Source organism: Pseudomonas sp. URMO17WK12:I7, from assembly GCF_003269045.1.
GTDB classification, from domain to species: domain Bacteria; phylum Pseudomonadota; class Gammaproteobacteria; order Pseudomonadales; family Pseudomonadaceae; genus Aquipseudomonas; species Aquipseudomonas putida_J.
This window is the reverse complement of record NZ_QLTL01000010.1, coordinates 69,315-116,310: the sequence shown is the minus strand read 5'-3', so window position 1 is coordinate 116,310 and position 46,996 is coordinate 69,315. Positions and strand designations below refer to the sequence as shown.

The window sequence follows — 46,996 nt, the reverse complement described above, 5'->3', positions numbered from 1 at the left end:
TAGTGCTTGAAGCCTGCGCAGTACCGCTCCCACAAGATCTCTTTAGTGCTTGAAGCCTGCGCAGTACCGCTCCCACAAGGTCTCTTTAGTGCTTGAAGCCTGCACAGTACCTGTGGGAGCGGGTTTACCCGCGAAGAAACCAACACCGATTCAGAACTGCGAACCCACCACTTCCTGCGCCACGCCCAGGAATGCTGCCGGCAAGCGGGCCTGGCGCCGCTCCTTCAGGCAATACAGATACTCATGCATCACCGGCGCATTCTCCAACGCCAGCACCCGCAGCTCCGGATTGTGCGGCACCTCGTGGCGGGCAATCACGCTGATGCCGATATTTCGCAGCACCGCCTCGCGGATCGACTCACGGCTGCCGATCTCCAGCAACGCCCCCGCCTTGACCCCGGCATCCAGCATCATCTGCTCGGTCAACATGCGCGTGGTCGAGCCCTTCTCGCGCATCAGCAGGCAATGCCCTGCCACCACTTCGATAGACACCGCCTGCCGATGCGCCAGCGGATGATTGCGGTGCACCGCCACCACCAGCGGGTCGCTGCCGAGCACCCGGCGCACCAACCGTGCATCCTCCACCAACTGCGACGACGCGGCGATATCCACCCGGTAGTCTTCGAGCATCTCCAGCACCTGCTGGGAGTTGCCGATTTCCACCATCACCTCGACCTGGGGCAGGCGCTCGCGGAAGATCTTCACCAGGTCGAGGATGTAATACGGCGCAGTAGCGGCAATGCGCAAGCTGCCCTGGGCCTGGCCGCAGTTACGCAACTCGAACTCGATGTCAGCCTCCTGCTGCAACAGCGCCTTGACCATCGGCAGCAGGCGCACGCCCTCCTCGCTCAGCACCAGGCGCCGGCCACCGCGGTAGAACAGCGCCACGGCATAGTGGCTTTCGAGGTTGCGGATCTGCGTGGTCACCGTGGGCTGGCTGAGCCCGAGCTTCTTCGCCGCCAGGGTGATGCTGCCCAGGCGGGCCACCATGTAGAAGGCTTTGAGCTCGGCACTCAGCATTGCAGGACCTCATTTGCGCAGCAGGCGCAGACCGTTGAACACCACCAGCAGGCTCACGCCCATGTCAGCGAAAACCGCCATCCACAGGGTGGCCATGCCGGCAAAGGTGATTGCCAGGAATATCGCCTTGATACCTAGCGCCAGAACGATGTTCTGCGTCAGGATCGCCGCACTTTGGCGCGACAGCCTGACGAACGCCGGGATCTTGCGCAAGTCATCATCCATCAACGCCACATCGGCGGTCTCGATCGCCGTGTCGGTACCGGCCGCTGCCATGGCGAAGCCGATTTCGGCACGGGCCAGGGCTGGCGCGTCGTTGATGCCATCACCAACCATGCCGACCCGGTGCCCTTCGGCATACAGCTGCTCGATGCTGCGCAGCTTGTCGGCCGGCAGCAGGTTGCCCTCGGCGCGGTCGATGCCCACCTGCGCGGCGATGGCCTGGGCGGTGTGAGGATTGTCGCCGGTCAACATGACGGTCTTGATGCCCAGCGCGTGCAGCTCGGCGATTGCCTGGCGGCTGCTGTCCTTGACCGTGTCGGCCACGGCGAACAGTGCCAACGGCCCGGAACGGTCGAGCAGCAGGACCACGGTCTTGCCCTGGCGCTCCAGTGCATCCAGCTGTGCTTCCAGCTCTGCCGAACACAGGCCCAGCTCCTCGACTAGCCGGTGGTTGCCCAGGTGGTAGGTTTCGCCGTCGATTTCACCACGCACGCCGCGACCTGCAAGGGCCGCGAATTCACTGACCTCGCTCAGCGGCAGGTTCTGCGCCTTGGCAAACTGGGCGATGGCACTCGATACTGGGTGATCTGAACGGTCAGCCAGGCTCGCCGCCAACGCCTGGGCGCGGTCTTCGAACAGGGGGTCGAGCACTTTGGTGTCGGTTTGCACCGGTTTACCGTGGGTGATGGTGCCGGTCTTGTCCAGGGCCAGGACGTCCAGCTTGCGCCCGCCTTCCAGGTATACCCCGCCCTTGATCAGGATGCCCTTGCGTGCCGCAGCCGCCAAACCGCTGACGATGGTCACCGGGGTAGAGATGACCAGCGCACATGGGCAGGCCACCACCAGCAGCACCAGCGCTCGATACACCCAGTCGAACCAGGCCCCGGCCATGAACAACGGCGCAATCACTGCCACCGCCAGGGCCACGGCGAACACCACTGGGGTGTAGATGCGAGAAAACTGGTCGACGAAGCGCTGGGTAGGCGCACGCGCCCCCTGTGCTTCTTCGACGGCCTTGATGATGCGCGCCAGGGTCGACTGCCCGGCGGCCGCCGTTACCCGGTACTCCAAGGCACCGGCCTGGTTGATGGTACCGGCGAACAGCTTGTCCCCCGCTGCCTTTTCCACGGGCAGGCTTTCGCCGGTGATCGGCGCCTGATCGACGCTGGACTGCCCGCTGACCACTTCGCCATCCAGGCCGATGCGTTCACCCGGGCGCACCCGTACCACGGTACCGATAGCCACCGCGCGCACCTCTACCTCACGCCACTGGCCATCGGCCTGCTGCACCGTTGCCATGTCCGGGGCCAGTTGCATCAGCCCGCCAATGGCATTGCGCGCACGGTCCAGCGAGCGCGCCTCGATCAGTTCGGCGACGGTGAACAGCACCATGACCATGGCCGCTTCCGGCCACTGGCCAATCAGCACGGCGCCGGTCACGGCAATGCTCATCAGCGCATTGATGTTGAGGTTGCGGTTCTTCAGGGCGATCCAGCCCTTCTTGTAGGTGCCCAGGCCGCAACCGATGATTGCCACCAGTGCGAGCGCGGCAACCAGCCACTGCGGCGCGAGGTTGGCGAAGTGCACGACTTCGGCGGCGATCGCGGCAATACCCGACAAGGCCAGCGGCAACCAGCGGGTCTTGTGCGGCTGGGCTGCAGTGGCGCTGCCATCGTCCTCGGCGGCCAGCGGTTCGGCCTTCATGCCCAGGCTGTCGATGGCGCGCTCGATTTCACCCGTGTCGCTCAAGGTGTGGCGCACGCCAAGCACGCGGTTGATCAGGTTGAATTCCAGCTGCTCGATGCCCGCCAGCTTGCCCAGCTTGTCCTGGATCAGGGTCTGCTCGGTAGGGCAATCCATGGCGTCGATGCGAAAACGGCTGAGACGGGCGTGGCTGCTGGCTTTCTCGCTCAGTTGCACCAACGCGGGCGCGGCGCTGGAACCACAGCAGCTGTGACCGTGGGCATGGGCTTCATCGCCATGGGCATGGTCGTGTGAATGCTTGTGTTCGTGGCTGACAGGCTGGTTCATGGGGTCATCCTTAAATTGAGCCTGTTGCCAAGTGAACACCCTGTAGCCACTATAGGGTCAAGCCAATTGCTGGAGATTTCGTCATGAAAATCGGAGAACTGGCCAAAGCCACCGATTGCGCCGTGGAAACCATCCGCTATTACGAGCGTGAACAACTGCTGCCGGAGCCTGCGCGCACCGAGGGCAATTACCGGCAATACACCCAGGCCCACGTCGAACGGCTGACCTTCATCCGCAACTGCCGAACGCTGGACATGACCCTGGACGAAATCCGCAGCCTCCTGCGCCTGCGCGACAGCCCCGACGACTCGTGCGGGAGCGTCAATGCGCTGATCGATGAGCATATCGAGCATGTTCAGGCGCGGATCGATGGTTTGGTGGCGTTGCAGGAGCAGCTGGTGGAGCTGCGTCGACGCTGCAATGCGCAGGGGGCGGAGTGCGCGATCTTGCAGCAACTGGAGACGAATGGGGCGGTATCGGTGCCGGATACCGAACATTCGCATGTGGGCCGAAGCCACGGACATTGAGCCAAAAGCTTCGCGGGTAAACCCGCTCCCAACAGGTACTGCACAGGCCTGCCGCTTGTGCGATCCCTGTGGGAGCGGGTTTAGCCGCGAATAGGCCTCTTCAGGCGATAGAGACCTGTCAGACCGCCATCGGCGCCGTCATTGGCGCATGGTGCTCATACCCTTCCAGGCTGAAATCGCTCGGCTCGATCTTTTCCAGCCACTCCGGCTCGTACTTGCCGGTCTTGGCAAACTCAGGCACACGATCACTGATCACCAGCTTCGGCGCTTGCAGTGGCTCGCGCTTGAGCTGCTCGTTGAGCATGTCCAGATGGTTTTCATACACATGGGCATCGCCAATGAAATAGGTGAACCAGCGCGGGGTGTAACCAGTCAGGCGGCCGAACAGCGACAGCAGCGCCGCGCCCTCGGTGAGGTTGAACGGCGTGCCCAGGCCCAGGTCGTTGGAGCGGATGTAGAGGGTCAGGGAAATTTCCTTGGTCTCGACATTCGGGTGGAACTGGTACAGCAGGTGGCACGGCGGCAGGGCCATTTCATCGAGCTGGGCGCAGTTCCAGCCGTGGAACAGGATGCGCCGGCTGCCCGGGTCGTTGGCGATGGTGTCCAGGCACTGGCGCACCTGGTCGATGGCCTTGTACAGGATGACGAACGCTACGCCGTCCTCTTCGTCCTGGGCAATACGGCGGAAGCCCGCCTGCTCGGCCATTTCGATGGCCGCCGGGTTGCTCAGCGGGATGCGCTTGTAACCCGGCCACTGCCGCCATTGCACGCCGTAGATTTCGCCAAGGTCGTCATGGCCCTGACGAAACGGGTTGGCCAGCCACTGGGCGTTCTCGTTGGCGTTCTGGTCCCAGACCTTGCAGCCCAGCTCGCGGAATTCACCGGCGTTCTTCACGCCACGCAGGAAACCGACCATCTCGCCGATCGCCGACTTGAACGCCAACTTGCGCGTGGTGATGGCCGGGAAGCCCTTCTGCAGGTCGAAACGCAGCATGGCGCCCGGCAGGCTGATGGTGCGGATGCCGGTGCGGTTGCTCTGCAGCGTGCCGTTCTCGATGACGTCGCGGACCAGGTCCAGATACTGTTTCATGGCTTACCTGTAACAAAAACGGCAGGGGGATCACCCCTGCCGTGGGAATAATCAGGCGGGTTTCGCCGTGGGTTTGCGATTATAAGCCCACCAGATCAGGCCAAGGCCAGCCAGGATCATCGGCACGCAGAGAATCTGACCCATGGTCAGCCAGCCCCAGGCGATGTAACCGAGCTGCGCATCCGGTACACGGACGAATTCCACGATGAAGCGGAAGATGCCGTAGAACAGCGCAAACATGCCGGAAACCGCCATGGTTGGCCGCGGCTTGCGCGAGAACAGCCAGAGGATGGCGAACAGCGCCACGCCTTCCAAGGCGAACTGGTACAGCTGCGACGGGTGGCGCGGCAGTTGGGCCGGGTCGCTGAACGGCGGGAAGATCATCGCCCACGGCACGTCGGTGGGCTTGCCCCACAGCTCGGCGTTGATGAAGTTGCCGATACGCCCGGCGCCCAGGCCGATCGGCACCAGTGGCGCAACGAAGTCCATCAGTTCGAAGAACGACTTGTTGTTGCGCTTGCCGAACCACAGCGCAGCCAGCATCACACCGATGAAGCCACCGTGGAACGACATGCCGCCCTTCCACACCTCGAAGATCAGGGTCGGGTTGGCCAGGTAGGCGTGCAGGTCGTAGAACAGCACGTAACCCAGGCGCCCACCGACAATCACACCCATCGACAGCCAGAACACCAGGTCGGAGAGTTTCTCGCGGGTCCAGGTTGGGTCGAAGCGGTTGAGCCGGCGCGAGGCCAGCAGCCAGGCGCCGCCGATGCCAACCAGGTACATCAGCCCGTACCAGTGGATTTTCAGTGGCCCGAGGGCTACGGCCACGGGGTCTATCTGCGGGTAAGGCAGCATGGAACTTCCTCTCGATTCAAATCAGAAAGCTGAGGCCGACGCAGAACAGCAAGGCTGCGAACAGGCGTTTCAACAGGCGTGGCGACAGCTTGTGCGCCAGGCGCGCGCCGAAGCGCGCGAAAAACATGCTGGTCACGGCAATGCCGACCAGCGCCGGCAGGTAGACGAAACCCAGGCTGTGAGGCGGCAGGTGTTCCTGGTGCCAGCCCAGCAACATGAAGCTCAGAGCACTGGCCAGGGCAATCGGCAAGCCGCAGGCCGATGAGGTGGCCACTGCCTTTTGCATGGGCAGGCCGCGCCAGGTCAGGAATGGCACGGTCAGCGAACCGCCGCCGATGCCGAAGATTGCCGAAGCCCAGCCGATCACCCCGCCGGCGCCGACCACTACCGGTTTGCCAGGGAGACCATGGCTGGCCTTGGGCTTGAGGTCCAGGGCCATCTGCGCGGCAATGATCAGGGCAAACACGCCGATGATCTTCTGCAAGTGCGGGCCCTGGATCAGTGAAGCAGTCTTGGCGCCGATACCTGCGCCAAGGAGGATACCGAGGGTCATCCAGGCGAATATCGGCCACTGCACCGCGCCCTTGCGATGGTGCTCGAGCACGGCATTGATCGAGGTGAAGACGATGGTCGCCAGTGAGGTACCGACTGCCAGGTGAGTCAGCACGGACGCGTCGAAGCCTTGCAGGGTGAAGCTGAACACCAGCACCGGCACAATGATGATGCCACCGCCCACGCCGAACAGCCCGGCCAGCACACCGGCACAGGCGCCCAACAGCAGATAAAGCACGAATTCCATTCGTCTTCCCCGAGAAAACAATCCGGCATGGTAACGGAAGCCGGGCTCGTGGCTCTAGTGAACTCTCTGACAGGATGGATCGACACCCGTGCAGTGGGTACAGTGGGCAAAAACACAGAGGCCCAATCTATGTGCCTGATCGTATTCGCCTGGCGGCCAGGGCATGCCCTGCCGCTAATCGTCGCGGCCAACCGTGACGAATTCTATGCCCGGCCGACTCAGGCCCTGGGAGCCTGGGAGGATGCGCCCGGGGTGCATGCCGGGCGCGACCTTGAGGCCGGTGGCACCTGGCTGGGCATCGGCCCGCAGGGGCGCTTCGCGGCGCTGACCAACATTCGCGATCCCGGGCAGGTGCTGGGGCCGCGCTCGCGGGGCGAGTTGGTGGCGGCGTATCTGCAGGGTGAACTGGGGGTGGAGGCCTACCTCGATCAGGTAGCCAGCCGCAGCGGGCAGTATTCAGGGTTCAACCTGCTGGTAGGTGATGCCTATCAGTTGGGCTACCTGCATGCCCGGGACGTGGCGCCACGCTTGCTGGAGGCAGGTGTGTACGGGCTTTCCAATGCTGGGCTGGATACGCCGTGGCCGAAGCTGGTGAAAGCACGGACAGGGTTGCAGGGGCTGCTGGACACGGCCGACCCGCAGCGATTACTGGCGTTACTGGCGGATAACGAACCGGCAGCAGACGGTGAGTTACCGGAGACCGGCGTAGGGGTGGCGACCGAGAAGTTGCTGTCGAGCGTATTCATAGCCAGCCAGAACTATGGCACTCGGGCGAGTACCGTGCTGATCGTGGACGATCAGGGCAGAAGGCGGTTGGTTGAGCGCAGTTTCGGGCCCTTTGGTGGGCATCTGGGGGAGGTCGAGGTGTTGGTTTGAGGGCCATGGGCTGCTTCGCAACCCTTTCGCGACACAAGGCCGCTCCTACAGAGATACACGATCCCCTGTAGGAGCGGCCTTGTGTCGCGAAAGGGCCGCAAAGCGGCCCCAAAAACTCAAAGCGTTTTGTTCGCCCCTGGCCCGATCATCCGCGCCAGCCCAAGGTTCTTTAGGGCCAGTTGCAGCGAGCTGTGGATAACCTGCGGGTTGTCATGGCTCAAGGCTTCGACCAGCAACTCCTTGGCCTTGCTCATGTTCACCTGGCGCAGCATCCACTTCACCTTAGGCAAGTTGGTGGCGTTCATCGACAGGCTGTCGAAGCCCATGGCCATCAACAGGATTGCCGCCGCCGGGTCACCGGCCATCTCACCACAGATACTCACTGGCTTGCCTTCGCCATGGGCATCACGCACCACGGTATTGAGCGCCTGCAGCACTGCCGGATGCAGATAATCGTAAAGGTCCGCCACCCGCGGGTTGTTGCGGTCCACCGCCAGCAGATACTGGGTCAGGTCGTTGGAGCCGACCGAGAGGAAGTCCACCTGCCGCGCCAGCTCCTTGGTCTGGTACACCGCCGCAGGGATTTCCACCATCACGCCCACCGGCGGCATCGGCACGTCGGTGCCTTCGTCGCGCACCTCGCCCCAGGCACGGTGGATCAGGTGCAGTGCTTCTTCCAGCTCGTGGATGCCGGAAATCATCGGCAGCAGAATGCGCAGGTTGTTCAGGCCCTCGCTGGCCTTGAGCATCGCACGGGTCTGCACCAGGAAGATCTCCGGGTGGTCGAGGGTGACGCGGATGCCGCGCCAGCCGAGGAACGGGTTTTCTTCCTTGATCGGGAAGTACGACAGCGCCTTGTCACCCCCGATGTCGAGGGTGCGCATGGTCACCGGCAGGGGGTGGAAGGCCGCCAGCTGCTCGCGGTAGATCGCCAGCTGCTCCTTCTCGCTGGGGAAGCGCTGATTGATCATGAACGGCACTTCAGTGCGGTACAGGCCAACCCCTTCGGCGCCGCGCTGCTGGGCACGGGCCACATCGGCGAGCAGGCCGGTGTTGACCCACAGCGGCATGCGGTGGCCGTCGGGGGTGACGCACGGCAGTTCGCGCAGGGCGTCGAGGCCCTGGGCCAGCTGGCGTTCTTCCTCGACCACTTCGCTGTACTGCTTGCGCAGCACGTCACTGGGGTTGGTGAATACCTCGCCCTTGTAGCCGTCGACGATCATCTCGATGCCATCGACCTTGGAATACGGCAGGTCGACCAGGCCCATCACCGTCGGAATGCCCATGGCACGGGCAAGGATGGCAACGTGGGAGTTGCCCGACCCCAGCACCGAGACCAGGCCAACCAGCTTGCCTTCCGGCACTTCACCCAGCATTGCCGGGGTCAGCTCTTCACTGACCAGGATCGTGTTGTCGGCATACACCAGCGACTGCGAGCGGGCTTCCTGCAGGTAGGCCAGCAGGCGCCGGCCAAGGTCCTTCACATCCGAGGCGCGCTCGCGCAGGTAGTCGTCGTCCATCAGCTCGAAGCGGTTGACGTGCTCGCCAACCACCTGGCGCAAGGCGCCCTGGGCCCATTGGCCGGTCTTGATGACTTCGAACACTTCACCGCCGAGGGCGGCATCCTCGAGCATCATCAGGTACACGTCGAACAGCGCGCGCTCTTCCGGGCGAAGCTGGGTCGCCAGCTTGGCCGACAGCTTGCGCATGTCTTCACGCACGCCTTCGAGGGCGTTGTGGAACAGTTTGAGCTCGGCGTCGATGTCATCGACGGTCTTGTCCGGCACCACTTCAAGGTCGGCCGGCGGCAGCATGACCACGGCACGCCCGACAGCGGCGCCCGGCGAGCCCGGCACGCCGACAAAGCGCGCCTCCTGAATGCCTTTGCCCTGGCGGCCCAGGCCGCGGATAGAGCCGGTGGCTTCGGCGTGGGCGATAACGCCGGCAAGCTGGGCGCTCATGGTGACGAGGAAGGCTTCTTCGCCTTCATCGAACTGGCGGCGCTCCTTCTGCTGGATGACCAGCACACCCACCACGCGGCGGTGGTGGATGATCGGCGCACCGAGGAAAGAGGCGAATTTCTCTTCGCCGGTTTCGGCAAAGTAGCGATAACGCGGGTGATCGGCGGCGTTTTCCAGGTTCAGTGGCTCTTCCCGGGTACCGACCAGGCCGACCAGGCCCTCGTTGGGGGCCATGCTGACCTTGCCGATGGAGCGCTTGTTCAGACCCTCGGTGGCCATCAGCACGAAGCGGTTGGTTTCCGGGTCGAGCAGGTACACTGAGCAGACTTGGCTGCCCATGGCCTCCTTGACGCGCAAGACAATGATCCCCAACGCCGTCTTGAGATCTTTGGCGGAGTTCACTTCCTGGACGATCTTGCGCAGCGTATTGAGCATGGCTCGGGGTCGAACTCCGTCGTCAGTCGCGCGTCAGCAGACGCGGTGCAAGCTCTTTCAGGGCGCGGCGGTAAACTTCACGCTTGAATGTCACCACCTGGCCCAGCGGGTACCAATAGCTGACCCAGCGCCAGCCGTCGAATTCCGGCTTGCCAGTCAGGTCCATCCGCACCCGTTGTTCATTGCTCACCAGGCGCAGTAAAAACCACTTTTGCTTCTGGCCGATGCACAGCGGTTGGCTGTGGGTGCGGACCAGCCGCTGGGGTAAACGATAACGCAACCAGCCGCGGGTGCAGGCAAGAATTTCCACATCGTCGCGTTCAAGGCCAACTTCTTCGTTCAGCTCGCGGTACAGGGCATCTTCCGGCGTCTCGTCAGGGTTGATGCCACCCTGCGGGAATTGCCAGGCATCCTGGTTGATCCGTCGAGCCCATAGCACCTGCCCGGCATCATTCGTGAGAATGATCCCAACATTGGGGCGAAAACCATCCGGGTCGATCACGGCAGCAACCTCGCAAACGCATGTCACCGCATTGTTCCACAAAGCTTGCGAGCGCAGCAACGCGCCCGCCACGCTTATGTGCAGTGCGGTGAAAACTCCGTATTCTGCGGGCTACCCGATGGCTGACACGAGTAACCGCGATGCGCCTGGCTTTATTCGACCTGGACAATACCCTCCTCGGTGGCGACAGCGACCACGCCTGGGGTGACTACCTGTGCGAGCGGGGCATTCTCGACCCTATCGCATACAAGGAACGCAACGACGACTTCTACCAGGACTACCTGAACGGCACCCTGGACCTGCAGGCCTACCTGGCCTTTTCCATGGAAATCCTGGCCGCCACCGAACCGGCCCAGCTCGACGAATGGCACCGCGACTTCATGCGCGACTGCATCGAGCCGATCATCCTGCCCAAGGCCCTGGCATTGCTGCAGCAGCACCGCGAGGCCGGCGACCAGTTGGTGATCATCACGGCCACCAACCGCTTCGTCACCGCGCCCATCGCCCGGCGCCTGGGTGTGCGCGTGCTGCTGGCAACCGAATGCGAGACGCACGACGGCCGCTATACCGGGCGTAGTACCGATATAGCGTGTTTCCGTGAAGGCAAGGTGACGCGGCTGGAGCGCTGGATGCTGGAGAACGGGTTCGACCTGGAAGACAGCTATTTCTATAGCGACTCGATGAATGACCTGCCGTTGCTGGAGCGCGTGACGCATGCGGTGGCAGTGGACCCGGACCCGAACTTGCGGGCCGAGGCCGAGAAACGTGGCTGGCCGGTGATTTCTCTTAGGGATTGAGCATTCCTGTTCCGGCCTCTTCGCGGGTAAACCCGCCCCCACAGGAACATCACTGCCCTTCAGAGCACCGCAGTACCTGTGGGAGCGGTTTCACCCGCGAAGAGGCCGGCATTAGCAAAGCAGGGCTGTCAGACTGGCTTGGCACCCATGAGCCCGGCAATGGACAGGAAGCACACCCCGCTGAACACTGCCAGCGCCAAGGTAAACCGCAGCCCCACCACTTCAGCCTTGCGCAGCCGGTTCAGCCGCACCAGCAACCACCAGCCGGCAAACGCACCCAGCGTATAGATGACGCTGGACGCCAGCACCCAGGTCTGCCCCAGCGGCCATCCCACAAGGTGCACCAGCCACCAGCCGGTGAACGGCATGCTCACCAGGCACACCCCCATCACCAGCCAGACGAACACCAACGGCCGACGCAGCAACTTGGCATAGGCCTCGGCATCGCCCTGGCGACGGGCGCGCACGGTCCAGATCGCCAGGCCCAGGGCGCCCAGCAGCAACAGCGCGGTGGCGATGATGTGAAGGGTCTTGAGGGTGGTCAGGTGTTCCATTTCCCAATTGTCCTTGCGCAGGCCATTTTCCGTTAGCCTCTTCGCAGGCAAGCCCGCGAAAAGGCCATCAGCCCTAGCTTAGCCGCTCAACCCAGGAACAGCTTGTACGCGGGGTTATCGGTCTCGTCCCAGTACGGGTAACCGATCTTGGCCAGCGCCGCCGGCACCAGGTGACGCTCGTCCTCCGGCACCTGCAGGCCGGCGACCACGCGCCCGTCAGCCGCGCCGTGGTTGCGGTAGTGAAACATCGAGATGTTCCAGCGCCCGCCCAGCTTGGTGAGAAAGTTGAACAACGCCCCTGGCCGCTCGGGGAACTCGAAGCGCAGCACGATCTCGTCGCTGGCACCTGCCGAGTGGCCACCGACCATGTGGCGGATGTGCAGCTTGGCCAGTTCGTTGTCGGTCAGGTCGGTTACCGGGAAGCCCTGATCGATCAGGTTCTGCACCAGCGCCGCCCGTGGGTCGTTTTCCGGGTGGGTTTGCACGCCGACGAAAATATGCGCCTCGTCGGAGGTGTGCTTGCGGTAGTTGAATTCGGTGATCTGGCGCTTGCCGATGGCCTCGCAAAAGGCCTTGAAGCTGCCCGGGCGCTCGGGGATGGTCACGGCAATGATGGCTTCGCGCTTCTCGCCCAGCTCAGCGCGCTCGGCCACATGGCGCAGTCGGTCGAAGTTGACGTTGGCGCCCGAATCGATGGCGACCAAGGTCTGCCCGGTCACGCCCTTGAGTTCGACATACTTCTTGATGCCTGCAACTCCCAGCGCGCCAGCAGGTTCGGTGATCGAGCGGGTATCGTCGTAGATATCCTTGATTGCCGCACAGATTTCGTCGGTGCTGACAGTCACTACCTCATCCACATGGAGGCGGCAGATGTCGAAGGTGTGCTGGCCGATCTGTGCCACTGCCACACCATCGGCGAACAGCCCGACCTGCGGCAGCACCACGCGCTCGCCAGCCGCCATCGCGGCCTGCAGGCAGTTGGAGTCGTCCGGCTCGACGCCGATCACCTTGATTTCCGGGCGCAGGTATTTCACATAGGCCGCAATACCCGCAATCAGGCCACCGCCGCCCACCGGGACGAATATCGCGTCCAGCTGCCCCGGGTGCTGACGGAGGATTTCCATCGCCACGGTGCCTTGGCCAGCAATGGTGTGCGGGTCGTCATACGGGTGGATGTAGACGAAGCCTTTTTCCTCGACCAGTTTCAGCGAGTAGGCCAGGGCTTCGGGGAACGAGTCGCCATGCAGCACTACCTTGCCGCCGCGCGAACGCACGCCTTCGACCTTGATCTCCGGGGTGGTCTTGGGCATCACGATGGTGGCCTTGATGCCCAGCTCTCGGGCCGCCAGGGCGACGCCCTGGGCGTGGTTGCCGGCCGAGGCGGTGACCACGCCGCGGGCCAGCTCTTCCTGGGTCAGTTGCGCCAGCTTGTTGTACGCCCCACGGATCTTGAACGAGAACACCGGCTGCAGGTCTTCGCGCTTGAGCAGGATCTGGTTGCCCAGGCGCTTGCTCAGCTGCCCGGCGCTGTGCAACGGGGTTTCGACAGCGACGTCGTAGACGCGCGAGGTGAGGATCTTCTTGACGTACTGTTCGAGCATCGGAAAGCATCACTGGCCGCGGGACAAGGGCTGCGAGTCTACCCCAGCGCTACGTCGGGCGACCACAGCAAAGCCGCCCGAGCCGTTATACTAGGCTCCTTTCATTACCGCCCTGCCCCATTCCGGAGCCCGCATGACCCAGGACCAACTCAAACAGGCCGTCGCCCAGGCCGCTGTCGACTTCATTCTGCCCAAGCTGGATGAAAAGAGCGTCGTCGGCGTCGGCACCGGTTCGACAGCCAACTGCTTCATTGACGCCCTGGCCCAGCACAAGACCGCCTTCGATGGCGCGGTCGCCAGCTCCGAGGCTACTGCCCAGCGTCTGAAGGGCCATGGCATCCCGGTCTACGAGCTGAACAGTGTCAGCGAGCTGGAGTTCTACGTCGACGGCGCCGACGAAAGCGACGCGCACCTGAACCTGATCAAAGGTGGTGGCGCGGCCCTGACACGCGAGAAAATCGTCGCGGCCGTGGCCAAGACTTTCATCTGCATCGCCGACGGCAGCAAGCTGGTGCCAGTACTGGGTGCCTTCCCGCTGCCGGTCGAGGTGATTCCGATGGCCCGCAGCCACGTGGCGCGTCAGCTGGTCAAGCTGGGCGGCGACCCGGTGTACCGTGAAGGCGTGGTGACCGACAACGGTAACGTGATCCTCGATGTGCACAACCTGCAGATCACCAACCCAGTGGAGCTGGAAGCACAGATCAACGCCATCGTTGGCGTGGTGACCAACGGCCTGTTCGCCGCACGCCCGGCAGACCTGCTGCTGCTGGGTACCGCTGAGGGCGTCAAGACCCTCAAGGCCGAGTAACAACGGCCGAACCCGCTCCTACAACTTTGCAGGAGCGGGCTTGAACACGTAGAAAAGGTTGGGCTCGCTGACCAGGTACAGTGTCCCCGCCTCGTCCATCGCAATCCCTTCGGCCTGCGGCACTGTCGCCCTCAAGCCCTGAAACCCCTTGTGCAACGACAGGGTGCTCAGTGGCTGCCCCTGCACATCCAGCTCCAGCACCAGCCGCGACTCATCCGAGAGCGCCAGCAGGTGCCCGCTGCGCTCATCGAACTGCAAGCTCGACAGGTCTCGCACGAACAAGCGCGCATCGCGCTTGCGGTCCTGCACCACGTGCACCGCGTAAGGCCGCTCCGGGTTTTGATGCGGAAACCCATGCACTTCATAGATCAACATCGGGTCGCGCTCCTTGGCCACGAACAGTCGCTGGCCCGCCGAGTCGTAGGCCAGGCCCTCAAACCCTTTGTTGCCATTGAGGCCGATGCCAAGGCTCATCTGCTCAGCGTCTGCGGCGTCGAGAAACAGCGTGTCATCGTCCAGGCGCACTCGGATCAGGCGCTGCTGCCGCTCGTCGCTAATCACATAGCTGTTGGGCCCGACATATTCCACGGCCTCCGGGTCGCCGAAGCCGGTCAGTGGCACCCGGCGCAGAATGCGCCCGTCCAGCGAAAGCTCGATCAGTTCCGAGCGGGCATTGGTGACTGTGAACAGGGTTTTGCGGTCGGGGTCGTAGGTCAGTGCCGAAAGGTCGTCGTCCAGCCCTTCAACCGGCAGTGCCTCCACCACTACTTGGTAGCGATCGAGGGCCATGCCTTGCTCAGCCGGCTGCCACCAGGTCTTGAGGTTGAACCAGCCACGCTCGAACAGGCGAAATTCCTGGGCGGCCAGGCCCAGGAGCAGCAGCCCGGCGAGCAGAAGGATCAATAAAAGCTGAAACAAGCGACGCATGACAGGAGACTCGACGTGAGGATGGCGAATCAAACCATGGCCGACTGAAGCAAAGCTTAATGTAGGAAATTTCCAGCACCGCTACTGACTTTTCTTGAAGCGATAGAACAGGTTCGGCTCGCTGACCATGTACAGGTTGCCCTGATCGTCCATGGCCACGCCTTCGGCACGCGGAATGGTGTTTTCCAGGCCGTTGAAACCGCCCAGCAGAGTCATGAAACTGACCTGCTGACCTTGCTCATCCAGTTCCAGAAGCATGTTGGAGTCGGCCGACAACACCAGCAGGTGGCCCGTACGCGGGTCGACACCGAGGGCTGACAGGTTGCGCAGGTCGAGCTCATCGCTGGCCAGCGCCTGCTTTTCACCCTTCAGCGGGCTGCGCCCGTCGCTGCTCAAGGTGTAAAGCTTCGGCGGCCGCTCCTCGCCGATCACCAGACGCTGGCGCATCGGGTCCCAGGCCACGCCTTCGAAGCCCTTGTTGCGCTTCACCGACTCGCCAAGGTCGTGGCTCTGGAAATCGGCGTGGTTCAGCGAGGTGGTTTGTGCGTCCACGTTGACCACGGTCAGGTCATGCAGGCGTTCATCGGTGATCGCCACGTTGCCATCTTCCATCACCGCGACACCTTCCGGGTTGCTCCAGCCTACCAGCGGAATCTTGCGCAGCACGTCGCCGTCGAGGTTGAGCTCGACCAGGAACGGGTTCTTGCCCATCACCGCGAACAGCGTGCGGGTACGCGGGTTGAAGGCGACGTCGGAGGCTTCGTCTTCTTCCATGCCCGGCAACACCTTGGCGTCGATGTCGACCTGATAGTCCGGCAGCCACACGCTTTCGCTGCGCTCGGCGCTGGTTTCAAAGCCTTCCTTGACCCACAGCATGCCGCGGTCATCCCAGTGCATGGCCACAGCCACGCCATAACCGATCACCGCCGCAACGGCCAGGCCGAAGGGCCAGCGCAGGTAGAAGCGGCGCTTGGGGGATGCGGGGGTGCTGGTGGATGCTGGCATGCAAGAGTCCTGGGGAGATGGGCGAAGATCCGCGCATTATCCGGATGGCGTGTGAAAAATCGGTAAATCGCACCAGCGCGGTTGTGTAGGAGCGGCCTTGCGTCGCGAAAGGGCTGCAAAGCAGCCCCAAGGTGTCAGCGTTATAGCCAGTATTGCTGGGGCCGCTTCGCGAGCCTTTCACGACGCAAGGCCGCCCCTACATTGGCCGCGACAGACTTTTTAATCAGAGCACCCGGCTCTCGAAGCGGCAGACGCCCGGCAGTTCCAACACCAGCTCGTCACCGACATTGAACGGCCCGACACCGGCCGGCGTGCCGGTCAGGATCACGTCACCCGCCTGCAACGAGAAATGCGCCGCCATGTACTGGATGATCGGCACGATCGGGTTGAGCATCATCGCGCTGTTGCCATCCTGACGCACTTCACCATTGATGGTCAGGCGCACCGGAATATCGGTCACATCTTCGAAGGACGCTGCGGAAACGAACGGCGGCAGCACGCAAGCGCCGTCAAAGCTCTTGCACAGCTCCCACGGCAGGCCCTTTTCCTTGAGCTTGGCCTGCACATCGCGCAGCGTCAGGTCCAGCGCCGGGGCATAGCCGGAGATGGCGTCCAGCACTTCTTCCTCGGAAGCGCTGGACGACAGCGGCTTGCCCAGCAACACGGCAATTTCGGCCTCGTAGTGTACCGAGCCACGGTCGGTCGGGATCTTGAACCCGCCTTCCAGCGGCACCACGCAACTGCCCGGCTTGATGAACAGCAGCGGCTCGGAAGGAATGGGGTTGTCCAGTTCCTTTGCATGTTCGGCGTAGTTGCGGCCGATGCACACCACCTTGCCCAGCGGGAAATGAATGCGCGTGCCGTCTACGTACTGGTGCTGGTAACTCATGGCCGACTCCTTTGATTACTGCTTTTGTTCAGGAGCGAAGATCTTACCCGGATTCATGATGCCGTTAGGGTCGAAGACCGCCTTTATTGCCTTCATGCAGGCGATTTCTTCCGGTGAGCGACTGTAGCCCAGGTAGTCGCGTTTGGTCATGCCCACGCCGTGCTCGGCCGAGATCGAGCCGTTGTAGCGTTCGACGATCTCGAATACCCACTTGTTGACCTTGGTGCATGAGGCAAAGAAGTCATCCTTGCCCATGTGCTCGGGCTTGAGGATATTCAGGTGCAGGTTGCCGTCGCCGATGTGGCCGTACCAGACCACTTCATAGTCCGGGTAATGCTCGCTGACGATGGCATCGATATCGCGCAAAAACGCCGGCACCTTGGAAACAGTGACGGAAATGTCGTTCTTGTAGGGTGTCCAGTGCGAGATGGTCTCGGACAAGTACTCGCGCAGCTTCCACAGGTTTTTCAGCTGGGTTTCGCTCTGGCTCATCACCCCATCCAGCACCCAGCCCTGCTCGACGCAATGCTCGAAGGTAGCCAGCGCGTCGTTGGCCACATCCTCGGTGCTGGCTTCGAACTCCAGCAAGGCATAGAACGGGCAGTCAGTGGCGAACGGGGCCGGCACATCACCTCGGGCCATGATCTTGGCCAGGCCCTTGTCGGAGAAGAACTCGAAGGCAGTCAGGTCGAGCTTGCCCTGGAAGGCATGCAGTACCGGCATGATCGAGTCGAAATCCGGCGTGCCCAGCACCATGGCCGTGAGGTTGCGCGGGGCGCGGTCCAGGCGCATGGTCGCTTCGACCACGAAGCCCAAGGTGCCTTCGCCACCAATGAACAGCTGCCGCAGGTCGTAGCCGGTGGCGTTCTTCATCAGGCCCTTGTTCAGCTCCAGCAGTTCGCCCTTGCCGGTGACCACTTTCAGGCCGGCCACCCAGTTGCGGGTCATGCCGTATCGGATGACCTTGATACCGCCGGCATTGGTACCGATATTGCCGCCAATCTGGCTGGAGCCGCTGGAGGCGAAGTCCACTGGGTAATAAAGGCCCTGCTCTTCGGCAAAGGCCTGCAACTGACGAGTGATCACGCCCGGCTGGCACACCACAGTGCGGTCGAACGCATTGAAATCAAGAATCTGGTTCATGTTGTCGAAGGCGACGACGACTTCCCCATTGGCCGCCACGGCCCCGGCGGAAAGCCCGGTACGCCCGCCGGACGGCACCAGCGCAACCTGATGCTGGTTGGCCCAGCGGACGATGGCCTGCACCTGCTGAACCGACTTGGGGAACACGATGGCCGTGGGCGCTGGCGGGTAATGCTTGGTCCAGTCCTTGCCGTAGGCTTCCAGGGAAGCGGGGTCGGTCAGGACCTTGCCAGGGTCGACAAGGGTCATCAGTTCATCAATTACAGCGGGGTGGGTCATCGCTGGAACTCTCGACTTATTCATAGTCACCCTGAGCACTCTTCACCTGTCGGGATAAGCTCAGATTGTGTCGCGTATGCTAGCATAGCCCTCCCGCTGTTCATGCTAAGGCTGCCCTCGCGCCTGGCATCAGTCCTCGCCATTTTTTCTCCGGGATACAGGTTTACGCAGATGAGCAAGACTTCTCTCGACAAGAGCAAGATCCGGTTCCTTCTTCTTGAAGGTGTGCACCAGAACGCAGTCGATACCCTCAAGGCTGCCGGCTACACCAACATCGAATACCTCACCGGTTCATTGCCGGATGCCGAGCTGAAGGAAAAGATCGCCGATGCCCACTTCATCGGCATCCGCTCGCGCACCCAACTGACCGAAGAAATCTTCGACTGCGCCAAGAAGCTGGTCGCCGTCGGCTGCTTCTGCATTGGCACCAACCAGGTCGACCTGGCTGCGGCCCGCGAGCGTGGTATCGCCGTCTTCAACGCCCCTTACTCCAACACCCGTTCGGTGGCCGAGTTGGTGCTGGCCGAAGCCATCCTGCTGCTGCGCGGCATCCCTGAGAAGAACGCTTCCTGCCACCGTGGCGGCTGGATCAAGAGCGCGGCCAACTCGTTCGAGATCCGCGGCAAGAAGCTGGGCATCGTCGGCTACGGCTCGATCGGTACCCAACTGTCGGTTCTGGCGGAAAACCTGGGCATGCAGGTGTACTTCTACGACCCGCTGACCAAGCTGCCACTGGGCAACGCCGTGCAGGTCACCAGCCTCACCGAGCTACTGGGCCTGGCCGATATCGTTTCGCTGCACGTGCCTGAGCTGCCGTCCACCCAGTGGATGATCGGCGAGAAGGAAATCCGCGCGATGAAGAAGGGCTCGATCCTGATCAACGCCGCCCGTGGCACCGTGGTCGAGCTGGACCACCTGGCTGCCGCGATCAAGGACAAGCACCTGATCGGCGCCGCCATCGACGTGTTCCCGGTCGAGCCACGCTCCAACGACGAAGAGTTCGAAAGCCCGCTGCGTGGCCTGGACAACGTGATCCTGACCCCGCACATCGGTGGTTCCACTGCAGAAGCCCAGGCCAACATCGGCCTGGAAGTGGCCGAGAAGCTGGTCAAGTACAGCGACAACGGTACTTCCGTTTCGTCGGTCAACTTCCCGGAAGTTGCCCTGCCGGCGCACCCAGGCAAACACCGTCTGCTGCACATCCACGAAAACATCCCAGGCGTGCTCAGCGAGATCAACAAGGTCTTCGCCGAGAACGGCATCAACATCTCCGGTCAGTTCCTGCAGACCAACGAGAAAGTGGGTTACGTGGTAATCGACGTCGACGCCGAATACTCCGACCTGGCGCAAGAAAAGTTGCAACAGGTCAAAGGTACCATCCGTTCGCGCGTCCTGTTCTAAGTTCGCTGACGGCATGAAAAGGGAGGCCCTGGTGGCCTCCCTTTTTTGTCTCTGGCAGCGCTTGCCCGTGAAGGGCCCTGCGCCTATTTCACAGTGACCGTAATCTTCTTCGATTCGACGCTCGGCTTGAACGGCACGTGATACTGGTCACCCAGCACCAGTTGCAGGGTGTGCTTGCCTGGGGTCAGGGTGATGCTGGTTTCGGTCTGCGCCTTGCCGAAGTGCAGCACCTGCGGCCCGGCTGGCAACGCCGTACCGGCTGCCGGCATCAGGCTGGTCGGCAGTGGCATGTCGGCCACTGGCTCTTTATCCACATCTACCAGCAAGTGGTGATGGCCGGTATGCGGTGTCTGGTCACCCGCAGGCTTGAGCTCCATGCCCTCGATGCCGAACTTGACGGTGAAGGTTTGGTCCACCGTGGCGCCGTCGGCCGGGGAAACGATGACGACCTTGGCATCCTTGGGCGGCTCCTGGCTCTTCAGGGCATCCGCGGCGCCGGCAAAAACCGAGGCCCCCATCAGCAGACCGGCAACGGCAGCACGCGAAAATAGGCTGTTCATTCACTTCTCCTGTGATTCACTTGAAAACGCAGCCATAAGACGAATGGCGACGATGATTCACCATAGTTGAAATATGCATCCGGGGTAATTGTGGCCCCCAGACGTCAATATTTCAGTTAGGGTTAAACCTCGCCAAGGCTTCAAGGTCATAGGCTGCGCTCGACCGCGACGAGGAAGAAAGCCGCGGCGAAAGTTATTCATCTGCTGAAGAAAAAAGGGGCACTCCATGCGTTCGACCATAGGCGTACTGCTGGCAGTACTGATCACTCCGTTGGCTCAGGCCGAGCTGATAGACGAAATCGCCGACCGGGGCGAATTGCGCATTGCCGTACAACCTGATAACGCGCCGTATTCGTTCAAGAAGGACGAGCGCCTTACCGGCTTTGAAATCGAATTTGGCCAGGACCTGGCCCGCGAACTTGACCTACGTGCCGAGTTCGTCGAAACGACTGCGGCAGAAGTTCTGCCAGGCGTTGAAAGTGGCAAGTACGACATTGCCCTGACGCCGTCGAGCGAGTCGCCCAAGGCGGACGGCCCATTCGATGTAAGCCAGGCATTTGGTGAAAAGAAACTGGTGATTCCGTTCCAGAAAGACAACCCGGCGTTCGAAAGCGCGGTGAACAATGCGCTTCAGCGTCTCAAGGACAGCGGCCGCACCGCGGAACTTGAACAGAAATGGTTCAAGGCAATGCAGGCAGGTGAGCCAACGCCTGCCGCGCTTGCTCCAGCTCCAGCTCACTGAAGACCTGCACGCCCTCGCGCCGTAGCAAGGCTGCGGTCACGCCTTCGCCCGGCACCTTCACCCCACTGAAGGTGCCATCGTAGGTCAACCGGTTGCCACACGAAGGGCTGCCCGCCTTCAGCACCGCCACCCGAATGCCATGCTGGCGCACCAGCGCCAGCGCCTGCTGCGCCCCAGCCAGAAACTTGGCACTGACATCCTCACCGGTCACCGTCAGCACCTGCACCCCGCCATCGAGCACCAGCGCGCCCTGCCCACCGGGGATCTCCGCCGGCGGGCGCGGCGTTGGCAAGCCGCCAGCCACCTCGGGGCACAAGGCCACTACACGGCCTTCGGCCTGCCACTGCTGCAACAGATCGGGATGCCCGCTGGCCCGGCCGTCATAGCGCACCGGCTGCCCCAGCAAGCAGGCGCTCACCAATACCTTGGGCAGATCAGAACAGGTCATTGCCACGGCGCCGGAACCAACCGGTCAATGAAAGGCGCTCGCGCCTGGCCGGCAGCACCTCATGCGGCACCTCACCGGAAAGGAATATCGCCAGGCAACCCGCAATAGGCTGCACATCGTGCTCGACATCATCCGCCAGGAACATGCGCAGTTGCCCACCGTCCTCCGGCTGCCAGTCTTCGTTGAGATAAAGCACCGCCGAAATCATGCGTCGGTCATCGTCGCGGAAGCGGTCCAGGTGTCGGCGATAGAACGCCCCCGGTGGGTACAGGGCGAAATGGCATTCGAAGTCCTCCAGGCCCAGAAACAGGCCCTGGTTAATGGCCTGACGCAACTGGTCCATGGCCGCCAGGTACTGGTCGCAGGCTTCGGCCTGGCCGGGGTCGATCCACTGGATCTGGTCGCCGCGAATGCTCTCGCGCACCTCCTGGGCATCACCACGCCCAACCCCCGCCGGGTTGAGTTCGCCTTCGGCATCACGGCGCCGGCACTCGGCCGCCAGCGCGCGCACCAGGTCGGCAGGCAAAAAGAGCGCCTGCTGCGACCAGCCATGGGTGGCCAGATCGTCGACGACGGCCGCAAACATCGGGTTTTCAGGGGAGATGTGCATGGCGCGCATCATATCCATTCACCCTGACGGCGCACAGCGCCACTTGGCTGAGAAGCGTTCGGATTGCTCGACAAAATGGCGCAAGGCCAAGGACAATAGCCACCTGCCGACAGGAGTCCTGAATGCGCCGTCTGTTTTCCCTGCTTCTGCTGATGATCTGCACCTTGCCTGTCTGGGCAGACAGCCTCGATCAACTGTACAAGGCCGCCGGCTGGCCCGACCAGCGCGCCCATTTTTCCGATGCCGTGAGCGCCGCCCAGCAGCGCTACCGCAACAGCCTGCCGCCTGCGGTTTACCAGGCGCTGGTCAACAACAGCAACCAGCGCTTCCAGGCCCAGGCAATGGACAACCGTGCCTTGGCCAAACTGCGCAGCACGCTGCCCAACCCGGCGCCGGCACTGGCCTTCTTCCAGTCGCCGCTGGGGCGCAAGATCGTCGCCGCCGAGCTGCTGGCCACGCGCAAGGACCAGCTGGCCAAGAATGCCAAGGGGCTGCCGAAGATCCAGGCCAGCGACAACCGCATGCTGGTTATCGGCCACCTGGCCCAAGCACTGCCAGCCCGCGAAGCCGGTGCCGAAGTCAGCCTGGCGATTGCCGGGGTGGCTGCCGACAGCCTGAGTTCGATGATCCCCGGCCTGTTCGGCGCCAGCCAGGCCCAGGGCCTTCTCGACGGTCAGCGCCAGCGGCTGATGGGGCAGATCGGCGAAGACCTGAACAACACCTTGTTGTATGTGTACCGCGATCTGTCCGATGACGAACTGGAAGCGTTCGCCACCTTCGCCGAGTCGCCAGACGGCAAGGCCTACTACCAGGCCGCCGTGGCCGCCGTGCGTGCCGGGCTGGCGGTGGGCCAGAACAGCGCCGACCTCAAGTGATCAGCCCAGGCGCTGCTTGATGAAATCGAAATAGCGCCGGCGAATGTCCGGCCGCTCGTTGGCCAGGTGATGGCGGGCTTCAGGCAACATCAGGATCTGCGGCTCGCTGAACTTAGCCTTGAGCACTTCAAGGTTATACGGCCAATCCACCGTACCATCTGCCTCCCCCTGCACGATCAGCGGCCGCCGCGCACAATGCGGCGCCGCCTCGATACGCTTGACCCAGGCGATCAAGGCGCCGACCCAGGCCGTGGGCAGCCGCCGCGGTTGCAGCGGGTCGGCTTCGAGGAAAGGCAGGAACGTCGGGTCGTTGGTGTTCTCGCTGAAACGCCGCTCGATGCCATTGACGAAGTGGCGCAAGACCCGATAACTGAACTTCGACCAGCGCCAGGAGCGTGGCCTTACCAGCGGCGCCAGCAAGATAACCTCGCCATTGATCGGGCTGCGCTCGCCCTGGTGCAGCAGGTGATCCACGGCAATGGCGCCGCCGGTACTCTGCCCGCAAAGATGCCAAGGGCGGGGTAATTCAAGGCCTCGCGCCTGTTCGAACAAGGCGTCCAGCACCTGCTGGTACACCGCGAAATCACTGATGCTGGCGCGCTCGCCACTGGACAGGCCGTGGCCTGGCAGGTCGCAGCTGATTACCGCATGGCCGAGCTTCAGCGCCCATTCGATCACGTGCCGATAGAGGCCCATGTGGTCGTAATAGCCGTGCAGCAGGAACAGCGTCGCTACCGGCTTTTCGGGCAGCCAGACTTGCCCGACCAGCTCGAAGCCCGCCGCCTGGAAGCCACCCAGCCAGCTCTGCGTCGGCAGGTTCAAGCCATAGAAGCGCTGATAGTCCTGCGCCTGCTTGGACAACGGCTGACGCTTGGCCAACGGCGCAAGGCTGGCACGCAAGGTATCGGGGTGAAAGGCAGCAGGCATCAGGTACATCCACGGCGCAGCGAGTATTGATCTGCGATATTCAGCTCTGGCTAGCGTCGTGGCAAGCTTGCTCGCCACCGATCAACACCACCGACCGCCTGTAGGAGCGGCCTTGTGTCGCGAAAGGGGTGCGAAGCGCCCCCAGGATTTCATCAACACATCGATATTGCCGGGTCCGCCGTGCGGACCTTTCGCGACACAATGCCGCTCCTACAAGGGACCGCGAAAAACTCATGAAAACTCGATTCATCAAACAGATGTGCATCGCAATCGCCTTGGTAATTGGCGTCGCCGTGCTCTGGCAGGCCTACGCCACCTTCCAGTCCCGCTACCTGCGCCCGTTCGACAACCAGACCACGCTGTTCGACGGCAGCCAGCTGCGCCTGCCTGCCGAGCTCGCCGGCCCCGGGCCGATCCGCGTAGTGCATTTCTGGGACCCGGCCTGCCCGTGCAACGTCGGCAACCAGCAGCACCTTGGCGACCTGATTGCCCAGTTCGCCGACCAGGGTGTGTCGTTCCACGTTGTGCAAAAGCCCGGCAGCCACGGCCAGTTGCCCGCCAACCTCGCCAGCCTGCAAACCATCGCCAACCTGCCCGGCAGCGAACACCTGCCCGCCTCCCCTGCCGTGGCCATCTGGGACCGCCAGGGCAACCTTGCCTACTTCGGCCCCTACAGCGAAGGCGCGGTGTGCAATGCCAGCAACAGCTTCATCGAGCCGATCCTCACAGCACTGTTGGCCGGGCGCAAGGTCACCGCCTCGAATACGCTGGCCGTGGGCTGCTACTGCCCCTGGTCCGGCTGACGCACCCGCGCCGGGTTCCCCACGACGGTCGCCCCCGCCGGCACATCACGGGTCACCACACTGCCGGCACCCACGATGGCGTTGTCACCAATGGTCACCCCGGGCAGGACGATCGCCGCACCGCCGATCCACACATTGTTGCCGATGGTCACCGGGCGCCCGCTTTCCAGCCCACTGCGGCGGACCTCGGGGTCTAGCGGATGGTCAGCCGCGTAGATCTGCACGTTGGGGCCGATCTGGCAGTCATCGCCGATGCGCACCGGCACTACATCGAGGATCACGCAGTTGAAGTTCATGAACGTGTTGCGCCCGATGCTGATGTTGTAGCCGTAGTCACAGTAGAACGGCGGGCGAATCACCGCGCCCTCGCCGACATGGCCGAAGTGCTCGGCCAGCAGGCCGTTGCGCGCTTCGTTGAGCAACTCGACGCTGTTGTTGTAACGGTGCATCCAGTGCTTGCTGGCGATCTGTTCGGCCTGCAGCTCGGGGCAGCTGGCGTGATAGAGCTGACCGGCCAGCATTTTCTGTTTTTCGCTGTGGGACATGGAAACTCCTTTCAGGGGGCTATGCTCTGTTCGCGAATCCGTCGATGATCGGACCACAGTTTCCGCTCGAATGCACAAGGAGTCCCGATGAAGCGCAGCCTGACCCTGTTGGCCGTGGCCGTTGTTGCCGTGGCCGCTGGCGCCAGTTACTGGTATGTGCACGGCAAGCTGCCACAGCGCGAGGGCGAGGTGGCCATTGCCGGGCTGCAGGCGCCGGTCAGCGTGCGCTACGACGCCCGTGGCGTGCCCCACCTGCAAGCCCAGAACGAAGCGGACCTGTACCGCGCCCTGGGCTACGTGCATGCCCAGGACCGGTTGTTCCAGATGGAGATCATGCGCCGCCTGGCCCGTGGCGAACTGGCCGAAATACTGGGCGAAAAGCTGCTGCCCACCGATACCCTGTTCCGCAGCCTGCGCATCCGTGAACAAGCCGCGTTGATGGCCCAGCGCCAGGACCACCAATCGCCCGCCTGGCAAGCCTTGCAGGCCTACCTTGAGGGCGTCAACGCCTGGCAGGCCAGCCACCCCAAACCGATGGAGTTCGACCTGATCGGCATCACGCCACGGCCGTTCACTGCCGAAGATACCCTGAGCATCGCTGGCTACCTGGCTTACAGTTTCGCTGCGGCCTTTCGCACCGAACCTGCGCTGACCTACATCCGCGACCAGCTTGGCCCGCAATACCTGAACATCTTCGACCTCGGCTGGCAACCGCAGGGTGCCCTCGGCACGCCGCTGGCCGCTGCCGACTGGCAAAGCCTCGAAACCGTGGCCCGTGCCAGCCACGAAGCCCTGATCGACGCCGGCATCCCGCAGTTCGAGGGCAGCAATGCCTGGGCCGTTTCCGGCAGCCGCACCCGCAGCGGCAAACCCTTGCTGGCCGGTGACCCGCACATCAGTTTTGCCGTACCTGCCGTCTGGTACGAGGCCGAGCTGTCGGCACCCGGCTTCAACCTGTATGGCTACTTCCAGGCGCTGAACCCGTTCGCGATGCTGGGGCACAACCGTGATTTCGGCTGGAGCCTGACCATGTTCCAGAACGATGACGTCGACCTGATCGCAGAACAGACCAACCCTGCCAACGCCGACCAGGTGATGATCGACGGTAAGTGGCAGACGCTGGAAAAAAACGAGCAGCAGATTGCGGTCAAAGGCGAGCAACCGGTCACCATCACCCTGCGCCGCTCAACCCACGGGCCAATCGTCAACGAAGTTCTCGGCACCACAGCCGGGCCACGGCCGATTGCCATGTGGTGGGCGTTCCTCGAAACCGAGAACCCGATCCTCGAAGGGTTCTATCAACTCAACCGCGCCGACACCCTGGGCAAGATGCGCGAAGCCACTGCCAAGGTGCAGGCGCCGGGGCTGAATTTCGTCTGGGCCAACGCCCGTGGCGATATTGGCTGGTGGGCCGCGGCGAAACTGCCGATTCGCCCCGACGGGGTAAACCCGGCGTTCATCCTCGACGGCGCCAGCCGCCAGGCCGACAAACCCGGTTTCTACCCCTTCAGCGTCAACCCGCAGCAGGAGAACCCGGCCAGCGGCTATATCGTCTCGGCCAACTACCAGCCACCGGCCGTCGTGCCGATACCCGGCTACTACAACCTCGCCGACCGCGGCCGCCAGCTTGATCGCCAGCTGGCCAACCCGGAGGTGAAATGGGACACGCATAACAGCCAGGCGCTGCAGCTCGATACGGCCAGCGATTACGGCCCGCGTACCTTGGCGCCCCTGCTGGCGACCTTGCGCCAGATCGCCCAAGGTGACGAGGAAAAGGAGTTGGTCGAACAGCTGGCTGCCTGGCGCGGCGACTCTCCACTGGATTCCACCAGCGCCACGTTGTTCAACCAGTTCCTCTACGAGCTGGCGTTCGCGGCCCTGCATGACGAGTTGGGCGATACCTGGTTCCCGATACTGATCAGCACCCGCGCCATCGACGCCGCCCTGCCACGCCTGGCAGCGGATGCCGATTCGCCCTGGTGGAATACCCGCGGTGGCAACCAGCGTACCGACCGTACCGCCGTCGTGCGCACAGCCTGGCAGAAAAGCCTGAAACACCTGCGCGACACCATCGGCAGCGACCCAGCCAGCTGGCAGTGGGGCAAGGCCCATACCTTGACCCACAACCACCCACTTGGGGTTAAGAAGCCGCTGAACCTGTTGTTCAACGTTGGGCCATTCGCCGCGCCCGGTACCCATGAAGTGCCGAACAATCTTTCGGCGAAGATCGGCCCGGCGCCATGGCCGGTGACCTATGGGCCATCAACCCGGCGCCTGATCGACTTTGCCGATGCCGGGCAGGCACTGACCAGCAACCCGGTCGGGCAGAGTGGCGTGCCGTTCGACCAGCATTTTTCGGATCAGGCCGAGGGGTATGTCGAAGGTGAGTACCAGCGCGCACAGATGGGAGTGATTCCGGCGCAGAGCAGTTTGAGATTGGTGCCTGGCGGATGAGCACTATGGCTGCTGTCCAGCCCCACAACTCCGAATACTCAACAACGCCCTCAACCGAGACCCTTTCAATGCAAAAACACTTCATCGAAATCGACGGCGCACGCATGAGCTACGTCGACCAGGGCCATGGCTTCCCGGTACTGCTCGGTCACAGCTACCTGTGGTCGGCGGACATGTGGCAGCCACAGATCGCTGCCCTGTCACAGCACTGGCGTGTCATCGTCCCTGAGCTCTGGGGCCATGGCGACTCCGATGCCCCACCAGCCACCACCACCGACATGAGCGCCCTGGCCCGTCAGCACCTGGCGCTGCTGGATGCGCTGGACATCCGCCAGTGCCACTTGGTCGGCCTGTCGGTCGGCGGCATGTGGGGTGCGCAACTGGCCATCGAGCACCCCGAGCGGGTCGACCGCCTGGTTTTGATGGACACCTACCTCGGCGCCGAGCCAGAAGCGACCCGGCAGAAGTACTTCGCCCTGCTGGACGCAGCAAGCGCTGCAGGTTATTTCAGCGATGCGCTACTGGATATCATAGTGCCGATCTTCTTCCATGCCGGTGGGCAGACGGTGCCCGAGGTGCGCGACCAGTTTCGCGCCGACCTCAAGGCGAGCACCGCCGAAACCATTCGGCAAAGCCTGGACCCGATGGGGCGAGTAATTTTTGGCAGGCCGGATCTGTTGCCGCAGTTATGCGCGATTGCCGGTGAGCGGGCCATCGTGATCTGTGGTGATCAGGACATTCCGCGGCCGCCTGAAGAGTCCAACGAAATGGCGCGGATCATTGGCTGCCTGGCCGCGCAGATTCCGTTTGCGGGGCATATCTCCAGTCTGGAGAACCCCAAGGTGGTCAATGAGTTCTTGTTGAACTGGCTACCTGGCAAGGCTTGAGATTGCTGGGGCTGCTTTGCAGCCCTTTTGCGACACGAGGCCGCGCCTACAGGGCTTTGCGCTACCTGTAGGAGCGGCTTGTGTCGTGATGGGCCGCGCAGCGGCCCCATTTACGCAGTCAACCCTGCCACTTGCCGCCTTCGACGATCACGCTCTCCGGTTTGGTGTCATCGCTCAGTTCCTTGCGCACATACTGGTCATACAGCTTCAGCAGAAACTTCTCCTCCCCCAGTTTGGCCAGCTCGGCATTCACCCAGTCACGCAGTTCGGTATTGCCCTTCTTCACGGCCGGTGCGATCGGCGCTTCCTCTCCCAGCAACTGCGGCAACACGCGGTACCCTGGGTTCTGCTTGGCCCAGCTGAACAGGATCAGGTTGTCCTGGGCATAGGCATCGCCACGGCCATTGGCCAGCGCTTGCAACGACTCGCTGTTCTTCTCGAACTTGAGCAATTTCCAGTCCGGGTGGTTCTTGGTCAGCCAGATGTCGGCCGTGGTACCGGTGGTGACAATGGTGGTCTTGTCTGCAAGGTCATCAAGCGCCTGCACCGGGCTGCCGTCGGCAACGATGGCCTGCACGGCCACGCGCAAGTTGGGGTTGGTGAAGTCCACCGCTTCCTTGCGCTCCGGGGTCACGGTCATGTTGGCGAGGATCAGGTCGACCTTGTCGCTTTGCAGGAACGGAATACGGCTGGCCGGCTCGACGGCGACGAACTCCACCTTGTTCTCGTCGCCCAGCAGGTCCTTGGCCAAGCGCCGACCAATATCGGTGTCGAAGCCGACATAACGGCCGCTGGCGTCGACGAAACCGAACGGCGGCTTGTCGCTGAACACGCCAACGATGAGCTTGTCGCGAGCCTTGATGGTTTCCAGGTAGCTGGTGGCCGGCGAGGCAGCCGCTGGCTTGGGCGGCTCCTCGGCCTTGTTGCAGCCGGCCAGCAGGGCCACGCCGAACAAGGGCGCCAGCAGTTTGGTAAGCGGGGCAGTTTTCATGACAGTTCCTTTTGTGTTGTCTTGGGCAGGCTTTCGACAAAGGAGAATTTGTCCAGGAACTGCTGCGCGCGTGCGGTCCGCGGTTGGCTGAAGAAGCTCTCGGGGTCGCTCTGTTCAAGGATCCTGCCGGCCTCCATGAACACGATACGGTCGGCCACCGCGCGAGCGAAGGCCATTTCGTGGGTAACGATGAGCAAGGTCATGCCGTCGCGGGCCAGGCCCTGGATCACTTGCAGCACCTCCTTGACCATTTCCGGGTCCAGTGCTGCGGTGACCTCGTCGAACAGCATCACCTGCGGGTTCATGCACAGCGAGCGGACGATGGCGATGCGCTGCTGCTGGCCACCGGACAACTGCCGCGGGTAGGCGTCGCGCTTGTCCAGCAGGCCAACCCGCGCCAGCAGCGCTTCGGCCTGTGCCTGGGCTTCGGTCCGTTCGCGCTTCTGCACCTTGAGCGGGCCGAGCAGCAGGTTGTCCATCACGCTCATATGGCCGAACAGGTGATAGCTCTGGAACACCATGCCCACCCGCTGGCGCACCCGGCGCCAGTCGGTATCGGCGCTTAGCAGCTCTTCGCCCGCCAGGCGCAGGTGCCCGCTGTGCGCCTCTTCCAGGCCATTGAGGCAACGCAGCAAAGTGCTCTTGCCGCAGCCACTTGGGCCAAGGATCACCACCACCTCGCCGGTACGGACCTTGAGGTCGACGTTATCCAGCACCTGATGTGCGCCGAAGTACTTGTTGAAACCCTGGAATTCGATCAATGCGGTCATGAGTGAGCCCAGCGGCGCTCCAGCACGCGCGAGGCGGCGGACAGCGGATAGCAGACGATGAAGAAGAACAGGAACAGCACGGCGTAGATCAGCAGCGACTCGTAGGTGCGCTCGATGATCTGTTGGCCGGCCTTGATCACTTCGACCACGCCGATCAGCACCGCCAGCGAACTGGTCTTGATGATCCGCGTGTAGATATTGATGGTCGGTGGCGTCATGCGCTTGAGCGCCTGGGGCAATAACACGTAGCCGTACAGCTGGCCGGCGGACAGGCCAATCGACAGCCCCGCCTCACGTTGCCCGCGTGGCAACGATTGCAGTGCTCCACGCACCACCTCGCCCACTTCGCTGGCCCCCCAAAGGCCCAGCACCAGCACCGCGCACCAGAAGCTGGGAATACTCAGGGCAAAGACGATCGGCAAACCGAAAAAAACCAGGTACAGCCAGACCAGCACCGGGATCGCGCGAAACAACTCCAGGTACACCTGCAGGGCGATGTTCAGCAACCGGTTGCCAAGCGTCGCCAGCGTGCCGTAAAGCACGCCACCGAGCGTTGCGAAGACAATCCCCAGCGCCGAGATGGCCAGTGTCTGCACCGCGCCCTTGGCCAGCAGCGGCAATGACGTCAGCAGCAGCTCAGTGACCGAACTGGCCATGTTGCAGCCTCCTTTCCAGGTAGCGCAGCAGCAGCGACAGCGGCAGGAACAGCAGCACACACAGCAGCGTCAGCACCGCGAGCATCTCGTAGGTCTTGTAGTACAAGGCGATGTAGTTCTTGGTGGTGTAGAGGATTTCAGGCACCGCCACGGCCGAGACCACGGTGGTTTCCTTGAGCAGGAAGACGAAGTTGGCGAACAGTGCCGGCAGGCTGAGGATGCCGGCCTGGGGCAGGATCACATGGCGCAGCAACTGGCCTTCCGACAGCCCGATGGAACGCCCCGACTCCAGCTGCGCACGCGGCACGGCCTCGACACCGGCGCGCAGCACCTCGGTGAGGTAGGCACCGCCCATGAAGGTCATGGTGATGATTGCCGCAGCAAAACCGGAAATCTTCAGGCCCACGCTGGGCAAGGCGAAATAGACGAAGAACAGCTGGATCAGCAGGGGGGTGTTGCGCGCCAGCTCCACATAACCTTTGACCAGGTGCCGCAGGTAAGGCGTGCGCAGCACCAGGATAGTGGCATTGAGCAGCGCCACCAGTAGCGAGGTGGCGATGGCGAACAGGCCAACCTGCAAGGTCACGCCGACAGCCTTGAAGAATGCTGGCAATGTGCTGAGAATGAACGCGATGTCGAAGGTCATGGATGTTGCCTCGACACCCGGTTTGCAGAGTGCGACATGGGAAAGTCTGAACGATGCGCCAAGCGCGGTGAGTAGACTCTAAAGGTATAAAAAACTTTTTATAAATACCTTTATTGCATATTGATATCACTGACCGGGCTATCGAAACTTTCCTCCAACAAACCTCTCAAACAGCTTCAGACCGTGACTTGCAAGGCCATCACCCACAAGGACGATAATGATGAATAGCCCCTGCTCACCTGATTCGAACGAACAACTGCTGTGGCTGCTAGCGCTGCGCCGGGCCTTGGGTGGGGCTGGGTCCGCGTGAGCCCGTACCCGCGAAGTGGCCAGTGAGGCCAGCTCACCCTTCCCCGCCAGCCACAAACAAAAACGCCGACGCAAAAGCGTCGGCGTTTTCACATCACGACGAACGCATCAGAACGCAGGCAGTACCGCACCCTGGTACTTCTTGGCGATGAATTCCTTCACCTCAGGACTGGTCAGCGCCTTGGCCAGTTTCTGGATGGCCTCGCTGTTCTTGTTGTCCGGGCGGGCTACCAGGAAATTCACGTACGGCGAGTCGCTGCCCTCGATCACCAGCGCATCCTTGGCCGGGTTCAGGCCGGCTTCCAAAGCGTAGTTGGTGTTGATCATGTCCAGGTCGACCTGGTCCAGAACGCGCGGCAGCATGGCCGACTCAAGCTCGCGGAACTTCAGCTTCTTCGGGTTCTCGGCGATGTCTTTCGGAGTCGCCAGGGCGTTCTTCGGGTCTTTCAGTGTGATCAGGCCAGCCTTCTGCAGCAGCAGCAGGGCGCGACCGCTGTTGCTGCCCTCGTTAGGAATGGCAACGCTGGCGCCTTCTTTCAGCTCGCTCAGGCTTTTGACCTTCTTCGAGTAGCCACCGAACGGCTCGACGTGAACGCCTACCACCGTTTCCAGGTGGGTACCCTTGCCTTCGTTGAAGTTCTGCAGGTACGGCAGGGTCTGGAAGTAGTTGGCGTCGAGGCGCTTCTGGTCAACCTGCACGTTCGGCTGCACGTAGTCGGTGAAGACCTTGATCTGCAGGTCCACACCTTCCTTGGCCAGGGTTGGCTTGATCAGTTCAAGGATTTCGGCGTGCGGCACCGGGGTCGCGGCAACGACCAGTTTCTCGGCGGCAGATGCCAGGCCAGCGAACGACAGGGCGGCGGCCAGGGCAGTGGTCAGCAGGGTCTTCTTCATGGTGTTCCTTGTTCTGGATCTGGGCCATCGCGGATGGCGAAGTCGGGTGCCCAACCGTTTCACCGGCGGGCGTGAGGCGGACGATACCGAGATTTTTTATTCCGTAACAATATCTTTTAATTAGCTGCTTATTCCAAAAACAAACTGCCATCATCCAGTTTGCTTATTAGCTCGTCTAGCCCGCGGGTTCGGCAGGTCGAGGTCTTGTGGCAGCAGCTCGTCCGTATCGTTTACCAGCAGGGCGAAGTGGATCACGTTCTCCAGTTCACGGGTGTTGCCCGGCCAGGCATGCGCTTCCAGCACTTGCTGCGCGGCCTCGCTGATCAACGCCAGCGGGCGCTGCAAGCGCACGCTGTAGATGCCCACGAAATACTCGGCCAAAGGCAGAATATCGCCTGGCCGCTCGCGCAACGGCGGCAGTTCCAGCGCGCCCTCGCGCAGGTACTGGTAAAGGCGCTCGTTGAAGCGCCCGGCCTTCACCACCCGCGCCAGATCAATGCTGGTCGCAGCCACCAGGCGCACATCCACCGGCTGCGGTTGCTGCGCACCGACACGGGTAACCTCGCGGTTTTCCAGGGCCGCCAGCAGTTTGCCCTGGATCGCCAACGGCAAGTCGGCGATCTCGTCCAGGTACAAGGTGCCGCCATTGGCCGAACCGAACCAGCCCGCGCGGCTGCTGGCAGTGCCGCCCTGGCTGCCGGCGCTGTAACCGAACAGTTCGGCATCGGCATAGGTAGGGCTGATGGCGGCACAGTTGACCGAGACGAACAGGCCGGGGCGGTCGCTGGCCCGGTGGATCTGCCGTGCCAACAGTTCCTTGCCGGTACCGGTCTCGCCGCGAATCAGCACCGGCACCGGTTGCGGCGCCAGCTGCTCCAGGGCCTGGCGCAGCTGCTGCGAGCGCGGGTCGATGAACACCAGCGCCTTGGCACGGATGCTCAGGGGGCTCTTGTCCAGTTCAGGGAAGGTCAGCAGCGGCTGGCCGAACGGGTTTTGAAAAGTCATGACAAACTCCCGCCCCAGGCCATGGGTGGCCGGGCGTCAGGCAAACGGTGAACGGTCGGGGTCGATCAGGCGCGGCGCAATGCGCGCTGCTCGACCCGGCTTTGCAGGCGATACAGGTAGGCGAAGCCTTGTTCCCAACGCTCATGGCCGGACTTGACGTTGATGTGCCCGGCATTGCTCAGAAGGCCCGCCTCGGCACCCCAGGCCTGGGCCAGGTACAAGGCACGCGGCACGCTCACTGCCGGGTCGTTGTCGGAGCTGACCACCTGGCTGGGGAACGGCAGCGCCTGCAGCGGGATCGGCGCAAAGTTGCGCAGGGCCGGCGCGCAGGTGGGCCGCTCGACATCCGCCGGGGCCACCAGCAATGCGCCGCGCACCCGGCGCAGCAGGGCCGGGCTGGCCTGTGCGGCCCAGTGGGCGACGGTGACGCAGCCCAGGCTGTGAGCAATCAGAATCACCGGCGAGCCTTCGGCAGCAATCGCCTGCTCCAACGCCTGCACCCAGTCGCCGCGCTTTGGGGTGAGCCAGTCATGCTGCTCGACCCGGGCGCTGTTGGGCAGCGTGCGCTGCCAGTGACTCTGCCAATGGTTGTCTGGCGATCCTTGCCAGCCCGGCACAATCAGGTAACGAATCGACTCATTGCGCATGGGGACGCCTCCAGTAAGTTTGCGTGCTTGGAGACCAGTATAAGGAGGGAGTTATATCCGTAAAGGAATAAGAAGCTATTTATTAATAACCAAAATATCAAGCCAAAATTTTCTGCTGCCCGTGAAATCGAGTGCCGCCCGCGCGGCGCATCGCGGATAAATCCGCTCCTACATTTGTTTCGGGCCAGTGAGTTCTGCGCCAGCGCACGCGTATCTATGGTGTACGGCTCGATATCGAAGGGGACACACCAGGAGTGCGTACCATGGCACTGGCGTGATTGGCATGAAACAGATGTAGGAGCGGATTTATCCGCGATGCGCCGCGCGGGCGGCGCTCGATCTAATAGGCGCTGAAGCCGTTACGGCGAAAAAAAAAGGGCCAACCCCTGCCAAGAGATATGGCCCCAACGCACTTGCGAGAGTCACTTGCCTGAAGAAGGTTGAAGATTACCGTGCAGTTATTACCGCCAGTTTGCTGATGCCCGCACGCTCGATCGCCGCCATGGCCCGCGCCACTTCACCATAATTCACGCCATCGTCGGCCTGCAGCTGCACACGCACGTCGGCATCCTTGTCCTTGGCTGCCTTGAGGTTGGTTTCCAGCTGCTCCGGCTGGATCTCGTCCTTGTTGATGAACAGCTTGCCGCCACCGTCGATGCTCACCACCAGCGGGTCTTTCTGTTCCACCGGCGCCACGGCTTCGGTCTTGGGCAGGTTGATCGGGATGGCGTTGGTCAGCAGCGGAGCGGTGACGATGAACACCACCAGCAGCACCAGCATGACGTCCACCAACGGCGTGACGTTGATTTCACTGAGGACTTCGTCGCTGTCCTGGGTCGAAAAGGCCATATCAGGACGCCTCCTTCACCGGCTGGGTGAAGCCGGCCTGGGCCTTGTGCACGGCAGGGTGCACCAGCACGCGGAAGGCACTCTTCTGCGCCAGGCTGTAGAAATCGTGGGCGAAGTCATCCAGGTCGGCCGCCGTCAGCTTGAGGCGGCGCAGGAAGTAGTTGTAGACCAGCACCGCCGGCACCGCGACGGCGATACCCACGCCGGTGGCGACCAGCGCGGCACCAATCGGGCCGGCGACGGTTTCCAGGCTGGCGGAGCCGGCCGCACTGATGCCCTTGAGCGCTTCCATGATGCCCCACACGGTACCGAACAGGCCGATGAAGGGCGAAGTGCTGCCGATACTGGCGACCACCGCCAGCCCGGTTTCCAGCGAACGGCGTTCACGCACGATTTGCTGGCGCAGGGCACGCTCGAGGCGGTCCTGGTGGTTGATGGCGTGGCTCAGGTCGCTGGCCTGGCTATCCCCGACAGCGATGGCGGCGTAGCCAGACTGGGCAACGCGGGCAGCCGGGCCAGGCAGCTCGTGGCTGAGCTCGGCGGCCGAGTCCAGGCTTGAGGCCGCCCAGAACTGCTGGTGGAAGCGCTTGTCCTGATGCTTGAGCCGCACGAACTGCGCGACCTTGACCAGGGCCAAGCCCCAGGTGGCAACGGAAAAACCGACCAGCAGCCAGATGACTGCGCTTTCAACGGATTCGAGGGGGGATGCCAGCAGGCTCATGATGGTGTCTTCCTGTGTTCTGCGAAAAAAGTTAGCGAAGCTTGAAATCGATCGGCACGCTGACCCAGCCGGCCTGGGCTACGTCGCCCTGCTTGGCGGGGACGAAGCTCCAACGCTTGACTGCGGCCAGCGCAGCGGCGTCCAGGGCGTCGCGGCCGCTGCTCTTCTGGACCTGGATCTGCCCCGGCTTGCCGCTGGGCAGCACCTCGACGCGCAGCAGCACGGTGCCTTCCCAGCCACGGCGCTGAGCCATCTGCGGGTACTCCGGCGCCGGGTTCTTCAGGTACGCGGCGTTGGCCGATGGCGGCGTGACCGGCGCCGGCGCGGGTGGCGCGGGCGGTGCAGGGGCAGCGACCGGCGCAGGTGGTGGCGCCTCGACCGGCTTGGGCTGCGGCTTGGGTGGTTGCTTGGCGACCGGTTTGGGCACGGGCTTTGGCTTCGGCTTGGGCTTGGCGGCCAACTCGTCGATCACCGGGGGCGGGGGCTCGACCACCGGCGGGGCCGGGGCTGGCGGTGGCGGTTGCACCACCGGCGGCGCGGGCGCGGCAAATTCGATGGTCATGGGCGGAATCTGTGGTGGCACCACGGGCAGCGCAGGCGTGGGGGCCTGGCTTACCCAGTAGGCGGCGGCACCGTGCAGGGCCAGTACCAGCAGGCCCAGCGCCAGCTTGTCGCGGCGCTTGAGGCCACTGACCGGCGTGCGTTGCAGGCGCAGCTGGCCCAGTGGCAGGCGAAGTGTCCGTCCAAGCTCGACCAGGTCACCCGGTGCCGGGCGCCATGGCTGGTCGTAGGCCCTGACGGCCGACTGGACATTACCCATTGATCAAACTCCTGGGGTTCTTGATTCAGGTGTGTGGCTGAATCATCGGGGGCAGGGGCTTAGCGCTGAAAGTAATGTTTAAAATTAAAGTTAGATCATTTTTGAATATCTATTTTGCAAGGCTGGCTCTAGCCCGCGGGTTTCGCGGGGTGCGCTTTCAAGGTGTCAGGGTGATGCTTTGCGGGCATATGAAATATTCGCGTAAGGCATCAGATTGTCGCGAGGGCTTGGCCCTCGTTGCGCGGCACAAGGCCGTTCCTACGCGGGATCGCGCACGCTTGCAGGCAATAAAAAACCCGGAACTGTGTCCGGGTTTTCATCGATCAGGATGGCTTAGATATCCGCCACCTTCTGCCAGACCTTCGGCCGGAAGAACAGCGTCTCCCCACGCGCCAGCCCGGTGAGGCTGTCGTGATCCTTGACCACCTCGGCCTCGATCAACTCGCTCTGCCCTTCCACCTTCAAGGTCACCCGCGTGGTCGCGCCCAGCGGGCGTATATCGCGTACCTCGGCCGCATGGTGCCCTTCGGTCTCATGACGCGACAGAGACACCTCATGCGGGCGGAACAGCACGTGCTGCCCCTCGCTCAAGGCCAGGCGGTTGGAGTCGCCGAGGAAGTGGTAGACGAAATCGTTGGCCGGCTGCTCGTACACCTCGCCTGGCGAGCCGATCTGCTCGATCACGCCCTTGTTCATCACCACGATGCGGTCGGCCACTTCCATGGCTTCTTCCTGGTCGTGGGTAACGAACACCGAGGTCAGGTTGATGTCTTCGTGCAGCCGCGCCAGCCAGCGGCGCAGCTCCTTGCGCACTTTGGCGTCGAGCGCACCGAACGGCTCATCGAGCAGCAGCACCTTGGGCTCAACCGCCAGGGCGCGGGCCAGGGCGATACGCTGACGCTGGCCACCGGACAGTTGCTCGGGGTAGCGGTCGGACAGCCAGTCCAGCTGCACCATGTTCAGCAGTTCGTGGACCTTTTCGGCGATCTTGCTCTCGCTCGGGCGCTCACCCTTGGGCTTCATGCGCAGGCCGAAGGCGACGTTGTCGAACACGCTCATGTGGCGGAACAACGCATAGTGCTGAAACACGAAGCCGACGTTGCGATCGCGCACGTCGTGGCCGGACACGTCCTCGCCATGGAACACGATGTTGCCCTGGTCCGGGGTTTCCAGGCCGGCAATGATGCGCAGCAGGGTGGTCTTGCCGCAACCGGACGGGCCAAGCAGGGCCACCAGCTCGCCGCTGTTGATGTCCAGGTTGATAGCGTTCAGGGCCTGGAAGCTGTTGAAGCGCTTGCTGACATTACGAACTTCGATCGACATGAATCATTCCTCCGCGGCGCTGTGGCGCAGGCGGTTAATACGGTTCTCGCTCCACTGCTTGAGCAGCAGGATGAAGAGCGCCAGGATCAGCAACAGGCTGGCCACGCTGAAGGCCGCGACGTGGTTGTACTCGTTGTAGAGGATCTCTACGTGCAGCGGCAAGGTGTTGGTCACGCCACGGATATGGCCCGACACCACCGACACTGCGCCAAACTCGCCCATGGCCCGCGCGGTGCACAGCACCACGCCATAGATCAGGCCCCACTTGATGTTCGGCAAGGTCACGTGCCAGAACATCTGCCAGCCATTGGCGCCGAGCAGGCGCGCGGCCTCCTCTTCCTGCGTGCCCTGCTCCTGCATCAGCGGGATCAGCTCACGGGCGACAAACGGCACGGTGACGAAGATGGTCGCCAGGACGATGCCCGGCAAGGCGAAGACGATCTGGATGTCGTGGTCCTGCAGCCATGGCCCGAACAGGCCTTGCGCGCCGAACATCAGCACGTAGACCAGGCCGGCGATGACCGGCGACACCGAGAACGGCAGGTCGATCAGGGTCACCAGGATGCTCTTGCCACGGAAGCTGTACTTGCTCACGCACCAGGCGGCGCTGACGCCGAACACTAGGTTCAGTGGCACCGAGATGACCACGGCGAGCAAGGTCAGCTTCAGCGCCGACAAGGCATCAGGCTCGAAGATCGCCTCGAAGAAGGTGCCAAAGCCGTTCTTCAGCGCCTGCGATACCACGATCACCAGCGGCAGCAGCAGGAACAGCGCGAACACCAGCCAGCCAAGGCCGATCAGGATGCGCCGCGAAGTGGCGCTGCCACGCCGGGCGGCATTGGCGGCGGCGCTTGCACTCAGGGTTGAACTGGACATGCGGCCTCCTTCAAGGGGTTTCGATGCGGCGCTGCAGCAGGTTGATCAGCAGCAGCAGGATGAAGGAAACCACCAGCATCAAGACGCCGATGGCGGTCGCGCCGGTGTAGTCGTACTGGTCGAGCTTGACCATGATCAGCAACGGCAGGATCTCGGTCTTCATCGGCATGTTGCCGGCAATGAAGATCACCGAACCGTACTCGCCAACGCCACGGGCGAAGGCCAGGGCAAAGCCGGTGAGCCAGGCGGGCAGCAGCGCTGGGGCGAGGATGTAGCGGAACACCTGCAAAGGCTTCGCGCCCAGGCAGGCAGCCGCTTCTTCGACTTCACGCGGGATGTCCGCCAGCACCGGCTGAACTGTGCGCACCACGAACGGCAGGGTGACGAAGGTCAGCGCCAGGGTGATGCCCAGCGGTGTGTAGGCGATCTTGAAGCCCAGGTCGGTGGCGAACTGGCCAACCCAGCCCGCAGGCGCATACAGGGCGGTCAGGGCAATACCGGCAACGGCGGTGGGCAGGGCGAACGGCAGGTCGATCATCGCGTCGATGATCTTGCGCCCGGGGAAGGTGTAACGCACCAGTACCCAGGCCAGTAGAGTGCCGATCACACCGTTGATGATGGCGGCGAACAGGGCAGTGCCGAAGCTCAGCTTGAGCGCGGCGATCACCCGCGGCGCACTGATGACGTTCCAGAACTGCTCGAAGGTCAGCTGCGAGGCATGGATGAACATGGCCGCCAGCGGTATCAGCACGATCAGGCTGAGATACACCAAGGTGTAACCCAGCGTCAGCCCGAAGCCGGGTATGACGGGGGAAATACGACGTGACATAAATATCCCTGGTTGAACGCACGAAGCCCCGGGTATGCCGGGGCGGTACAGGACTCTCAATCTTGGGGCTGCCTTGCAGCCCTTTCGCGACACAAGGCCGCTCCTACAGACGATCGCGTATCCCTTGTAGAAGCGGCCCCGCTTTTCCTTGGCCCTTACTGTGCCTGATAGATCTGGTCGAACACACCGCCATCATTGAAGAATTTCGGTTGTGCAGTTTTCCAGCCACCGAAGTCCTTGTCGATGGTCACCAGGTCCAGTTTCGGGAACTGCTTGCCGAATTCGGCAGCAACCTTCTCGTCACGCGGGCGGTAGAAGTTCTCGGCGGCGATCTTCTGGCCAGCCGGGCTGTACAGGTGCTTGAGGTATTCCTCGGCAATCGCTTCGTTGCCCTTCTTCTCGGCGTTCTTGTCGACCACCGCCACCGGCGGCTCGGCAAGGATCGACAGCGACGGCACGACGATGTCGAACTTGTCGGCGCCACCGTCTTCCTTCAGTGCCAGGAAGGCTTCGTTTTCCCAGGCCAGCAGCACGTCGCCCTGGCCGTTGTTGACGAAGGTGATGGTCGAGCCACGGGCACCGGTATCCAGCACTGGCACGTGCTTGAACAGCTCCTGCACGTAGGCCTTGGCCTTGTCTTCGCTGCCGCCGGTTTTCAGGCCGTAGGCCCAGGCTGCCAGGAAGTTCCAGCGGGCACCGCCGGAGGTTTTCGGGTTGGGAGTGATGACCGACACGTCCTTCTTGATCAGGTCGCCCCAGTCCTTGATGCCTTTCGGGTTGCCCTTGCGCACCAGGAACACGATGGTCGAGGTGTAAGGCGTGCTGGCGTTGGGCAGGCGGGTCTGCCAGTTTTCCGGCAGGGTCTTGCCGAGCTTGGCGATTTCGTCGATGTCACCGGCCAGGGCCAGGGTCACCACGTCGGCGCGCAGGCCATCGATCACTGCACGGCCCTGCTTGCCCGAGCCACCGTGGGATTGCTGGATCTTGACCTTGTCGCCCGGGTGAGCCTGCTGCCAGTGCTTGATGAATTCAGCGTTGTACTGCTGATACAACTCACGGGTCGGGTCGTAGGACACGTTCAGCAGTTCGTAGTCCTTGGCAATGGCGGAACCGGCAAAAACAGCACTGGCCAGCGCGGCGAGCGCATAACGGCGGATGGACATGGTGAAGCTCCCGATTGGCATTTTTCTCGTTTTGAAGGGTGTGGCGCGAATCAGCCGGCCTTGTTGCCAGGCTGTTGCAGGCGGAACTTCTCCTTGCGTTCGATCTGCACGACCTGGGCGTTGTGCACGGTGATTTCCACCGCACCGAAACGCAGGTCGCGCAGGGCGCTCTGGATCTCACGCAGAATGGTGGCTTCGTCCTGACCGTCGATGCTACGCAGCGATGCACTCATGCTCGTTCTCCTTGGAGTGAGGGTGCCGGGCTGAGGTATGAAGGGGTTTGCGCCTGGCTTGAGGGCAATAGTAGTGAGGCTGAGTTATTCTTAAAAATACTGTTTAAGAATGTTTATATAACCAAAATAAAAGACTCAACCTGAAGACAACAAAAGGCCCTGTGGGAGCGGGTTTAGCCGCGAATGCGGCGGTAGTTCCACCATCGCATTCGCGGGTAAACCCGCTCCCACAGGGCTTGGTGCAGGGTTTCAGGATTCTTTCTGTGGCTCGCGGATCTTGTACCAGGCCACATACAGCGCCGGCAGGAACAGCAGCGTCAGCAGGGTCGCGACAATGATCCCGCCGATCATGGCGTAGGCCATCGGCCCCCAGAACACTTCGCGGGCAATCGGGATCATGCCCAGGCTGGCTGCCGCCGCGGTCAGCAGGATCGGTCGGCGCCGGTGGTTGGTGGCCTCCACCACCGCATCCCACGGCGACAAGCCCTGGGCCGTGAACTCGTCGATCTGGGTCACCAGGATCACCGAGTTACGAATGATGATGCCCGCCAGCGCAAGGATGCCGAGAATCGCCACAAAGCCCATTGGCGTACCCGTCGGCACCAGCGCGAGCACCACACCGATCAGCCCCAACGGCGCCACGCTGACCACCAGCAACAGCTTCTGCACGCTGTGCAGCTGAATCATCAGGAAGGTCGCCATCAGGAACAACATCAGCGGAATCACCTTGCGGATCGGCCCTTGGGCCTTGGCGCTCTCCTCCACGGTACCGCCAGTGGCCACTTCGAAGCCCACGGGCAGCTTGCTGGCGAACGCGTCGATCTTCGGCTTCAGCTGGGCCACCAGGTCGGTAGGCTGAATTTCACCGTTGACCGAGGCCTTGATGGTAATGGTCGGCTTGCGGTCGCGGCGCCATACCAGTGGCTGTTCCAGCTCGTAACGCACAGTGGCGAACGACAGCAGCGGGATCGAGGTGCCGTTGGGGGTGAGAATCTGCAGGTTCTGCAGGGTATCGGGCGAACCGCGCTCGCTGTCCTCGGCGCGGGCGACCACGTCGACCAGGTAGATATTGTCGTTGACCTGAGTGATTTCCACGCCGCTGACAATGCTGTTCATCACGTTGGCCACGTCTTCCGACGACAACCCCAGCTGGCGTGCCTTGTCCTGGGCGATTTCCACGCGCAGCACCTTGCCGGGTTCGTTCCAGTCGTAGATCATCTCGCCGATGTGCTCGTTCTGGTCGAGCAAGCTGGCCAGGTCGATGGCGTGCTTGCGCACCTCGTCGATGTTGGCACCGCTGACCCGGTACTGGATCGGCCGGCCCACCGGCGGGCCCATCTCCAGCGATTGCACGTTGGTGCCGATGCCGACGAACTCTTCGTGCAGGATCTTCTGCAGGCGCTGCATCATGCCATTGCGCGCTTCGAAGCCCTTGCTGACGATCACCAGCTGCGCGTAGTACGGGTTCTGCAACTGCTGGTCGAGGGGCAGATAAAAGCGAATGGCGCCCTGGCCGATGTAAGTGCTCCAGTGCACCAGGTCCGGATCATCCTTGATCCGAGCTTCGAAGCGGTCGACCACCTTGCGGGTTTCCTCGATCGAGGCGTTCTGCGGCAGGTTGAGGTCGACGAGGATTTCCGGGCGGTCCGATGAAGGGAAGAACTGGTTCTGCACAAAGCGCTCGCAGAAAATCGCCAGGGCGAACAACAGCACGGTGCCGATGATGGTCAGCCAGCGATTGCGCATGCACCATAGCAGGCCATGCTCGAAGGCCCGGCCGACGCGCCCCGGCTCGGCCTCATGGGCCTTGAGCTTGGAGCTGCTGAGAATATGCACGCCCAGCACCGGGGCGAAGAACACCGCCACTACCCACGACACCATCAGCGCCACCGCAATCACTGCGAACAGCGTGTAGGTGTATTCACCAGCAGAGCTGGCGTTGAGGCCGATGGGCACGAAGCCGGCAACCGTGACCAATGTACCGGTGAGCATGGGGAACGCCGTCGAGGTATAGGCGAACGTGGCCGCCTGCTCCTTGCTCTCGCCCATTTCCAGGCGTGTGACCATCACCTCGACCGTGATCATCGCGTCATCCACCAGCAGGCCAAGGGCGATGATCAGCGCCCCCAGCGAAATCCGCTGCATGGTGATGCCGCTGTATTCCATGAACACGAATACCATCGCCAGCACCAGTGGTATCGAGCAGGCCACCACCAGGCCGGCGCGCACACCAAGGCTGACGAAGCTCACCGCCAGCACGATCACCACCGCTTCGAACAGCGCGCTGGTGAAGCCGCCGACCGCCTGCTTGACCACCACGGCCTGGTCCGAAACGGTGTGCACGCCGACGCCGATCGGCAGGTCTTCGATCACCCGGTCCATGCGCTTTTTCAGCGCCGCGCCAAAGACCTGCATGTTGCCACCGGCCTTCATGCCGATGGCCAGGCCAATGGCGGTCTGGCCGTTGTAGCGGAACATCGGTGATGGCGGGTCGACGTAGCCGCGCTGGATATCGGCGATGTCGGCCAGGCGGAAGAAGCGGTCGTTGATCTTCAGGTTGACGGTCTTCAGGTCCTTTTCCGAAGCAAACTGCCCGGTGGTGCGCACCGAAATGCGTTCAGGTCCGGCCTCGATCACACCGGCCGGGGTCACCGCGTTCTGCGATTGCAGGGCCTGCATGACCTGGCGCTGGTCGATGCCCAGAGCGGCCAGTTTGCGGGTCGAGAAGTTCAGGTACAGCACCTCGTCCTGGGTGCCGATCAGTTCGATCTTGCCGATGTTGGGCACATCGCGCACCTCGGCCCGCGCCTGTTCCACGTAGTCACGCAGCTGGCGCAGGGTGAGGCCGTCGGCGGTGAAGGCGTAGACCGAGCCGAACACGTCGCCGAATTCATCGTTGAAACCAGGCCCCTGGATGCCTGCGGGGAACTCGCCGCGGATGTCCTGGATCTTCTTGCGCACCTGGTACCAGATTTCCGGGATGTCCTTGGCCTTGGTGGTGTCGCGCAGGTACACATACACCGTGGACTCGCCCGGGCGGGTGTAGCTCTTGGTGTAGTCGAGGGAATCGAGCTCCTCGAGCTTCTTCTCGATGCGGTCGGTGACCTGGTAAAGCGTTTCGTCCTGGGTCGCGCCAGGCCAGCGGGTCTGGATCACCATGGTCTTGATGGTGAACGAGGGGTCCTCCTCACGGCCAAGGTTGAAGTACGAAAAAATGCCCATCAGCAGGCCGACGAACATCAGGTACCAGACGAACGATTGATGCTTGAGCGCCCATTCGGACAGGTTGAAGCTTCCTTTCATTGCGCATCCTCGTCGAAGGTGACCTTCTGGCCAGGCTTGAGGCTGTTCACGCCCGCAGTCACCACGCGCTCGCCAGGCTGCACGCCCGAGGCCAGGACAATGCTGTCGGCAGTACGGTCGATCAGGGTGACGTCACGGGTGCCCACAGTCTTCTGCTGGGTGTCGATCACCCAGACCTGCGTCTTGCCGTCACGCTCGAGCAGGGCACTCAAAGGCAGCTCGCTGCGCGGGGACACTTCCGAGCTCAGGGTCACACTGATCGCAGTGCCCAGGTGGAAAGCTGCCGGCGTGCTTGCCAGGGTCAGGCGGGCGCGGCGGGTGCGGGTGGCAGCGTCGGCCTGGGGCTCCAGTTCGCGCAGGCTGGCGGTGGTGTTGATGGTCGGGTCGAGTTGCAAGGCGACGGTGAAGGTCAGGTCTTTGTTCAACTGCTCGGCCAGGCCGATGGGCAGGTCGATCACCGCTTCCTTCACGTCTGGCCGAGCCAGGGTGACCACGGCTTGGCCTGCAGTAACGGTCTGCCCGGCTTCGGCCTGCCAGGCGGTGATAACCGCAGCGTGGTCAGTGCGCAAGGTGCTGTAGTCGAGCTGGTCACGGGCCTGGCTGAGCGCGGAGCGCGCCTGCTCCAGCGCCGCACTGGTGGTTTTCAGGTTGGTCTGGGCGATATCCAGCTGGGCCTGGGCGCCCACACCACGGTCATACAGCTGTTGCTGGCGACGGGCATCGGCCTGGGCGTTGATCCACTGTGCCTGCACCTTGGCCAGGTCGCCTTCGGCGGCGCGCAACTGGTTCTGCTGGTCGGTAGGGTCGAGCGTGGCCAGGGTATCGCCCGGCTTGACCTGTGCGCCCACATCCAGCCAACGCCGAGCTATGCGCCCGCCAACCCGGAAGCCCAAGGTACTTTCGAAGCGCGCCTCGATAAGCCCGGCAAAGCGCCCCAGCTGCGACTGCACCTGTGGCTCGACCTTGACCGACAACACTGGCCGGATCGGCTCGGGGGCTTCTTCCTCGCTACCGCAGGCGGCCAGCAGCATGCCGGCCGACAGCATCAGCAGCAGGCGCTTCATAGCTCACCCCCTTGGGCCTTGGCTTCGATCTTCTGTACCTGCATGCCCGGGTGCAGCAGTTGCCCACCATTGACCACCACGGTCTCGCCAGCCTTCAGGCCGCTGGCGACCACGATCTTGCCGGTCAGGTAGCGGCTGACTTCGACCTTGCGCAATTCGACCTTGTCGCCCTCGCCCACCACCCAGACAGCAGGTTCATGCAACGCCTTGGTCAATGCCGACCAGGGCAACTCGATGCTCGGCCGCCCCACCGCATTGGTGCTTGCAGTGACCGGCGCGCCCAGCTGCATGCCTGGCGGCACGTCCTTCAGCGCTACCTTGACCTGCACCGTGCCGCTTTGCGCCGACACGGTGGGGGTAATTTCGCGGACAAAGCCGTGAGCCTGGACCTTGGGGTCGTCCAGCAGGCTGACGATGACACCGACATCGCTCGGCGGCGCCACCAACAGCGATTCGTAGACGTTGAACACGGCATCGCGGTCGCCGTCACGGGCAAGGCTGAAAATCGGCATGGTCGCCTGAACCACTTGGCCGACTTCGGCCTGACGCTGGGTGATCACACCATCGGCTTCGGACACCAGCGCGGTGTAGCTGAGTTGTTCGTTGGCATTGGCCAATTGCGCCTGGGCGGCCTTGAGCGCGCTCTGGTTGCTGCGCAGCGCGGCTTCGGCGGAATCGTATTCGCTCTGGCTGGTGTAGCCCTTGGGCAGCAGTTTCTGCTGGCGCACGAAGGCGGCGCTGGTCTGGGTGACCCGCGCCTGCGCGGCGAACACCTCGGCCTTGGCCGAGTCGACATTGTTCTGCAGGTCTTTCGGGTCTAGCCGCGCCAGCACCTGGTTGGCCTTGACGTGGTCACCGACGTCGACGCTGCGGGAAATGATCTTGCCGCCCACGCGGAACGACAGGTCGGTCTGCACCCGCGCCTGCACGTCGCCGGTCAGGGTGACCCTGGCAGCGAAATCGGTGGGCTGGACCTGCTGCACACCTACACGTGGCAGTGTCTCGGGTACCTCTTCCTTGCTACAGCCGGTGAGCATGTACAGCAGCCCCAGGCAAATGACCGACAGGGGACGCATCAACGTCATGCAGGCTCCTTGCTTGCGCGCAAATGATTCGTGGGATGCGACTGTCAGCGTAGTTCAGGGTTCGATAAACATCACTGGTAAGGAACAACCGGGCATTCAGCGGCGCTGTGCGGGCCTCTTCGCGGGTGAACCCGCTCCCACAAGTGCAGCATGGACTTTAAGGCGGGCGCTTGGCTTGTGGGTGGCTGTACCGGCCCTTTCGCGGGTGAACCCGCTCCCACAAGTGCAGCATGGAC

General features: G+C 62.8%; 46 protein-coding genes. 10 read left to right on the top strand and 36 right to left on the bottom strand.

What is annotated here, in order from left to right:
• Positions 1-150 precede the first annotated feature (150 nt).
• Both H040_RS15390 and H040_RS15385 read right to left on the bottom strand, forming a co-directional pair.
• A complete protein-coding gene (locus H040_RS15390) occupies positions 151-1,020 on the bottom strand; it encodes a LysR family transcriptional regulator (RefSeq protein WP_027920941.1) in 870 nt (289 codons plus the stop codon).
• A 9-nt stretch (positions 1,021-1,029) separates the two neighbouring features.
• The gene (locus H040_RS15385) at positions 1,030-3,273 is read right to left on the bottom strand and encodes a heavy metal translocating P-type ATPase (protein WP_027920940.1); all 2,244 of its coding nucleotides are present in this window, start codon (positions 3,271-3,273) and stop codon (positions 1,030-1,032) included.
• Positions 3,274-3,356: 83 nt separating this feature from the next.
• On the opposite strand from H040_RS15385, the gene cadR reads away from it, so the two are divergent.
• Complete coding sequence (cadR, locus tag H040_RS15380) at positions 3,357-3,800, top strand: cadmium resistance transcriptional regulator CadR (protein ID WP_027920939.1); 444 nt, start codon at positions 3,357-3,359, stop codon at positions 3,798-3,800.
• Positions 3,801-3,918: 118 nt separating this feature from the next.
• On the opposite strand, the gene H040_RS15375 is transcribed toward cadR, so the two are convergent.
• From H040_RS15375 to H040_RS15365, 3 genes are read right to left on the bottom strand one after another with little or no spacing between them, the layout of a single operon-like run.
• The gene (locus H040_RS15375) at positions 3,919-4,890 is read right to left on the bottom strand and encodes a thymidylate synthase (protein WP_027920938.1); all 972 of its coding nucleotides are present in this window, start codon (positions 4,888-4,890) and stop codon (positions 3,919-3,921) included.
• A gap of 51 nt (positions 4,891-4,941) precedes the next feature.
• Positions 4,942-5,748, bottom strand: a complete 807-nt coding sequence (gene lgt / locus H040_RS15370) for a prolipoprotein diacylglyceryl transferase (protein ID WP_027920937.1) — start codon at positions 5,746-5,748, stop codon at positions 4,942-4,944.
• 16 nt (positions 5,749-5,764) lie between these two features.
• Positions 5,765-6,547, bottom strand: coding sequence for a sulfite exporter TauE/SafE family protein (locus H040_RS15365; RefSeq protein ID WP_027920936.1), 783 nt, complete (start codon positions 6,545-6,547; stop codon positions 5,765-5,767).
• A gap of 129 nt (positions 6,548-6,676) precedes the next feature.
• Here H040_RS15365 and H040_RS15360 point away from each other — a divergent pair, with 129 nt between their 5' ends.
• Complete coding sequence (locus tag H040_RS15360; protein ID WP_027920935.1) at positions 6,677-7,423, top strand: NRDE family protein; 747 nt, start codon at positions 6,677-6,679, stop codon at positions 7,421-7,423.
• Positions 7,424-7,539: 116 nt separating this feature from the next.
• On the opposite strand, the gene ptsP is transcribed toward H040_RS15360, so the two are convergent.
• Both ptsP and H040_RS15345 read right to left on the bottom strand, forming a co-directional pair.
• The gene (gene ptsP / locus H040_RS15350) at positions 7,540-9,819 is read right to left on the bottom strand and encodes a phosphoenolpyruvate--protein phosphotransferase (protein ID WP_027920934.1); all 2,280 of its coding nucleotides are present in this window, start codon (positions 9,817-9,819) and stop codon (positions 7,540-7,542) included.
• 22 nt (positions 9,820-9,841) lie between these two features.
• Positions 9,842-10,321: an RNA pyrophosphohydrolase gene (locus tag H040_RS15345; RefSeq protein ID WP_003249017.1), complete on the bottom strand. Its 480-nt coding sequence runs from the start codon at positions 10,319-10,321 to the stop codon at positions 9,842-9,844.
• 140 nt (positions 10,322-10,461) lie between these two features.
• Here H040_RS15345 and H040_RS15340 point away from each other — a divergent pair, with 140 nt between their 5' ends.
• Positions 10,462-11,118, top strand: a complete 657-nt coding sequence (locus tag H040_RS15340; RefSeq protein WP_027920933.1) for an HAD family hydrolase — start codon at positions 10,462-10,464, stop codon at positions 11,116-11,118.
• Positions 11,119-11,246: 128 nt separating this feature from the next.
• Here H040_RS15340 and H040_RS15335 read toward each other — a convergent pair whose 3' ends face one another.
• Complete coding sequence (locus H040_RS15335; RefSeq protein WP_027920932.1) at positions 11,247-11,672, bottom strand: DUF2269 domain-containing protein; 426 nt, start codon at positions 11,670-11,672, stop codon at positions 11,247-11,249.
• An 86-nt stretch (positions 11,673-11,758) separates the two neighbouring features.
• The gene (ilvA, locus tag H040_RS15330) at positions 11,759-13,273 is read right to left on the bottom strand and encodes a threonine ammonia-lyase, biosynthetic (protein ID WP_027920931.1); all 1,515 of its coding nucleotides are present in this window, start codon (positions 13,271-13,273) and stop codon (positions 11,759-11,761) included.
• 133 nt (positions 13,274-13,406) lie between these two features.
• On the opposite strand from ilvA, the gene rpiA reads away from it, so the two are divergent.
• Complete coding sequence (gene rpiA, locus H040_RS15325; RefSeq protein ID WP_027920930.1) at positions 13,407-14,081, top strand: ribose-5-phosphate isomerase RpiA; 675 nt, start codon at positions 13,407-13,409, stop codon at positions 14,079-14,081.
• 18 nt (positions 14,082-14,099) lie between these two features.
• On the opposite strand, the gene H040_RS15320 is transcribed toward rpiA, so the two are convergent.
• The 4 genes from H040_RS15320 to H040_RS15305 all read right to left on the bottom strand — a co-directional run bounded on the left by H040_RS15320 (position 14,100) and on the right by H040_RS15305 (position 18,324).
• Positions 14,100-15,008, bottom strand: coding sequence for an SdiA-regulated domain-containing protein (locus H040_RS15320; protein WP_027920929.1), 909 nt, complete (start codon positions 15,006-15,008; stop codon positions 14,100-14,102).
• An 81-nt stretch (positions 15,009-15,089) separates the two neighbouring features.
• Positions 15,090-16,013: an SdiA-regulated domain-containing protein gene (locus H040_RS15315; RefSeq protein WP_027920928.1), complete on the bottom strand. Its 924-nt coding sequence runs from the start codon at positions 16,011-16,013 to the stop codon at positions 15,090-15,092.
• 223 nt (positions 16,014-16,236) lie between these two features.
• Positions 16,237-16,902: a fumarylacetoacetate hydrolase family protein gene (locus H040_RS15310; protein WP_027920927.1), complete on the bottom strand. Its 666-nt coding sequence runs from the start codon at positions 16,900-16,902 to the stop codon at positions 16,237-16,239.
• 15 nt (positions 16,903-16,917) lie between these two features.
• Positions 16,918-18,324: an FAD-binding oxidoreductase gene (locus H040_RS15305; protein WP_027920926.1), complete on the bottom strand. Its 1,407-nt coding sequence runs from the start codon at positions 18,322-18,324 to the stop codon at positions 16,918-16,920.
• Positions 18,325-18,495: 171 nt separating this feature from the next.
• Between H040_RS15305 and serA the strand changes: the two genes are divergently transcribed.
• Complete coding sequence (gene serA / locus H040_RS15300; protein WP_027920925.1) at positions 18,496-19,725, top strand: phosphoglycerate dehydrogenase; 1,230 nt, start codon at positions 18,496-18,498, stop codon at positions 19,723-19,725.
• Between the two features lie 83 nt (positions 19,726-19,808).
• Here the strand turns inward: serA and H040_RS15295 are convergent, their stop codons facing one another.
• Positions 19,809-20,285, bottom strand: a complete 477-nt coding sequence (locus H040_RS15295; RefSeq protein ID WP_027920924.1) for a DUF4399 domain-containing protein — start codon at positions 20,283-20,285, stop codon at positions 19,809-19,811.
• A 226-nt stretch (positions 20,286-20,511) separates the two neighbouring features.
• On the opposite strand from H040_RS15295, the gene H040_RS15290 reads away from it, so the two are divergent.
• A complete protein-coding gene (locus tag H040_RS15290; protein WP_050437264.1) occupies positions 20,512-21,027 on the top strand; it encodes a substrate-binding periplasmic protein in 516 nt (171 codons plus the stop codon).
• On the opposite strand, the gene H040_RS15285 is transcribed toward H040_RS15290, so the two are convergent.
• Both H040_RS15285 and H040_RS15280 read right to left on the bottom strand, forming a co-directional pair.
• Positions 20,966-21,475: a DUF523 domain-containing protein gene (locus H040_RS15285; RefSeq protein ID WP_027920923.1), complete on the bottom strand. Its 510-nt coding sequence runs from the start codon at positions 21,473-21,475 to the stop codon at positions 20,966-20,968. The two genes, H040_RS15290 and H040_RS15285, sit on opposite strands and share 62 nt — an antisense overlap.
• Entirely contained in the window at positions 21,462-22,094 is a 633-nt protein-coding gene (locus H040_RS15280) for a 2OG-Fe(II) oxygenase (RefSeq protein ID WP_027920922.1), read from the bottom strand. The genes H040_RS15285 and H040_RS15280 overlap by 14 nt, the downstream gene beginning before the upstream one ends.
• 113 nt (positions 22,095-22,207) lie before the next feature.
• On the opposite strand from H040_RS15280, the gene H040_RS15275 reads away from it, so the two are divergent.
• A complete protein-coding gene (locus H040_RS15275) occupies positions 22,208-22,960 on the top strand; it encodes a DUF2059 domain-containing protein (protein WP_027920921.1) in 753 nt (250 codons plus the stop codon).
• On the opposite strand, the gene H040_RS15270 is transcribed toward H040_RS15275, so the two are convergent.
• Positions 22,961-23,887: an alpha/beta hydrolase gene (locus H040_RS15270; protein WP_027920920.1), complete on the bottom strand. Its 927-nt coding sequence runs from the start codon at positions 23,885-23,887 to the stop codon at positions 22,961-22,963.
• Positions 23,888-24,144: 257 nt separating this feature from the next.
• Between H040_RS15270 and H040_RS15265 the strand changes: the two genes are divergently transcribed.
• Positions 24,145-24,690, top strand: a complete 546-nt coding sequence (locus tag H040_RS15265; protein ID WP_371260282.1) for a DUF6436 domain-containing protein — start codon at positions 24,145-24,147, stop codon at positions 24,688-24,690.
• Here H040_RS15265 and H040_RS15260 read toward each other — a convergent pair.
• Complete coding sequence (locus H040_RS15260) at positions 24,669-25,235, bottom strand: sugar O-acetyltransferase (RefSeq protein WP_027920918.1); 567 nt, start codon at positions 25,233-25,235, stop codon at positions 24,669-24,671. The two genes, H040_RS15265 and H040_RS15260, sit on opposite strands and share 22 nt — an antisense overlap.
• Before the next feature lie 87 nt (positions 25,236-25,322).
• On the opposite strand from H040_RS15260, the gene H040_RS15255 reads away from it, so the two are divergent.
• Both H040_RS15255 and H040_RS15250 read left to right on the top strand, forming a co-directional pair.
• Positions 25,323-27,689: a penicillin acylase family protein gene (locus tag H040_RS15255; RefSeq protein ID WP_027920917.1), complete on the top strand. Its 2,367-nt coding sequence runs from the start codon at positions 25,323-25,325 to the stop codon at positions 27,687-27,689.
• 68 nt (positions 27,690-27,757) lie between these two features.
• Positions 27,758-28,576, top strand: coding sequence for an alpha/beta fold hydrolase (locus H040_RS15250; RefSeq protein WP_027920916.1), 819 nt, complete (start codon positions 27,758-27,760; stop codon positions 28,574-28,576).
• 118 nt (positions 28,577-28,694) lie between these two features.
• Here the strand turns inward: H040_RS15250 and H040_RS15245 are convergent, their stop codons facing one another.
• From H040_RS15245 to H040_RS15160, 18 genes are all read right to left on the bottom strand, one after another.
• Complete coding sequence (locus tag H040_RS15245) at positions 28,695-29,567, bottom strand: transporter substrate-binding domain-containing protein (RefSeq protein ID WP_027920915.1); 873 nt, start codon at positions 29,565-29,567, stop codon at positions 28,695-28,697.
• Positions 29,564-30,337 (bottom strand): amino acid ABC transporter ATP-binding protein, encoded by a 774-nt coding sequence (locus tag H040_RS15240; RefSeq protein WP_027920914.1) that lies wholly within the window; start codon positions 30,335-30,337, stop codon positions 29,564-29,566. The genes H040_RS15245 and H040_RS15240 overlap by 4 nt, the downstream gene beginning before the upstream one ends.
• Complete coding sequence (locus H040_RS15235; protein ID WP_027920913.1) at positions 30,334-30,993, bottom strand: amino acid ABC transporter permease; 660 nt, start codon at positions 30,991-30,993, stop codon at positions 30,334-30,336. Before H040_RS15235 ends, H040_RS15240 begins: the two co-directional genes overlap by 4 nt.
• Positions 30,974-31,639: an amino acid ABC transporter permease gene (locus H040_RS15230; RefSeq protein ID WP_027920912.1), complete on the bottom strand. Its 666-nt coding sequence runs from the start codon at positions 31,637-31,639 to the stop codon at positions 30,974-30,976. Before H040_RS15230 ends, H040_RS15235 begins: the two co-directional genes overlap by 20 nt.
• Before the next feature lie 417 nt (positions 31,640-32,056).
• Positions 32,057-32,842, bottom strand: a complete 786-nt coding sequence (locus tag H040_RS15225) for a MetQ/NlpA family ABC transporter substrate-binding protein (RefSeq protein ID WP_027920911.1) — start codon at positions 32,840-32,842, stop codon at positions 32,057-32,059.
• Between the two features lie 150 nt (positions 32,843-32,992).
• Entirely contained in the window at positions 32,993-33,847 is an 855-nt protein-coding gene (locus H040_RS15220) for a sigma 54-interacting transcriptional regulator (protein ID WP_027920910.1), read from the bottom strand.
• A 65-nt stretch (positions 33,848-33,912) separates the two neighbouring features.
• Positions 33,913-34,494: an alpha/beta hydrolase gene (locus tag H040_RS15215; protein ID WP_027920909.1), complete on the bottom strand. Its 582-nt coding sequence runs from the start codon at positions 34,492-34,494 to the stop codon at positions 33,913-33,915.
• A gap of 447 nt (positions 34,495-34,941) precedes the next feature.
• The gene (locus H040_RS15210) at positions 34,942-35,343 is read right to left on the bottom strand and encodes an ExbD/TolR family protein (RefSeq protein ID WP_027920908.1); all 402 of its coding nucleotides are present in this window, start codon (positions 35,341-35,343) and stop codon (positions 34,942-34,944) included.
• Between the two features lies 1 nt (position 35,344).
• Positions 35,345-36,064 carry a MotA/TolQ/ExbB proton channel family protein gene (locus H040_RS15205; protein ID WP_027920907.1) on the bottom strand — a complete coding sequence of 240 codons (720 nt, stop codon included), beginning with the start codon at positions 36,062-36,064 and terminating at the stop codon, positions 35,345-35,347.
• A gap of 31 nt (positions 36,065-36,095) precedes the next feature.
• On the bottom strand, positions 36,096-36,884 hold the full coding sequence (locus tag H040_RS15200; RefSeq protein WP_027920906.1) for an energy transducer TonB: 789 nt from the start codon (positions 36,882-36,884) through the stop codon (positions 36,096-36,098).
• Between the two features lie 333 nt (positions 36,885-37,217).
• Positions 37,218-38,207 carry a sulfate/molybdate ABC transporter ATP-binding protein gene (locus H040_RS15195; RefSeq protein ID WP_027920905.1) on the bottom strand — a complete coding sequence of 330 codons (990 nt, stop codon included), beginning with the start codon at positions 38,205-38,207 and terminating at the stop codon, positions 37,218-37,220.
• A 3-nt stretch (positions 38,208-38,210) separates the two neighbouring features.
• Positions 38,211-39,083: a sulfate ABC transporter permease subunit CysW gene (gene cysW, locus H040_RS15190; RefSeq protein WP_027920904.1), complete on the bottom strand. Its 873-nt coding sequence runs from the start codon at positions 39,081-39,083 to the stop codon at positions 38,211-38,213.
• Between the two features lie 10 nt (positions 39,084-39,093).
• Entirely contained in the window at positions 39,094-39,912 is an 819-nt protein-coding gene (gene cysT / locus H040_RS15185) for a sulfate ABC transporter permease subunit CysT (protein WP_027920903.1), read from the bottom strand.
• 155 nt (positions 39,913-40,067) lie between these two features.
• On the bottom strand, positions 40,068-41,075 hold the full coding sequence (locus tag H040_RS15180) for a sulfate ABC transporter substrate-binding protein (protein ID WP_027920902.1): 1,008 nt from the start codon (positions 41,073-41,075) through the stop codon (positions 40,068-40,070).
• Between the two features lie 50 nt (positions 41,076-41,125).
• Positions 41,126-41,308: a sulfur starvation response protein OscA gene (oscA, locus tag H040_RS15175; RefSeq protein WP_016712582.1), complete on the bottom strand. Its 183-nt coding sequence runs from the start codon at positions 41,306-41,308 to the stop codon at positions 41,126-41,128.
• 249 nt (positions 41,309-41,557) lie between these two features.
• A complete protein-coding gene (locus H040_RS15170; protein WP_027920901.1) occupies positions 41,558-44,611 on the bottom strand; it encodes an efflux RND transporter permease subunit in 3,054 nt (1,017 codons plus the stop codon).
• A complete protein-coding gene (locus tag H040_RS15165) occupies positions 44,608-45,675 on the bottom strand; it encodes an efflux RND transporter periplasmic adaptor subunit (RefSeq protein ID WP_027920900.1) in 1,068 nt (355 codons plus the stop codon). Before H040_RS15165 ends, H040_RS15170 begins: the two co-directional genes overlap by 4 nt.
• Positions 45,672-46,760, bottom strand: coding sequence for an efflux RND transporter periplasmic adaptor subunit (locus H040_RS15160; protein WP_027920899.1), 1,089 nt, complete (start codon positions 46,758-46,760; stop codon positions 45,672-45,674). Before H040_RS15160 ends, H040_RS15165 begins: the two co-directional genes overlap by 4 nt.
• Between the last annotated feature and the right edge of the window lie 236 nt (positions 46,761-46,996).

Excerpts from the sequence above, each read along its gene's own strand:
- H040_RS15335 (WP_027920932.1), bottom strand. The coding sequence starts at position 11,672 with ATGGAACACCTGACCACCCTCAAGACCCTTCACATCATCGCCACCGCG.
- H040_RS15320 (WP_027920929.1), bottom strand. The coding sequence starts at position 15,008 with ATGCGTCGCTTGTTTCAGCTTTTATTGATCCTTCTGCTCGCCGGGCTG.
- H040_RS15180 (WP_027920902.1), bottom strand. The coding sequence starts at position 41,075 with ATGTCCATCCGCCGTTATGCGCTCGCCGCGCTGGCCAGTGCTGTTTTT.
- H040_RS15215 (WP_027920909.1), bottom strand. The coding sequence starts at position 34,494 with ATGCGCAATGAGTCGATTCGTTACCTGATTGTGCCGGGCTGGCAAGGA.
- H040_RS15275 (WP_027920921.1), top strand. The coding sequence starts at position 22,208 with ATGCGCCGTCTGTTTTCCCTGCTTCTGCTGATGATCTGCACCTTGCCT.
- H040_RS15235 (WP_027920913.1), bottom strand. The coding sequence starts at position 30,993 with ATGGCCAGTTCGGTCACTGAGCTGCTGCTGACGTCATTGCCGCTGCTG.
- cadR (WP_027920939.1), top strand. The coding sequence starts at position 3,357 with ATGAAAATCGGAGAACTGGCCAAAGCCACCGATTGCGCCGTGGAAACC.
- H040_RS15265 (WP_371260282.1), top strand. The coding sequence starts at position 24,145 with ATGTGCATCGCAATCGCCTTGGTAATTGGCGTCGCCGTGCTCTGGCAG.
- rpiA (WP_027920930.1), top strand. The coding sequence starts at position 13,407 with ATGACCCAGGACCAACTCAAACAGGCCGTCGCCCAGGCCGCTGTCGAC.
- ilvA (WP_027920931.1), bottom strand. The coding sequence starts at position 13,273 with ATGCTCGAACAGTACGTCAAGAAGATCCTCACCTCGCGCGTCTACGAC.
- H040_RS15285 (WP_027920923.1), bottom strand. The coding sequence starts at position 21,475 with ATGACCTGTTCTGATCTGCCCAAGGTATTGGTGAGCGCCTGCTTGCTG.
- serA (WP_027920925.1), top strand. The coding sequence starts at position 18,496 with ATGAGCAAGACTTCTCTCGACAAGAGCAAGATCCGGTTCCTTCTTCTT.
- H040_RS15260 (WP_027920918.1), bottom strand. The coding sequence starts at position 25,235 with ATGTCCCACAGCGAAAAACAGAAAATGCTGGCCGGTCAGCTCTATCAC.
- H040_RS15340 (WP_027920933.1), top strand. The coding sequence starts at position 10,462 with ATGCGCCTGGCTTTATTCGACCTGGACAATACCCTCCTCGGTGGCGAC.
- cysT (WP_027920903.1), bottom strand. The coding sequence starts at position 39,912 with ATGTCACGTCGTATTTCCCCCGTCATACCCGGCTTCGGGCTGACGCTG.
- H040_RS15245 (WP_027920915.1), bottom strand. The coding sequence starts at position 29,567 with ATGAAAACTGCCCCGCTTACCAAACTGCTGGCGCCCTTGTTCGGCGTG.
- H040_RS15250 (WP_027920916.1), top strand. The coding sequence starts at position 27,758 with ATGCAAAAACACTTCATCGAAATCGACGGCGCACGCATGAGCTACGTC.
- H040_RS15280 (WP_027920922.1), bottom strand. The coding sequence starts at position 22,094 with ATGCGCGCCATGCACATCTCCCCTGAAAACCCGATGTTTGCGGCCGTC.
- H040_RS15315 (WP_027920928.1), bottom strand. The coding sequence starts at position 16,013 with ATGCCAGCATCCACCAGCACCCCCGCATCCCCCAAGCGCCGCTTCTAC.
- H040_RS15295 (WP_027920924.1), bottom strand. The coding sequence starts at position 20,285 with ATGAACAGCCTATTTTCGCGTGCTGCCGTTGCCGGTCTGCTGATGGGG.
- H040_RS15220 (WP_027920910.1), bottom strand. The coding sequence starts at position 33,847 with ATGACTTTTCAAAACCCGTTCGGCCAGCCGCTGCTGACCTTCCCTGAA.
- H040_RS15160 (WP_027920899.1), bottom strand. The coding sequence starts at position 46,760 with ATGACGTTGATGCGTCCCCTGTCGGTCATTTGCCTGGGGCTGCTGTAC.
- H040_RS15390 (WP_027920941.1), bottom strand. The coding sequence starts at position 1,020 with ATGCTGAGTGCCGAGCTCAAAGCCTTCTACATGGTGGCCCGCCTGGGC.
- H040_RS15255 (WP_027920917.1), top strand. The coding sequence starts at position 25,323 with ATGAAGCGCAGCCTGACCCTGTTGGCCGTGGCCGTTGTTGCCGTGGCC.
- H040_RS15210 (WP_027920908.1), bottom strand. The coding sequence starts at position 35,343 with ATGGCCTTTTCGACCCAGGACAGCGACGAAGTCCTCAGTGAAATCAAC.
- H040_RS15170 (WP_027920901.1), bottom strand. The coding sequence starts at position 44,611 with ATGAAAGGAAGCTTCAACCTGTCCGAATGGGCGCTCAAGCATCAATCG.
- H040_RS15195 (WP_027920905.1), bottom strand. The coding sequence starts at position 38,207 with ATGTCGATCGAAGTTCGTAATGTCAGCAAGCGCTTCAACAGCTTCCAG.
- H040_RS15200 (WP_027920906.1), bottom strand. The coding sequence starts at position 36,884 with ATGGGTAATGTCCAGTCGGCCGTCAGGGCCTACGACCAGCCATGGCGC.
- H040_RS15230 (WP_027920912.1), bottom strand. The coding sequence starts at position 31,639 with ATGACCTTCGACATCGCGTTCATTCTCAGCACATTGCCAGCATTCTTC.
- H040_RS15305 (WP_027920926.1), bottom strand. The coding sequence starts at position 18,324 with ATGACCCACCCCGCTGTAATTGATGAACTGATGACCCTTGTCGACCCT.
- H040_RS15365 (WP_027920936.1), bottom strand. The coding sequence starts at position 6,547 with ATGGAATTCGTGCTTTATCTGCTGTTGGGCGCCTGTGCCGGTGTGCTG.
- oscA (WP_016712582.1), bottom strand. The coding sequence starts at position 41,308 with ATGAGTGCATCGCTGCGTAGCATCGACGGTCAGGACGAAGCCACCATT.
- H040_RS15270 (WP_027920920.1), bottom strand. The coding sequence starts at position 23,887 with ATGCCTGCTGCCTTTCACCCCGATACCTTGCGTGCCAGCCTTGCGCCG.
- H040_RS15310 (WP_027920927.1), bottom strand. The coding sequence starts at position 16,902 with ATGAGTTACCAGCACCAGTACGTAGACGGCACGCGCATTCATTTCCCG.
- lgt (WP_027920937.1), bottom strand. The coding sequence starts at position 5,748 with ATGCTGCCTTACCCGCAGATAGACCCCGTGGCCGTAGCCCTCGGGCCA.
- cysW (WP_027920904.1), bottom strand. The coding sequence starts at position 39,083 with ATGTCCAGTTCAACCCTGAGTGCAAGCGCCGCCGCCAATGCCGCCCGG.
- H040_RS15290 (WP_050437264.1), top strand. The coding sequence starts at position 20,512 with ATGCGTTCGACCATAGGCGTACTGCTGGCAGTACTGATCACTCCGTTG.
- H040_RS15375 (WP_027920938.1), bottom strand. The coding sequence starts at position 4,890 with ATGAAACAGTATCTGGACCTGGTCCGCGACGTCATCGAGAACGGCACG.
- H040_RS15385 (WP_027920940.1), bottom strand. The coding sequence starts at position 3,273 with ATGAACCAGCCTGTCAGCCACGAACACAAGCATTCACACGACCATGCC.
- H040_RS15360 (WP_027920935.1), top strand. The coding sequence starts at position 6,677 with ATGTGCCTGATCGTATTCGCCTGGCGGCCAGGGCATGCCCTGCCGCTA.
- H040_RS15205 (WP_027920907.1), bottom strand. The coding sequence starts at position 36,064 with ATGAGCCTGCTGGCATCCCCCCTCGAATCCGTTGAAAGCGCAGTCATC.
- H040_RS15165 (WP_027920900.1), bottom strand. The coding sequence starts at position 45,675 with ATGAAGCGCCTGCTGCTGATGCTGTCGGCCGGCATGCTGCTGGCCGCC.
- H040_RS15225 (WP_027920911.1), bottom strand. The coding sequence starts at position 32,842 with ATGAAGAAGACCCTGCTGACCACTGCCCTGGCCGCCGCCCTGTCGTTC.
- ptsP (WP_027920934.1), bottom strand. The coding sequence starts at position 9,819 with ATGCTCAATACGCTGCGCAAGATCGTCCAGGAAGTGAACTCCGCCAAA.
- H040_RS15240 (WP_027920914.1), bottom strand. The coding sequence starts at position 30,337 with ATGACCGCATTGATCGAATTCCAGGGTTTCAACAAGTACTTCGGCGCA.